General features: G+C 68.9%; 42 protein-coding genes and 1 pseudogene. 28 read left to right on the forward strand and 15 right to left on the reverse strand.

The features are described 5' to 3' along the window. Positions 1-54: 54 nt before the first annotated feature. From Q8O14_04980 to cysK, 4 genes and pseudogenes are all read left to right on the forward strand, one after another. Positions 55-198 (forward strand): hypothetical protein, encoded by a 144-nt coding sequence (locus Q8O14_04980; GenBank protein MDP2360090.1) that lies wholly within the window; start codon positions 55-57, stop codon positions 196-198. A gap of 88 nt (positions 199-286) precedes the next feature. Further along, on the forward strand, positions 287-670 hold the full coding sequence (locus Q8O14_04985) for a hypothetical protein (GenBank protein MDP2360091.1): 384 nt from the start codon (positions 287-289) through the stop codon (positions 668-670). Continuing rightward, on the forward strand, positions 667-1,614 hold the full coding sequence (gene epsC / locus Q8O14_04990) for a serine O-acetyltransferase EpsC (protein ID MDP2360092.1): 948 nt from the start codon (positions 667-669) through the stop codon (positions 1,612-1,614). The genes Q8O14_04985 and epsC overlap by 4 nt, the downstream gene beginning before the upstream one ends. 145 nt (positions 1,615-1,759) lie before the next feature. Then, positions 1,760-2,722: pseudogene (cysK, locus tag Q8O14_04995) on the forward strand (cysteine synthase A). 47 nt (positions 2,723-2,769) lie between these two features. Here the strand turns inward: cysK and Q8O14_05000 are convergent. Continuing rightward, complete coding sequence (locus Q8O14_05000) at positions 2,770-3,303, reverse strand: YgjV family protein (GenBank protein MDP2360093.1); 534 nt, start codon at positions 3,301-3,303, stop codon at positions 2,770-2,772. Positions 3,304-3,638: 335 nt separating this feature from the next. On the opposite strand from Q8O14_05000, the gene Q8O14_05005 reads away from it, so the two are divergent. The 3 genes from Q8O14_05005 (at position 3,639) to Q8O14_05015 (ending at position 5,493) form a co-directional block, all read left to right on the forward strand. Further along, complete coding sequence (locus Q8O14_05005) at positions 3,639-4,187, forward strand: hypothetical protein (protein MDP2360094.1); 549 nt, start codon at positions 3,639-3,641, stop codon at positions 4,185-4,187. 109 nt (positions 4,188-4,296) lie between these two features. Continuing rightward, a complete protein-coding gene (locus tag Q8O14_05010; GenBank protein ID MDP2360095.1) occupies positions 4,297-4,800 on the forward strand; it encodes a hypothetical protein in 504 nt (167 codons plus the stop codon). Positions 4,801-5,007: 207 nt separating this feature from the next. Continuing rightward, positions 5,008-5,493, forward strand: a complete 486-nt coding sequence (locus Q8O14_05015; GenBank protein MDP2360096.1) for a DUF3996 domain-containing protein — start codon at positions 5,008-5,010, stop codon at positions 5,491-5,493. On the opposite strand, the gene Q8O14_05020 is transcribed toward Q8O14_05015, so the two are convergent. From Q8O14_05020 to Q8O14_05050, 7 genes are all read right to left on the reverse strand, one after another. After that, the gene (locus Q8O14_05020) at positions 5,486-6,865 is read right to left on the reverse strand and encodes a TrpB-like pyridoxal phosphate-dependent enzyme (GenBank protein ID MDP2360097.1); all 1,380 of its coding nucleotides are present in this window, start codon (positions 6,863-6,865) and stop codon (positions 5,486-5,488) included. The two genes, Q8O14_05015 and Q8O14_05020, sit on opposite strands and share 8 nt — an antisense overlap. Before the next feature lie 267 nt (positions 6,866-7,132). Beyond that, positions 7,133-7,915 (reverse strand): ABC transporter permease, encoded by a 783-nt coding sequence (locus Q8O14_05025; GenBank protein ID MDP2360098.1) that lies wholly within the window; start codon positions 7,913-7,915, stop codon positions 7,133-7,135. Beyond that, positions 7,912-8,655, reverse strand: coding sequence for an ABC transporter ATP-binding protein (locus tag Q8O14_05030; GenBank protein MDP2360099.1), 744 nt, complete (start codon positions 8,653-8,655; stop codon positions 7,912-7,914). The genes Q8O14_05025 and Q8O14_05030 overlap by 4 nt, the downstream gene beginning before the upstream one ends. Next, positions 8,652-9,899, reverse strand: coding sequence for a nitrous oxide reductase family maturation protein NosD (nosD, locus tag Q8O14_05035; protein MDP2360100.1), 1,248 nt, complete (start codon positions 9,897-9,899; stop codon positions 8,652-8,654). Before nosD ends, Q8O14_05030 begins: the two co-directional genes overlap by 4 nt. A 5-nt stretch (positions 9,900-9,904) precedes the next feature. Beyond that, the gene (locus tag Q8O14_05040; protein ID MDP2360101.1) at positions 9,905-10,966 is read right to left on the reverse strand and encodes a nitrous oxide reductase accessory protein NosL; all 1,062 of its coding nucleotides are present in this window, start codon (positions 10,964-10,966) and stop codon (positions 9,905-9,907) included. 56 nt (positions 10,967-11,022) lie between these two features. After that, positions 11,023-12,990 (reverse strand): Sec-dependent nitrous-oxide reductase, encoded by a 1,968-nt coding sequence (gene nosZ / locus Q8O14_05045; GenBank protein MDP2360102.1) that lies wholly within the window; start codon positions 12,988-12,990, stop codon positions 11,023-11,025. 19 nt (positions 12,991-13,009) lie between these two features. After that, positions 13,010-13,483 carry a cytochrome c gene (locus Q8O14_05050; GenBank protein MDP2360103.1) on the reverse strand — a complete coding sequence of 158 codons (474 nt, stop codon included), beginning with the start codon at positions 13,481-13,483 and terminating at the stop codon, positions 13,010-13,012. Positions 13,484-13,613: 130 nt separating this feature from the next. Between Q8O14_05050 and Q8O14_05055 the strand changes: the two genes are divergently transcribed. From Q8O14_05055 to Q8O14_05130, 16 genes are all read left to right on the forward strand, one after another. Beyond that, positions 13,614-15,041, forward strand: a complete 1,428-nt coding sequence (locus Q8O14_05055) for an aldehyde dehydrogenase family protein (protein MDP2360104.1) — start codon at positions 13,614-13,616, stop codon at positions 15,039-15,041. Positions 15,042-15,055: 14 nt separating this feature from the next. After that, positions 15,056-15,796: a 2,3-diphosphoglycerate-dependent phosphoglycerate mutase gene (gpmA, locus tag Q8O14_05060; GenBank protein MDP2360105.1), complete on the forward strand. Its 741-nt coding sequence runs from the start codon at positions 15,056-15,058 to the stop codon at positions 15,794-15,796. After that, on the forward strand, positions 15,793-19,446 hold the full coding sequence (locus Q8O14_05065) for an AAA family ATPase (protein ID MDP2360106.1): 3,654 nt from the start codon (positions 15,793-15,795) through the stop codon (positions 19,444-19,446). Before gpmA ends, Q8O14_05065 begins: the two co-directional genes overlap by 4 nt. 56 nt (positions 19,447-19,502) lie before the next feature. Further along, complete coding sequence (gene yihA, locus Q8O14_05070) at positions 19,503-20,105, forward strand: ribosome biogenesis GTP-binding protein YihA/YsxC (protein MDP2360107.1); 603 nt, start codon at positions 19,503-19,505, stop codon at positions 20,103-20,105. A gap of 17 nt (positions 20,106-20,122) precedes the next feature. Further along, entirely contained in the window at positions 20,123-21,094 is a 972-nt protein-coding gene (locus Q8O14_05075; protein MDP2360108.1) for an AAA family ATPase, read from the forward strand. A gap of 1 nt (position 21,095) precedes the next feature. Next, complete coding sequence (locus Q8O14_05080) at positions 21,096-21,980, forward strand: DUF58 domain-containing protein (protein ID MDP2360109.1); 885 nt, start codon at positions 21,096-21,098, stop codon at positions 21,978-21,980. Between the two features lie 46 nt (positions 21,981-22,026). Continuing rightward, positions 22,027-22,833: a hypothetical protein gene (locus Q8O14_05085; GenBank protein ID MDP2360110.1), complete on the forward strand. Its 807-nt coding sequence runs from the start codon at positions 22,027-22,029 to the stop codon at positions 22,831-22,833. Further along, entirely contained in the window at positions 22,830-24,779 is a 1,950-nt protein-coding gene (locus Q8O14_05090; protein MDP2360111.1) for a transglycosylase domain-containing protein, read from the forward strand. The genes Q8O14_05085 and Q8O14_05090 overlap by 4 nt, the downstream gene beginning before the upstream one ends. A gap of 92 nt (positions 24,780-24,871) precedes the next feature. Continuing rightward, positions 24,872-26,197: an SPOR domain-containing protein gene (locus Q8O14_05095; GenBank protein MDP2360112.1), complete on the forward strand. Its 1,326-nt coding sequence runs from the start codon at positions 24,872-24,874 to the stop codon at positions 26,195-26,197. Beyond that, complete coding sequence (locus Q8O14_05100) at positions 26,194-27,954, forward strand: M20/M25/M40 family metallo-hydrolase (protein ID MDP2360113.1); 1,761 nt, start codon at positions 26,194-26,196, stop codon at positions 27,952-27,954. The genes Q8O14_05095 and Q8O14_05100 overlap by 4 nt, the downstream gene beginning before the upstream one ends. Beyond that, complete coding sequence (gene hutH, locus Q8O14_05105; GenBank protein ID MDP2360114.1) at positions 27,951-29,504, forward strand: histidine ammonia-lyase; 1,554 nt, start codon at positions 27,951-27,953, stop codon at positions 29,502-29,504. The genes Q8O14_05100 and hutH overlap by 4 nt, the downstream gene beginning before the upstream one ends. Before the next feature lie 12 nt (positions 29,505-29,516). Continuing rightward, positions 29,517-31,091, forward strand: coding sequence for a hypothetical protein (locus tag Q8O14_05110; GenBank protein MDP2360115.1), 1,575 nt, complete (start codon positions 29,517-29,519; stop codon positions 31,089-31,091). 203 nt (positions 31,092-31,294) lie between these two features. Beyond that, positions 31,295-33,664 (forward strand): hypothetical protein, encoded by a 2,370-nt coding sequence (locus Q8O14_05115; protein MDP2360116.1) that lies wholly within the window; start codon positions 31,295-31,297, stop codon positions 33,662-33,664. A 265-nt stretch (positions 33,665-33,929) separates the two neighbouring features. After that, complete coding sequence (locus Q8O14_05120) at positions 33,930-36,383, forward strand: T9SS type A sorting domain-containing protein (protein ID MDP2360117.1); 2,454 nt, start codon at positions 33,930-33,932, stop codon at positions 36,381-36,383. Between the two features lie 97 nt (positions 36,384-36,480). Beyond that, on the forward strand, positions 36,481-37,605 hold the full coding sequence (obgE, locus tag Q8O14_05125) for a GTPase ObgE (GenBank protein ID MDP2360118.1): 1,125 nt from the start codon (positions 36,481-36,483) through the stop codon (positions 37,603-37,605). A 31-nt stretch (positions 37,606-37,636) separates the two neighbouring features. Next, entirely contained in the window at positions 37,637-38,155 is a 519-nt protein-coding gene (locus Q8O14_05130) for a dihydrofolate reductase family protein (GenBank protein ID MDP2360119.1), read from the forward strand. Between the two features lie 280 nt (positions 38,156-38,435). Here the strand turns inward: Q8O14_05130 and Q8O14_05135 are convergent, their stop codons facing one another. The 6 genes from Q8O14_05135 to Q8O14_05160 form a co-directional block, all read right to left on the reverse strand. Beyond that, positions 38,436-38,891, reverse strand: a complete 456-nt coding sequence (locus tag Q8O14_05135; protein ID MDP2360120.1) for a single-stranded DNA-binding protein — start codon at positions 38,889-38,891, stop codon at positions 38,436-38,438. Between the two features lie 211 nt (positions 38,892-39,102). Further along, positions 39,103-39,849: a class I SAM-dependent methyltransferase gene (locus Q8O14_05140; protein MDP2360121.1), complete on the reverse strand. Its 747-nt coding sequence runs from the start codon at positions 39,847-39,849 to the stop codon at positions 39,103-39,105. Then, entirely contained in the window at positions 39,846-40,265 is a 420-nt protein-coding gene (locus tag Q8O14_05145; protein MDP2360122.1) for a VanZ family protein, read from the reverse strand. Before Q8O14_05145 ends, Q8O14_05140 begins: the two co-directional genes overlap by 4 nt. After that, a complete protein-coding gene (locus Q8O14_05150) occupies positions 40,262-41,881 on the reverse strand; it encodes an NAD(P)H-hydrate dehydratase (GenBank protein MDP2360123.1) in 1,620 nt (539 codons plus the stop codon). The genes Q8O14_05145 and Q8O14_05150 overlap by 4 nt, the downstream gene beginning before the upstream one ends. 284 nt (positions 41,882-42,165) lie before the next feature. Beyond that, positions 42,166-42,525 (reverse strand): hypothetical protein, encoded by a 360-nt coding sequence (locus tag Q8O14_05155; protein MDP2360124.1) that lies wholly within the window; start codon positions 42,523-42,525, stop codon positions 42,166-42,168. 4 nt (positions 42,526-42,529) lie between these two features. Continuing rightward, positions 42,530-43,237, reverse strand: coding sequence for an HAD-IA family hydrolase (locus Q8O14_05160; protein MDP2360125.1), 708 nt, complete (start codon positions 43,235-43,237; stop codon positions 42,530-42,532). A 244-nt stretch (positions 43,238-43,481) separates the two neighbouring features. On the opposite strand from Q8O14_05160, the gene Q8O14_05165 reads away from it, so the two are divergent. The 3 genes from Q8O14_05165 to Q8O14_05175 all read left to right on the forward strand — a co-directional run bounded on the left by Q8O14_05165 (position 43,482) and on the right by Q8O14_05175 (position 45,976). Then, positions 43,482-43,829 carry a toxin-antitoxin system HicB family antitoxin gene (locus Q8O14_05165; protein MDP2360126.1) on the forward strand — a complete coding sequence of 116 codons (348 nt, stop codon included), beginning with the start codon at positions 43,482-43,484 and terminating at the stop codon, positions 43,827-43,829. A gap of 151 nt (positions 43,830-43,980) precedes the next feature. Beyond that, a complete protein-coding gene (locus tag Q8O14_05170; protein MDP2360127.1) occupies positions 43,981-45,048 on the forward strand; it encodes an SUMF1/EgtB/PvdO family nonheme iron enzyme in 1,068 nt (355 codons plus the stop codon). A 229-nt stretch (positions 45,049-45,277) separates the two neighbouring features. Next, the gene (locus Q8O14_05175) at positions 45,278-45,976 is read left to right on the forward strand and encodes a carboxypeptidase-like regulatory domain-containing protein (protein ID MDP2360128.1); all 699 of its coding nucleotides are present in this window, start codon (positions 45,278-45,280) and stop codon (positions 45,974-45,976) included. Positions 45,977-46,015: 39 nt separating this feature from the next. Here the strand turns inward: Q8O14_05175 and Q8O14_05180 are convergent, their stop codons facing one another. Next, a complete protein-coding gene (locus tag Q8O14_05180) occupies positions 46,016-47,212 on the reverse strand; it encodes an ATP-binding protein (GenBank protein MDP2360129.1) in 1,197 nt (398 codons plus the stop codon). Positions 47,213-47,450: 238 nt separating this feature from the next. On the opposite strand from Q8O14_05180, the gene Q8O14_05185 reads away from it, so the two are divergent. Both Q8O14_05185 and Q8O14_05190 read left to right on the forward strand, forming a co-directional pair. Further along, on the forward strand, positions 47,451-47,672 hold the full coding sequence (locus Q8O14_05185) for a hypothetical protein (protein ID MDP2360130.1): 222 nt from the start codon (positions 47,451-47,453) through the stop codon (positions 47,670-47,672). Between the two features lie 257 nt (positions 47,673-47,929). Further along, a complete protein-coding gene (locus Q8O14_05190) occupies positions 47,930-49,114 on the forward strand; it encodes an ATP-binding protein (GenBank protein MDP2360131.1) in 1,185 nt (394 codons plus the stop codon). The last annotated feature ends 239 nt before the right edge of the window (positions 49,115-49,353 follow it).

Genomic DNA, 49,353 nt, shown 5'->3' on the forward strand with positions numbered 1-49,353 from the left:
CCAGCCGGCGTCCGCCGGTGACGTGCGCGTCCATCATCATGGCCGCCGTGCTTCGTGGGAAGGCCGCGCACCGGCTTCCGGCCAGACCTGGCCGGACAGGACGAGGAGGGGCGGCAGCGGCTGCTGGCCCGCGTCTCGGGCAGCTATCGGCGCGGCAACGAGCGGGCCACGGCCCGGCATCCCCGCAACACGTGGTGATGGACACGGCGTTAGGCCTTGGAGCACGGCGGAGTTTATTCGTACCATTGCCGTCTGAAATTCACCTCAAGAGTTCAGGAAAACCACAGTGGACAATCCGCGCCTCGTCTTCGACCGCCTGGACCAACGCATCACCGCCTGGATGGCCGAGCACGGCCTGGCCCTGCTGTGCGTCAGCGTCGGTTTCATCTTCTTCTGGTTCGGCCTGCTCAGATTCTTCGCCGGTCTCAGCCCGGCGCAGGAGCTGGCCACCCGCACGATCAGCCTGCTCAGCTTCTCGCTGGTGCCGCCCGCCGTCGCCATCATCGTGCTGGCGGCCTGGGAGACGGCCATCGGGCTGGGCCTGGTCTTTCGCATCCAGCTGCGCGCCACCGTGCGCGACGGACGCCTGCTGGTGGCCGGCCCCCGCAGTGGCCGGGCGCAGACCGCCCACGGCTGGAGCGACATGAAGCCAGCGGGAGGCCGCCCATGAGCGCCCGACCCCGACCCATCCAGACCGGCCTGCCCGACTACACCAGCCGCCTGGTCGAGACTTTCTTCACGGAAGGCCCCGCCGCCCAGTATTTGGACGGCCGGCGCCGCCTGCCCTCGGCGGACAAGACGGTGGACCTGCTGGGACGCATCTTCTCCGTGCTCTATCCCGGCTATTTCGGCAGCCAGCATCTCACGCCCGAGAACGTGGCCTACCACGTGGGCGCCCTGCTGGACGACATCGCCGCCGGGCTGGACGAGCTGGCCTACCTGGCCTACCGCAGCGAATGCGGCGAGGACGATCCCTGCGAGCACTGCGCCCGCGAAGCGGACCGCGCCGTGGAGGGGTTCACCGCCCGCCTGCCGGAGGTGCGCCGCCTCCTCGTGCTGGATCTGCAGGCCGCCCACGACGGCGACCCGGCCGCCCGCAACATGGCCGAGATCCTGCTCGCCTACCCGGGCATGGAGGCGGTCACCGTCTACCGCATCGCCCATCTGCTCCACGAGCAGGGCGTGCCGCTCATCCCGCGCATCATGACGGAGCACGCCCACCGCCGCACGGGCATCGACATCCACCCCGGGGCGCGCATCGGGCGCAGCTTCTTCATCGACCACGGCACGGGCGTGGTGATCGGCGAGACAACGGACATCGGCGACAACGTGAAGATCTACCAGGGCGTGACCCTGGGGGCGCTCTCCTTCCCCAAGGACGAGCGGGGCCGCCTCATCCGCGGCGCCAAGCGCCATCCCACCATCGAGGACGGCGTGGTCATCTATGCCGGCGCCACCATCCTGGGCGGAGGCACGGTCATCGGCAAAGGCGCCGTGATCGGCGGCAACACCTGGGTGACGCACTCCATCCCGGCGGGGGGACGGGTGATCAGCACGCCCCAGGAGCAGCGCATCGAGGCGGGATCCACCGGAGAGGGGACGGATTCCCTTTGATGGGTGATGCATCGCGGCGTCACGTGGCGGCGCCGGGCGAGGCAGGACAAGCGGAGCAGCCACTTCATCAGATCGGCGGCGCCATCACGCCAGGGACGGAGTCGCCGGAGCAAACACACAGCGTGAATGGAGCAAGGGAGGGCGCATGGAACGGATCTACGACAGCATCGCCGACACCATCGGGCGCACGCCCCTGGTGCGGGCCCCGCACAGCACGGCCGGCCTGGGCGCCGTCGTGGACTTCTAGCTCTAATCTTTCTACCCCATTTCCAGCGTAAAGGACCTCATCGGCCAGGCCATGATCGCCGAAGCCATCCAGCGCGGCCTCATCGTGGAAGGGACGACGGTGGTCGAGCCCACCTCAGGCAACACGGGCATCGCCCTGGCCTTTGTCTGCGCGGCGCACCGCATTCCGCTCGTCCTCACCATGCCGGAGACCATGTCCCTGGAGCGACGCAAGATCCTGGCCGCCCTGGGCGCCCGCGTGGTGCTGACCGAAGGGGCCAAGGGGATGAAGGGGGCCGTGGCGCGCGCCACGGAGCTGGCCGCCGAGATCCCCGGCGCGCTGCTCATCGGGCAGTTTGTCAATCCGGCCAATCCGCAGATCCACCGCCGTACCACGGCGCTGGAGATCTGGGAGGACGCCGGCGGCCAGGTGGACCTCTTCGTGGCCGGCGTGGGGACAGGCGGCACCATCACCGGCTGCGGCGAGGTGTTGAAGTCGAAGAATCCGCAGCTGCGCGTGGTGGCCGTGGAGCCGGCCGACTCGCCCGTCATGACCCAGGCCCTGGCCGGCGAAGAGCTGAAGCCCGGCCCGCACAAGATCCAGGGCATCGGCGCCGGCTTCATTCCCGAGGTGTTGAACCTGCAGATCATCGACGAGGTGGTCTGCGTCAGCAACGACGAGGCGATGGAGACGGCCCGCCGCCTTTGCCGGGAGGACGGGCTGATGGTGGGCATCTCCAGCGGGGCCGTGGCCTGGGCCGCCTTCCAGCTGGCGCGGCGGCCGGACTGCCGCGGCAAGCGCATCGTGGCGGTGCTGGCCAGCCATGGCGAGCGCTACCTCACCACCGCGCTCTACGACTTCCCGGATGACGTGGTGCTGTAAGGGCGGGTGCGGCCGCGGCGGTCGGCGGGGCGACTGTCCCGGATCGGTCAGGTCTCGACGGGCGCCGGGTGCAACACCCTCCAACAGCGCCGCAGGCCCACCGCGCTGCTGATGCTGACCAGCGTGTCGGAAAGCAGCCCGGGGAGGGATCCCACCAGCAGGTTGTGTCCCACCCAGAAGGGGATCGTCACAAGCAGGATGATGCGGAAGGGCAGGACCTTCGTCTGGTAGCGCCCCAGGCTGATGCCCGCCATGCCCAGGGCGGCATAGACGCTGGCCGCCCCCGACCAGGTGAAGACCAGGCCAAGGCCGATGGCGGGCAGGGTGAGCAGATAGACAGTGCGGAAGCCGGGCCTGGTGCCCAGGGGGATGGCGGCCAGGGCCTGCAGGGCGGCCAGGGCGTTCATGAGGCTGCCCGTGAAAGCGCCGATCAGGGCGTAGTGGGCCAGGAAGCAGAGCCCCGCGACGGCTTGCACCAGCAGCATGACACCCCGCCGGCCGAGCAGGGGCCACAGGATGTTGAGCAGGACGCCGGCCAGTCCCAGCAGCAGCGCCGTCGTGCTCGCAGGCAAGTTCTCCATTGGGCTCCCGGCCTGGTCATGACCCCGGCCGCGCTCCACGCCGCGGCGGCGTCCCAATGTCGGCAAGGACGAGCGCAGGCCCAATGCAGACGGGGGACCATCCTACTTTGAGTGACCGGGTCCGAGCATCCAAGGCTGGTTCCAGCGAGAGCGACCATGCGATCATCGCTTCAGTCAGAAGGCAGGGCCGTCGTCTGCGTTGTGATGCTGTCGGTCAACATGGTGGCCGTGGCCCTGCCCGTCGGCGCCACCACGCCGGATCCTGTCCCGGCACATGACCGCGCCGTCGCCATAGGCAGGAGGAGACGTGACGCGTCGCCCGGCTGTTGGAGCCGTTGTGTGAAGGCCGCGGCGCCAAGCTGCGCTGGTTCCGCCACCCCATGCTCAACACGGGACCGGACCGGGAGACCAAGGCCGCGTTCGAGGACTGGCTGGCGCAACGGGGTTGGCGCGTCGCCCCCGTCACCTTCGACAACGACGAGTACGTGTTCGACCGGGCCCACGATCCGGCCCGCGAACGGGGCGAGATGGATCTGCAGCGGCGGCTGGCCACCGGTTACCTGCGCTACATGGAATCTGTTGCCGACCACTACGAGGAGCTGTCCCGCCGCCTGTTGGGGCACGAGCCGGCCCAGGTCCTGCTCCTGCACGCCAACTGGCTGAACGCGGAGCACCTGGACGGACTGGTCGCCATGCTCCACGGCCGCGGCTGCCGCTTCGTGCCGCTGGAAGAAGCCCTGGCGGACACGGCCTATCAGCTGCCCGACGCCTTCATTGGAAAGCGCGGCATCTCCTGGTTGGAGCGTTGGGCGATCACCCGGGGGATCGATCCCGGTCCCATGCCTGCGGCTCTCCCCTGGGTGCGACAGGCCGCGGGCTTGTAGGAAAGGATTCCTGGACTTCCCCATGTTGTGGCCGCCGGGCGGCGAGGCGGAGCGGCGTCGGGGAAGTGCCCGCGCCGGAGGCCGAACCTGCCGAAAAGAGAAAGGGCGCATGATGCGCATCGCAACGACGAGCGGAACCCTGGCGCTGCTGGCCGGACTTCTGTGGGCCGGCGCGGCCAGCGCAGAATGGCTGGGACTGGGCGTGATGCTGGGCGAGCCCACCGGCTTGTCGGCCAAGACCTGGCTGGACAAGACGCGGGCCCTGGATTTCGGCCTGGCCTGGACCCTGTCCGACGACCAGGATCTCCACCTCCACGCCGACTACCTGCTGCACAACCGCACGCTGCTCGCCCAGAGCGGCGTCCCGGGCGGCCTCACCTTCTACTACGGGGTGGGAGGACGCCTGCAGCTGCGCGATGACGACGACGGCCGCGGCCGCGACAACGACGACGACAAGGACCGGCTGGGCCTGCGCATCCCGCTGGGCATCGCCTGGACGCCGCCCGCCACGCCCCTCGATGTCTTCCTGGAGGTGGTGCCGGTCGTGGACATCATCCCGGACACGGAGGCGGGCTTCAACGGCGCCTTGGGCGTGCGCTTCTGGTTCAAGTAGTCCCGGCGCTGCCCGCAGCACATCCGTCTGGCACGCACCCTTAGCCCAAGCTTCACATTTCTGCGAGCGGAAACATCCGCGCGCCTTTTTTCATTGTCCGTATATGACGATTTTGATGTCATAACTCAATCAATAGTGTTTTCTTTAGTACGAAAATTGATGAAGAGAAAAATTGAAGGAAGAATCAAAAAAGGATTGGAGCAGATTATGCGGAAATTATGGAGCCTACTCCTGTTGAGTCTGGCTGTACAGCCGGTCGCGGCAAGGCTGGGAGTCGGGGTCATGATTGGCGAGCCGACGGGCCTGAACGCCAAGCTCTGGCTGGACAAGACGCACGCCCTGGACTTCGGGTTGGCATGGTCGCTGTCGGAACACCAGGACATGCATGTGCATGCCGACTACCTCTTCCACAACAACAACGTGTTCGCGAACAGCGGCGCTTCGGGGCTCCTCTCCCTCTTCTACGGGATCGGCGGGCGCATGCGCATCCATGACGACAACAACGACCATAATGGCAACGACAACGACCGCGACAAGAACCGGGTGGGCGTTCGCATCCCCGTCGGGATCGACTGGGTGCTGCCGCGCGCGCCGGTCGACTTCTTCATGGAACTGGCGCCGGTGGTTGATCTGATGCCTGACACGCACCTGGACGTGGAGGGCGGCATCGGCGTGCGCTTCTGGTTTAGGTGAGCGACGCCAGGCCGGTGACCTTCGGCAGCTGTTCCATTGCCTCGTCGACCTGCTCCTGCGAGTAGGTGTGGTTCTCCAGCTGCCCGGCCAAGTAGGCGTCATAGGCCATCATGTCGAAGTGGCCGTGGCCGGACAAGTTGAAGGCGATCACCTTGCGGACGCCATCGCGCTTGCAGATGAGGGCCTCATCGATGGCGGCGCGCACGGCGTGTGCCGATTCCGGGGCCGGGATGATCCCCTCGGCGCGGATGAATTGCACGGCGGCGTCGAAAGTCTCCAGCTGTCCCACGGCCCGCGCTTCAATGTCGCCATGATCGACCAGCGCGCTGACGCTGGGCGCCATGCCGTGGTAACGCAGTCCGCCCGCATGGATGGCCGGCGGGACGAACCCGTGCCCCAGGGTGTGCATCCGGACGACCGGCGCCGTGGCTGCCGCATCGCCGAAATCGTAGGTGTAGCGGCCCCGGGTGAGGGACGGACAGGAGGCCGGCTCCACGGCCACCACGCGGACCCGCGCGCCCGTGGCGAACTTCTTCCACAGGAAGGGATAGGCGAAGCCGGCGAAGTTTGACCCACCGCCGGCGCAGGCGATCACCACGTCCGGGTACTCGCCGGCCATCTCCATTTGCTCCAGGGCCTCCAGGCCGATCACCGTCTGGTGCATGAGGACATGCCCCAACACGCTTCCCAGGCTGTACTTCTTGGCGCCCCCCGAGGAGGCCGCCACCTCCACCGCCTCCGAGATGGCCATGCCCAGCGACCCCGGCGAGTCCGGCGACTCGGCCAACACCCGCCGGCCATAGGCCGTGCGATCCGTGGGGCTGGCGTGGACCTCGGCCCCATAGGTCTGCATGATGACCCGGCGGTAGGGCTTTTGGTGGAAGGAGACCTTCACCATGTAGATCTCCAGGGCCAGGCCGAAGAAATGGCAGGCCATGGCCAGTGCGCTTCCCCATTGACCAGCGCCGGTCTCTGTCGTCAAGGCCTTGGTGCCGGCTTCCTTGTTGAAGAAGGCCTGTGCCACGGCGGTGTTGGGTTTGTGCGAGCCCACCGGGGAGACGCCCTCGTACTTGAAATAGATGTGAGCCGGTGTATCCAGAGCCCGTTCCAGCCGGATGGCCCGGATCATGGGCGTGGGGCGCCACAGGCGATAGACTTCGCGCACCGGCTCGGGAATCTCCACCCAGCGCTCGGTGCTGACCTCCTGTTGGATCAAGGACATGGGAAAGAGCACCGACAGGAAGTCCGGCGTGACGGGCTCCAAGGTGGCGGGATGCAACACGGGCGCCGGCGGCACGGGCATGTCGGCATTGATGTTGTACCAGGTTCGCGGCAGGCGGTCGGCGGGCAGGCTGTAGCGATGCTCACTCATGGGGACCTCCACGTTGATCTCGATGCCATGGGTCTGGAGCCCGTGTCAAGGAAGCGCCAATGTCCGCAATGCCACGTGGGAAAGCGACAGATGCGCCTGTGTCAATCTTAACAGCCCCTGATCGCCGCGGGGGTCGTCAAGCCGTGGCACGGTCCACCGTGTAGGAATTCTAGCAGCCTGTCGGGCTTGGACCTTCGATGGGATTCGCGACCATGCCCAACGCGGTGCGCGGGTCGGGCGACAGTACCTCCAGCGTGGGGAATCCGGTCAGAAATCGCGACGGGAGAAGACCCGCCCGGCCAGCGCCAGCGGCCCCGCCACCCAGAGCGCCAGCATCAGCCCCGCCAGCGCCATGCCCAGCGGCCCCTGGAAGAAAAGGCGGAAGACGGCGCCCGTGTAGCCCATCATGGCGCCCAGATCGAAGCGCAGGAGCACCAGCACGCGCGCCAGGTCCACCGGGTTGGCCAGGCAGAGGGCCAGAACGGGCCCTTCCAGCGGCCAATCGGACAGCCAGTAGCTCAGCATGAGAATCATGCCGTCCCAGGCCACGGCCACGGCCAGCCACAGCACGATGGCCAGGCCCAGGCCGCGCAGGCGGTTCTCCACCGTCACCGCGATGAGGAAGGCCAGGGCGCAGAAGGAGAGGCAGAGGCCGGCCCCGGCGCCCAGCAGCAGGGCCAGCGCCGTGCCGTCCCGCACGCCGGCGGCCAGCAGCGGCAGGAGGCAACCCAGCATCCAGGACAGGGTGAGGGGCAGGGCCAGCCCGGCGTAGAGGGCGAGGAAGAGGCGGAGGCGCGGCACGGGCTGCGCCAGCAGCAGCTCGATGAAGCGGCGCGCCTGGTAGAGGTGGCTGACGCCGAAGACGAGGCTGACCAGCGGCACCAGGGCCAGGCTGAGGCTGAGCAGGCCGAGCAGGGCCTGGTCGCCGTCCCCGCCCAGGCGCAGCATCATCCAGCCGGCCGCCAGGAAGAAGAGGCCGAAGCCGTAGACGATGCGGCTGCGCAGGCCGTCCCGCAGCGCGGCGGCGAGGAGGATGCCGGTCTGGCTCATGCCGCCCCCTGCCGCATGAGGGAGGCCACCGCGCGCTCCAGGCGCTCCTCGCCGGTGGCGCGCAGGAGGTCGGACAAGGGACCGGCGAAGCGGACGCGCCCCTCGAGCAGGAAGATGACCTGGTCGGCCAGCTCCTGCAGGTCGGCCAGCACATGGGAACTGATGAGGACGGTGCGGCCGGCGGCGCGGTCCTCCAGCAGGCGGTCCTTGAGATGGCTGCTGGCCAGCGGATCCAGGCCGGCGGTGGGTTCGTCCAGCACCAGCAGGGGCGCCGCGCTGCGCCAGGCCAGTTCGGCTCCCACCCGTTGCCGCGTGCCCCCCGACAGTCCGCGCAGCTTGCGGCCCTGGATCGCGGCCAGGCTGAAGATGCTGTCGGACCAGGGCGGGTTGGCACCGGGCGCGCGCGCGGCCCGGCCGGCCTTTTCCGCGGCGGCGCGGCGCACGCCGCCGATCAGCTCCACCAGCTCCTCCACGCTCAGGTTGTCGGGATAGTGGGGCAGCTGGGGCATGTAACCGATGTCCAGGCGCGCCGCGGCGGTGCCGTCCATGGGGCGGCCGTCCAGCAGGATGCGCCCGGCATCAGGTCTGACCAGACCCAGCAGGCACTTCATCAGGGTGGTCTTGCCCGAGCCGTTGGGTCCCACCAGCGCCGTGACCAGGCCGCGCGGGCAGCCGGCGCTGATTCCCTTCAAGGCCTCGATGCGACCGAAGCGCTTGGCCAATCCTTCCACCTGGATCATGGTTCCCTCATGCGCGGCTGGCTGTCCTCGAGGGTGGGCGGCGTGAGCAGGGGGAAGGCGCGCTCGCCCAGGTCGAGCAGGTCGAGGAAGAGGCTGCGCAGCAGGACGAGGGCGGGGGCCTGATCCTCCACCACGCGGGCGAAGACGCTCACCGGACGGTGCGGGGCGTCGCCGTAGCCGTCGCGGTCCAGATCGTAGCCGCGATGGCGGTCCCAGTAGTTGCGGGCGAAGGTGCTGTAATTCTGCCGGCCGTTGACCGCCACGTCGAAGGCGTTGGCGACGAAGCGGTTGTCCTCGTAGCGGCCATCGGTGGAGTTGGCCATCAGGCGCAGGGCCCAGCCATTGCGGCGGAAGTCGTTGTCGAAAACTCGCAGCCGGTTGGAGGCCTCCACGTGCAGGCCTGTCGTGTTGCCGCGGAAGGTGTTGCCGCGGATGACGCTGTCGCTGATGTCCTTCAGCAGCACGCCGTAGGAGGCCGGACCCCAGTTGTCGTGGAAGTCGTTGCCGCTCATCTCCACGTGACGGGAGTACATCACGGCCACGCCGGCGCCGTTGCCGTCGAACTCGTTCTCCAGGTAGTGGCAGGAGTCCGAGAACATGAAGTGCAGGCCATAGCGCAGGTTGCGGTGGCCATGGTTGCCCTTGATGACGGCCTGGCGCACGAACTCGAGGTAGATGCCGTCGCGGTGGCCGCCCACCTGGTTGGCGGAGATCTCCACCTCGCGGCAGTGCCAGAGGTGCACGCCGTTGCCGCTGGCCGTCTCCCTGTTCTCGCGGGCAACCATCGTGTTGCCGCGGATCACCGCCGCCCGGCAGCGCGCCAGGTAGACGCCGAAAAAGTTGTCCTCGAAGCGGCAGTCCTCCACCTGCAGCCCGGCGCAGTTCTCGGCCATGAGGGCGGCATGGTCGGCGCGATAACTCAGGCTGGCGCCGCGGAAGGCCAGGCCGCGCACCTCCACGCCATCCGCCCGCACGATCATCAGATGTCCGCCCCCGCTGCCGTCCACCTCGGCGCCGGGGCGGCCGATGATGGTGAGGCGGCGATCCACCAGCACACTGTCTTCGCGGTAGACGCCGGGCTCCACCCACACGGTGTCCCCCGCCGCGGCGCGGGCGACGGTGGCGCCCAGGCCTGTGTCAGGAGCGGCCCGCCAGGTGCGTCCCTCCGCTGCCGCCGTCAGGAGCAGCAACAGAAGGAGCGCAGCCCGGCGGGCCGGTGAGCGGTGCGGTTTGGGCGCCATCATGCCGGTCAGGGAATGCGCCAGGCGATCCGGACATGGTCCAGCACCTGCGGCCAGCTGAGCAGTTCGCCGCTGTGCCGGGCGCGCAGGGCGACCGCCTCCGCCGTGTCGGCGCAGGCGGTCAATCCCAGTCCCATCGGGCTGGGCAGATCGGTCGACTTGAGATAGACGCTGCCTTCGGCGGTGGCCAGCTGCCGCGGCCGGGCGTGGTGCGTCACGAGCAGGGCTTGCGCCTCCTTGGCGTCCTTGGGGCTTTCCAGGGTGTGGGCGGCCAGGCATTCCGCCGAGTCGAAGGTGAGCACCTTGCCGCGTTTGGTCACCAGTTCAGCGCCGTAGCGCTCGTCCATGACGAACATGCGGCAGCGGGCGCAGGTGTCCTGCCGGTAGCGGATGTCCCGCGGGCCGGCCTGGCAGCTGCCGCCGACGGATGCCAGCATGAGGACGCCCAGGGCCAGCGCGGCGCGGCCCCGGGGCGCCATGGCGGAACCTTTGCGCGGAGCCGACGCGGGACGCGGGGAGCGCCAGGCGAAGAGGCCGATGGCCAGCCCCGCCCCGATGGCGAGCGCCCCCAGCCCCGGCATGGCCGTGGTGCGCATGTTGAGCAGCTGCTTCGTGCCGATCAGCGGCGGCTGGTAGCTCATCCCCGGTACCTTGATGGCGGCGTTGGGGTCCAGGTTGTGGCCGTAGTCGTACTCCCACCACCAGAAGTCGGCCAGACCGGCGAGGCTGCCCGCCAGAAGCAGGAGCAGCCAGGTGGTGAGCAGCCAGCGACGGCCCCACCAGGCTCCGATCATGCCCAGGAGGGAGAGGCCGACCAGGGCCGGCGGCAGGATGCGCAGCTCGGGGATGCTGTCCGGCTCGATCGTCTTCATCCCGATATAGTGGTTGAGGCCGTTGATGTTGCGCAGGTCGTGCTCCTTCTGGCCCGTGATCTGGTGCGCCCAGATCTTGAGGCCGATGCCCTCCGGATACTGGGGCGCCGCGAGGGAGATCGTCCACAACGGGAAGAGCAGGGCCAGCAGCAGGCAGAGGGCTGCCGCGGCGAAGAGCAGGCGGGCGCGCACCGTCATGGCAACCCCCGGGGATAGGGGCCGGGGGGCGGGCCTGCGCCCCCCGGCCTGATGAGTCACTGACCCAGGCTCCAGGCCAATTCCGTGGCGGAGCCGGCCGGGGAGACCCGCACATAGCCCTGCATCTCCTGGTGGAGGGCGGAGCAGAAGTCGGTGCAATAGAAGGGATAGATGCCGGCCTTCTTCGGCTCCCAGCGGAGGGTGCGCGTCTCACCCGGCATGATGAGCAGCTCGGCCGTGGGGGCGCCCAGGATGGCGAAGCCGTGGGGCACGTCCCAGTCCTGCTCCAGGTTGGTGACGTGCCAGTAGACGGTGTCGCCGGCGCGGATGCCCTCGATGTTGTCCGGCGCGAAGTGGCTGCGTGAGGAACTCATGTAGACGCGCACGACGTTGCCCTGCCGCTCCACCCGCGTCTCCTTCTCCGACTTGACGGCCTGGGGATGGGTGTTGTCCTCGATGCGGAAGAAACGGACGGACTTCTCCTTGAGCAGTTCCGCCGGGCAGGCCTGGGCGTAGTGCGGCTCGCCGATGGTCGGGAAATCCAGCAGCAGTTTCATCTTGTCACCGCTGATGTCGATCAACTGCGCGCTGTGGGCCAGTTCGGGGCCGGTGGGCAGGTAGCGGTCCTTGGTGATCTTGTTGAGGGCGACGACGTACTTGCCCCAGGGTTTGGCGCTGTTGCCGCCCGGGATGCAGAGGTGGCCGATGGAGTAGTAGGTGGGAATGCGGTCCACCACCTCCCAGGTGCCCACTTTCCACTTGACGACTTCACTGCTGATGAAGGAGGATGTGTAGGCGTAGCCCTTGCCGTCAAATTCCGTGTGCAGCGGTCCCAGGCCCGGATCCTTCACCTCGCCGGCCATCACCGCATCGTACTTGAGGACGGGAATGCCGTCGATCTCGCCGTCGAAGGCCTTGGCCTCGATGGCGGCCAGCATCTTGCTGAAGGAATGGACCGGGATGACCGTGGCCAGCTTGCCGCCCGCCGCGATGTACTCGCCGGTGGGATCCACGTCCACGCCATGGGGCGACTTGGGCGTGGGCAGATAGTAGATGAGACCGGGGCAGTCGGCCGGATCCAACACCAGCACCGAGTTGTGGCTGGTGCTGGACGCCACGCGGGACTTCTCATCCATGCGGTTCGTCACATAGCTGGCCGGCATGGTGCGGGCCTTGCCCTGGGCCAGATAGTCCTCGGCCTTCTTCCAGTTGACCGCCGCGATGAAGTCCTTGTCGTTCTTGGAGGCGTTCACCTCCAGCAGCGAGTTGGCCTTCTCGCTGTTGTAACAGGTGAAGAAGGACCAGCCGTGGGAGGGGCCGCGCCCGGCGCGGGAGAGGTCGTAGTTGAAACCGGGCACGAGGATCTGGAAGGCCAGCTCCATGTGGCCGTGTTCCGGGTCCACCTTGATGAAGGAGATCGTCCCCTTGAAGTTCTCGGCGTAGCTCTTGATTGCCACGTCCGCCTGGGGCACGGGTACGCTGAAGCGCGTGGAGGCCACCACGTACTCCGTGCTCTCGGTGAGGAAGGGCGAGCCGTGGTTGCCCGCGGAGTTGGGGATCTCGATGATCTCCGCCGTCTCGAAAGTGGTGAGATCGATGCGGGCGATGCGGGGCGTATTGTTGCCGTTGATGAAGATCCAGCGGCCGTCGGGCACACCCTTGGTCTGGGAAAGCTCGGGATGGTGGGCGTCGTCCCAGGGCACGAAGCCGTGGGAGGTGTTGAACATGGCCAGGGTTTCCTCGGCGTAGCCCCAGCCCTTCTCCGGGTACTGGCTGAAGACGGCGATGTCCTTCAGGTGGCGGCCGGAGGGCAGGCCGTAGACGGTCATGTTGCCGCTGAAGCCCCCCGAGCAGAACAGGTAGTAGTCGTCGTGGGAACCGGGCGCCACATAGACGGCGGCCGCCGCCCCGGCGTCTCCCAACATCGCGCGGTTGCCACCGCCGCAGGAATGGAGCAGCAGGCCCGCGCCCGCCATGCAGGCCGCGGCGATCAGGGCGCTCCGCGCCAAAGAATGCTGTTTCATGAAACCTCCCTGTGTGTGGTCACTGTGCGGCGCGGCTGGCGTCCTGCGCCGGATTCGAGCGGATGTATTCGAGAACGGCCCGCGCCTCGTCCTGGCTCAGGTTCTGCTGGGCCATGGGAGCCAGGTACTCGGCGAGCAGCTTTTTGGCCTCCGGGTGGCGCCTCACCATCTCCTCGGGGTTGAGGATCATGTTGAGCACGTAGCGGGGCGAACGCCGGGAGAGGATGCCGGTCAGGTCGGGGCCGATGAAGCGCTCACCCAGCTTGTGGCAGGCCAGGCACTTGGAATCGAAGACTTCCTGGCCGCGGGCGGTCAGCGTGGCGTCCAGCTCGCCCAGGGGGCCGGGATCAACGGCGGGTCCGATGCCGTGCTCCAGCTCGGTTGCGCTAAGGCCACCGGTCTCGGGGGAGGGGCCATCCGCCTCCTGGGGCGGCTTGGAACAGCCCATGACCAAGGCCAGGGCAACACTCAGAAAGAGATGGGTCGGGCGCATGGATTCTCCAGCTCGTGGTTAAATCAGGATCAACAGGTCCAAATTAGGCGGCTTGAAGGCGAAAAATCAACACTATCAGGCAGCAGGTCCGGAATATACCCCAATTGAGTAATGAGTCTGGAGGTGGGAGATGAGAGAGCCGCCGCCATCCGGACATCCTACATTTGAAGCCGGTCAAACAGAGGCGGACGTGGACTTCGCCAGCATCAATCCAGCCTCGGGGGAATGTCTGGCCCACCATGCGCCGACCACCGCGGCACAGCTGGAGGCCTCCCTTGCCTTGGCCGCCGCGGCCCAGGCGGACTGGGAGGGGCGGGGTCTGGAGGAGCGGCTGGCCGTGGCCGGACGCGCCACCGACCTGCTGCGGGCACGCGCCCCCGCCCTGGCCGGGCTGATGGCCGACGAGATGGGCAAACCGGTGGCGCAGGGACGGGCGGAGGCGGAGAAGTGCGCCTGGGTCTGCGCGGATCTGGTGGAGCGCGCCCCCCTGGTGCTGGCCGACCAGCCGGTGGCGACCGAGGCCCGTCGCAGTCTTGTCTGTTTTCGGCCGGTGGGCCTCGTGCTGGCGATCATGCCCTGGAACTTCCCGCTCTGGCAGGTGGTGCGGGCCGCCCTGCCGGCGCTGGCGGCGGGCAACGGCGTTCTGCTCAAGCACGCGCCCTCCACCCAGGGCTGCGCCGCGGCGCTGCTGGACCTGCTGACCGAGGCCGGCCTGCCGGCGGGCCTCATGCCCAGCCTGCGCCTCCACCCGCCGGCCATCGCCGCCCTCATCGGGGACCGCCGGGTGGCGGCCATCACCCTTACCGGGAGCACGGCGGCCGGGCGCGCCGTGGCGGAGGCGGCGGGGCGGCACCTCAAGAAGTGCGTGCTGGAGCTGGGTGGCAGCGATCCGGCCGTGGTGCTGGACGATGCCGACCTGGAGCTGGCGGCGCGTGTGATGGTGGCCGGCCGCATGATCAACAACGGCCAGAGCTGCATCGCGGCCAAGCGCTTCATCGTGATCGAGCGCCATCGACAGGCCTTCGAGCAGCGGGTCGTCGCGCTGATGGCCGAGCACGTGGGCGAGGATCCGCGGCGGGAGTCCTGCCGCCTGGGTCCCCTGGCCCGCGCCGACCTGCGCCGGGTCCTGCACGGACAGGTGGAGCGCAGCGTGGCGGCGGGGGCGCGCCTGCTGCTGGGCGGCCGGCTCCCGGACGGCCCCGGCTTCTGGTATCCGGCCACCGTGTTGAGCGAGGTGCGGCCCGGCATGCCCGCCTTCGACGAGGAGCTGTTCGGGCCGGTGGCGGCCCTCTGCTGGGCCAAGGACGAGGAGGAGGCCCTGGCCCTGGCGAACCAGAGCGAGTTCGGCCTGGGGGCCAGTGTTTTCACGGCGGATCGGGTCCGCGGCGAGCGCATCGCCCGGGAGCGCCTGCCCGCCGGCGGAGCCTTCGTCAACGCGCTGGTCAAGTCGGATCCCCGCCTGCCCTTCGGCGGCATCCGGGACTCCGGCTACGGGCGCGAGCTGGCCGACTTCGGCCTGCGCGAGTTCGTCAACATCAAGTCGCTCTGGATCGACTGAACGAGGAGGCACCGATGCACAAGCTGGTCCTGTTGCGCCACGGACAGAGTGGCTGGAACCTGGAGAATCGCTTCACGGGCTGGACGGACATCGACCTGTCTCCCCAGGGGCTGACAGAGGCCGCCGAGGCCGGCCAGGAATTGAAGAAGGAGGGCCTCGTCTTCGACCTGGCCTACACCTCGGTGCTGAAGCGGGCCATCCGCACCCTGTGGATCACGCTGGACCAAATGGACCTGATGTGGATCCCGGTGATGCGCAGCTGGCGCCTGAACGAGCGCCACTACGGCGCCCTGCAGGGCCTCAACAAGATCGAGATGGTGGAGCGCCACGGGAAGGAGCAGGTGCAGATCTGGCGCCGCTCCTTCGACACGCCGCCCCCCGCCCTTGGCGTGGACGATCCGCGCCACCCGCGCTTCGATCCCCGCTATGCCGGAGTCCCCGCCGCCGAGCTGCCCGCCACCGAATCGCTCAAGGAGACGATCGCCCGCTTCCTGCCGCTCTGGAACGGGGAGATCGCCCCCGCCATCCGCGCCGGAAAGCGCGTGCTCATCACGGCCCACGGCAACAGCCTGCGGGCGCTGGTCAAGCATCTGGACGGCATCGACGAAAAAGAGATCACGGGCCTCAACATCCCCACCGGCATTCCCCTCCTCTATGAATTGGACAAGGACCTGAACCCCCTGGACAAGCGCTACCTGGGCGACCCCGAGGCTGCGCTCCGCGCCGCGGAGGCCGTCGCCAAGCAGACCGGATGAGGGCCGTCCCCCGCCTGCCCGGCCGCGCGGCTCTCCTGGATCGGCTGACGCAGCACGTCGACGACCCGACCATCCGCCTGGCGGTGTTGACGGGGCCGGCCGGCATCGGCAAGAGCGCGCTGCTGCAGGCCCTGGAGGCGCGCCTGGACAGTGCCGTGCTTTGGCTGGACCACTCCTGCCGTCCCCACGATGCCGGTCCGGGCGGCGCCCTGGGAGGCTTGCTGGGCCGCCTCAGCCTCCGGCTCACGCCGGCCGAGCTGGGACAACTGCACGATGATCCCGGCCTGTCCCGCCTGTCGGGAGCCGGTTTCGCCTGGGCCTGGACAAGGATTGCGGCGGCGCCGGCACCGGACGGCCACCTTTCCTCTCTGGAGGAGCTGGCCGGACTGCTGGACCGCCTGGGCCGCCTGCGCCCCCTCGTCCTGGTCCTGGACGATCTGCACCACATGGACGAGGCCAGCCGCTGCCTGATCGAAGGCCTGCTGGCCCACCCCGCCCTTGACGAGTCACGGCTCACGCTGCTGGCCGCCTGCCGCGACCTGACGGCCCTCTCCTTCATCGAGGACTGGCGGCGGCTGCTGGAGGGCGAGCCAGGCTTGACCTGCCTGGATGTGACGCCCCTGAACGAGACGGGATTGACGGAGCTGGTGGCCCGCGAATTGGACGACAGCGCGCCCCCGGCGCTGCCGGCCTTGTTGTCCGAGCTGATGACGCACAGCGCCGGCCTGCCCTTCCTTGCCCTCAACCTGCTGCGGGAGGCCCGCCGTTCCGGCCTGGTGCGCGCCACGCCGGTCGGTTGGCAGGCCGCCTCCATCGCGCCCCTGGTGCATGGTGCGGCGGGGAGCCTGAATGAGGCCCTGGCCGGCACCCTGCTGGCGCGCCGCCCCCAATCCCGCTTCCTGCTGACGTGGTTGGAGGCGGCGGGACATCCGGCCCCCCTCGACGTCCTCCACGGCATTCCCGCCGCGGTGGACTGGGAGGAGCTGGCCGGCGAGCTGCATGGCCAGGGCGTGGTGCGCCACGATGAGGAGGCCGGCGGCTGGGTCCTGGCCCACGACCTGTGGGCGGTAGCGGTGCGACATCTGCTCCAGCCGGAGGAGCGACGCGCCTTCCTGCTGGAGGTGGCGAATCGCCTGGACGGCCCGGAGGCCGTCCGGCGCCTGCTGAGGGCGGAGCTGCTCTGCCGGATCCGGGAGGAGGACGCGGACGGCGACGGAGGGCTGCGGACCGGCGCCGCCGGGCTGATCGCCGGCCTGTTGGAAGACGGAGGCGGCGCCTCGCCCGATCTCCAACTGCGTCTGGCCGAGCGCCTGTCGACTCTGGCGGAGGACAAGGACCACTACAATCTGGCCATCCGCGTCCTGCTTGAGACCCATCAGCGCCTGGGCAGCGCCAACGGATTGGCGGACTGGCTGGAGCGGGCCGACCCGCGGCGCTTGTCGGGGGAGACGCGTCTGCTCTGGCTGCGGCTCATGCCCCGCGCCTTCACCATCCGCGGACGGCTCGCGGAATTGCCGCCCTGGCTGGATCGCATGGAGGCGACACCGGATCTGGAGCCGGCCGAGCAAGCCACCCTGGTGCTGGCCCGCCTGCAGCGCCGTTATGCCGCGTCCGACTGGGAAGGGGCGGCGGCGGAGTTCGACCGCCTCGAGCGCTTGGCGACCCTGCCCGGCCAGCGGGACTGGGGCCGCTGCCTGCGCTGGATGATGCCCGCCACGCCGGACGACCCCCTGGCCCGCTTCGCCGGCCTGGAGCGGGAGTTGGCGGCCCGGGGCGGCCAGCTGGACGACACCCAGCTGCTCGCCATCCATTTCGAGCTGCAGAGCCTGGCCCACATCTCCGGCCGGCGCGATCTGATGAAGCCGCACCACGACCGCATGGTGGAGATCTCCGGCCGGGCGCCGGCCCCCAGCCTCCGCCTGCAGCGGGAGCGGCATGCCCGCGTGCTGGCCATGGCCGGGCGCTGGAGCGAGGCGGAGCAGATCCTCCGCGACAACCTCGACCATGCCCTGCGCCACGGGGAACGCGCCCTGGCCACTGAGACCGCATTGACCCTGATCAACCTGCTGCGCCAGCAGCGGCGGCTGGCCGACGCCCTGGCCGTGTCGGAGCTTCTGACGGAGGAGGTGGCGGGGCCGGGAAACTCCTATGCCCACAAGGCCTTGCGGCTGACCGCGCTTTCCCTTCTTTGGCGCCTGCACCGGACCCGCGAGGCGGCCGTCCTGCTGGAACACCTGGAGGGCGACCTGGGGGAGGAGGCTTCCCGCGAGTTGTGCCTGTCGCTGGGCTATTGCCGCGCCATGGTCCGCCTCCAGGAGGCGGAGGCGGGGGGGGATTGGCGCGCAGCCGGCGAAGCGGCGCAGGCGATGGTCGATTTCTATGCCACGCTGGGTCGCACCGACACGGAGGCCCTGCAGTTCGCCATCATCCGCGACCGGGCGGATGCCCGCCGCGGTCTGCTGGATGCCGGCCGGCGAGCCGCGGACTGGCTCCCCGCCGTCGAGACGGCCCGCGCCCGCAACGAGTTCGATCTGGTGCGCTTCATGACGCAGATCGGCGAACTGGCCCTTGACAGCGGCGAGCCCGCGGTGGCGGCCCGACTGGTGGACGAGCTGCTTCAGGTGGAGCGCGACGAGGAGCTGACGGCGGCCTTCCGTGTGTCCGTGGCCGAGCGCGACGGTCGGCGGGAGGAGGCCGCCCTGGCCCTCCTCGAAACCGCTTGTCACGCCCGGCGGCGCGGGCAGGACGGCCTGCTCACGCACCTGTCCGGCCGCTTTCCCGGGTTGACGGCCTGGCCCTTGCCCGACGCCCTGCCCGCGCCGACGCTTTGCCTGTGGGCCTGGACGCTGGCGGAATGGCTGGGGGCCGGGTTGGCCATCAGCCTGCCCGGCTTGGTGGTGGACAACGACGGATGGGAGGACTTCGTCCGCGCGACGCTGGCGGACTGCGCGGTGCGACGCGATCACCTGACGACGGCGGAGGCGGCGCGACTGGACAAGGAGCTGGCACGCCTGCGCGCCTGGCTGGATCGGCAGGGCGGGCGCGATCCCGGCCTGCGCCTGCAGCTGCTGGGTGGGCCGCGTCTGTGGCTGGGCGAGGGGGAGCTGGACGCCGCCCGCCTGCGGACCCGGGTGGGGCTGGAGCTGCTTGCCCTGTTGGCCGTGCGAGCCTGGCAGGGCCGTGGGCTCATGACGCGGGAAGAGATCCTGGCGGCGATGACCATGGGTGGCCGGCCCGTGCTGGGGGATGGCAGCCTGCGCGTGGTGGTCAGCCGCCTGCGCAAGGCGCTGCAGCCAATCTCAGCCGAGCTGTTTCAGCACACGGAGCGCCAGGGCTACGCCCTGGGCGGCCACCTGCCGCTGGATGTCCAGGACTTCGAGCGGGCCTGGACGCAAGCCCAGACGGCCCTGCGCGGCAGGCGGCGGGCGGAGGCGGCCCGCTGTCTGGACACCTGCCTCGGCCTCTACCGCGGCCCCTTCCTGCCGGGCGGATCCGCCTGGACGGAGCCCCTGCGGGCGCACTTCGAGCAGCGTTTCATGGCGGCGGCCACGGAGCGGTTGAAGCTGCTCGACGATCAGGAGGAGGCCCGCCGCGAGCTGCTGGCCCGCTTGCGCAACCAGCGGCCGGAACTGGCGGAGTTCCTGGCCTGACACGACCGGCGTCGGGATCGAAACTCGAATCAGATCATGGGTGAGGGGGAGTCGGCATGGCGCTGGTGATCAAGCAGGCGGATTTCCTCATCAGTGTGGCCGACCCCGCCCGGCTGCCGGAGCCGGCCTGGCCGGAGATCGTCTTCGCCGGACGCTCCAACGTGGGCAAGAGCAGCCTGATCAACCTGCTGCTGGGCCGCAGAGCGCTGGCCAAGGTCTCGGCCGCCCCCGGCAAGACGAGGCTGGTCAACTACTTCATCGTCAACGAGACGCTCTACTTCGTCGATCTCCCCGGCTATGGCTACGCCAAGACCAGCCAGGAGCTTCGCCGGGAGTGGGGCGTGCTCATCGAGCGCTACCTGCTAACGGCGCGGACCCGCCTGGTCGTGCAGCTGCTCGACATCCGCCACACCCCCACCCGGCAGGACCTGGACAGCCTGGCCTGGCTTTGCCACAACATGGTGCCGGTGGTGGTGGTGCTGACCAAGGCGGACAAGCTGGGGCGCCAGGCCCAGCGCGAGGCGCTGCTGGGCATGAAACAGCGCCTTCATTCCCTTCCCATTCTCCAGATTCTGACCAGTTCGGTGCGGGCCCGCAGCGGCAGGGACGATCTGCTGGGCTTCCTGGGCGCCTGGCTCAAGAAAGGACACGCGAGGTGAGAGACTTTTCCGGTGGAATGGAGGCCGTGCGGGCCCTGCAGGAGGCGCGGGCCCAGATGACGCAGGAGATCCGCCGCACGATCGTGGGGCAGGACGAGGTGATCGAGCACCTGCTCATCACGCTGCTCTGCCGCGGGCATGGACTGGTGGTGGGCGTGCCGGGGTTGGCCAAGACCCTGCTCATCTCCACCCTGGCCCGCGTGCTGGAACTCAAGTTCAGCCGCATCCAGTTCACGCCCGACCTCATGCCGGGCGACATCACGGGCACCGAAGTGATCGAGGAGGACCAAGCCTCCCGCGCCAAGCGCTTCCGCTTCTTCCATGGGCCGGTCTTCGCCAACATCGTCCTGGCCGACGAGATCAACCGCACGCCGCCCAAGACCCAGTCCGCCCTCCTGCAGGCCATGCAGGAGCACGAGGTGACGGTGAGCGGCACGACCTACCCGCTGGAGGAGCCCTTCTTCGTGCTGGCCACGCAGAATCCCATCGAGCAGGAAGGCACCTACCCGCTGCCCGAAGCCCAACTGGACCGTTTCATGTTCATGCTGCGCGTGGACTACCCCAGTTTCGCCGAGGAGCTGGAGATCGTCAAGTCCACCACCGGCGCCGGCGGGGAAAGCCCGCGCCCGGTGCTGAACGCGGCGCAGATCCTCCAGCTGCAGGACCTGGTGCGCCGCACGCCCGTGGCCGACCACCTGGTGGAGCAGGCCGTGCGCCTCGTCAGCCGCACGCGGCCGGGCAATCCCGACGCGCCGCCCTTCATCCGGGAACAGGTGAGCTGGGGCGCCGGGCCGCGCGCCAGCCAGTACCTTGTGCTGGGCGCCAAGTGCCGGGGCATCCTCCACGGACGGCCCACGCCCGACCTGGCCGACCTCAAGGCGATGGCCCTGCCCGTCCTGCGCCACCGGGTGCTGACCAACTTCGCGGCCGAGGCCGAGGGCGTCACCAGCGACATGATCGTCACCCGCCTGCTGGAGGATCCGGCCTGAGATGGCCACCCTCCTGACGCCCGAGCGCATCGCCCGGCTGCGCAGCCTGGACCTGATCGCGCGGCACGTGGTGGAGGGCTTCATCACGGGCCTCCACCGCTCCCCCTACCACGGCTTCAGCGTGGAGTTCAGCGAGCACCGGCCCTATCAGCGCGGGGACGAGATCCGCCACATCGACTGGCGGCTCTTCGCACGCAGCGAGCGCTTCCAGGTCAAGCAGTACGAGGAGGAGACGAACCTGCGCTGCTACGTGCTGCTCGACGGCAGCGCTTCCATGGGCTTCGGCAGCGCGGGCGTGACCAAGTTCACCTGGGCCTCCATCCTGGCCGCCGCCCTCATGTACCTCATGGTGCGCCAGCAGGACGCGGTGGGCCTCGCCCTCTTCGACGAGGAGCTGCGCCGCCTCATCCCGCCACGCAGCACGCGGGGCCATCTGCGCCTGCTGCTCCACGAGCTGGAGCATTGGCAGCCCTCCGGCGGCACCCGCACCGAAGCCACCCTCCACCGCATGGCGGAATCGCTCAAGCGCCGCGGCCTCGTCATTCTCATCAGCGACCTCTACGACGAGGAGAGCGCCGTGCTGCGCGGCCTCAAGCACTTCCGCCACCAGGGCCACGAGGTGATCGTCTTCCAACCCCTCGACCCGGCGGAGTTGGACTTCTCCCGCTTCGACGGGGGTCGCTTCCGCGACATGGAGAGCGGCGCCGAGCTGTCCGCCGACCCCCGCCTCGTGGCGGCCGAGGTGAACCGCCAGGTGGCCACCTTTGTGCGGAGCCTGCGCTCCCGCTGCCTGGGGGAGGGTATCGATTTTGCCACCTTGAGCACAGGCCGCGCCGTGGACCACGCCCTGCTCGAGTACCTGATCAAGCGGCGGCGCATGGCATGAGGGGATCCGCCCGCCTGTCCGGCCGGGCCACGTTGATCGAAGGGACATGTCGCCTATCCTGCAACACCTGGAATCCCGTCGCCTGCTGAGGGACGCCGCCTGGGTCGCCGCCCTGGCGGCCCTGCTCTGGAGTCCCCTGCCCGAGATCATCCTGGGGCACTGGCTGCAGCTGGGCAACGCGGGGCGCCCGGAGACGGGCCGCGCCCACGATCGGCTCGACCTGCTGCAGGAGAGCGACAGCCAGGCCGTCGTGCGCAGCACCGTCATCGAGCATGAGAAAGTGGAGCGCGCGCGGGTCGTGACCCTGGGGCAGATGCGACAGCATTTGACGCGCAACCCGGAACTCGACATGGGGCTGGCCGCCTTTCGCGAGTTCTACGGGAGCCTCACCGCTTGGCAGCAGGACCAGATCATCCCGCCCGACGACCTCTCGCACCTGACGCGACGCGGGCTGGCCCAGGTGCTGGTCACCCGCCATGGACCGCATGCCCGCTTCGCCTTCCTGGACGAGAGCCACAACCGCCTGGCCGGAGCCGAGGCCGACCTGCTGCAGCTGCAGGTCCTGCCCCTTGGCCTCAGTCCGGTGGCGCCGGCGGACACGGCGGAGGCCCTGCGTGATCCCGCCTTGGCGGAGGTGGGCTCCGGCCAGGAGGAGGCTGGTCTGGTGCCCGGCCATCGCGAGCTGCTCAAGCGGTTGCGCCTCCTGCCCGGACTGGCCGTGGCCCGGGTCTGGCAGGTGGAGGGCCGCATCGTGCTGCTGGAAGTGGCCGCCGCCGGCCGCCGCCAGTGGCTGCGTCCCGCCGGCGTGGCCCAGACCTACATGGACAAGAACGGCCGGGAGCTGGGCCCGTGAACGAGAACCTGCTGCGCGTCCTGCGCCTGTTCCTCTATGCCTCGATGACGGGCCTTGGCCTGTTCCTGGCCGGGCTGCTGGTCTACACGGCGTTCGTCCAGCAGCAGTTGCCCCATCTGCCGGAGCGGTTGGGGGATCTGGAGCCGCCCCGCCGCACCACCATCCTGGATCGCAACGGCTTGGTCATCAGCCGCATCGGTTCCTCGCTGCCCGTCTCCCTGGAGGAGGTGTCGCCCCTCTTCGTCAAGGCGCTCCTGGCCACCGAGGACGATGACTTCCTGGGCCACCATGGCATCGACAAGCAGGCCCTCCTGCGGGCCTTGCTCAGCCAGATGCTGCCCGGGCGGCGCAGCGGCGGTTCCACCCTGACCCAGCAGCTGGCCAAGAACATGTTCTTCACCTTCGAGAAAAAGGTGGACCGCAAGCTGCGCGAAATCCTGCTGGCGGTGGCGATGGAGGCCCGCTATGACAAGCGGGACATCCTGGAGGCCTACTGCAACACGGTGGACTTCGGCGCCGGCAGCATGGGCGTGGAGGCGGCCGCGCAAGAGTATTTCGACCGCTCCGCCTCGGAGCTGGATGTGACGGAGGCCGCCACGCTGGTGGCCATCCTCAACGCGCCCACCCGCTACAATCCCCGCGCCAACCCGGCCGCCTGCCGCGACCGGCGCAACCTCGTGCTGTCGCGCATGGAGCACCAGGGACACCTGGACCGGGAGACGGCGGCCCGCCTCAAAGGCGGCCCGCTCAAGGTCCGGCCGGGCCGGCGCAACAACGCCGGGCACCTGCGGGACTGGATCCTGGCCGACCTGGAGAAGGAGTACCGGGAAATGGGCCTGGATCCCGAGACCATCCCCTATGCCGGACTGGAGATCCACACCAGCGTGGACGGACGCCTGCAGGACCTGGCCCAGCAATCGCTCAGCACCTTCTGCGACGGCCTGGAGACCCGCCTGGGCGCCAATGCCACCTCGCTGGACGGCGCGGTGGTGGCGCTGGATCCGCGCAATGGCGAGGTGCTGGCCCTGGTGGGCGGTCGAGACTACTTGACCAGCGCCTTCAACTGCGCGCTGAGCCCCAACCGCCAGCCGGGGAGCAGCTTCAAGCCCTTCTTCTATTACACCACGCTGCGCAACGGCTGGTCGCCCCTGGACATCGTGGTGGACAGCGTGCAGAGCTACCGCCTGCCCGACATGACCTGGACGCCGCGCAATTGGGACTACAGCGAGAGCGGCTCGCAGACCTGGGTCTACGGCCTGATGAAGAGTCTCAACGTGGTGGTGGCCGGCGTGGCCATGCGCAGCGACCTGGCCCAGACGATCCGCACCGCCCGCGACGCCGGCATCACGGCCCCGCTGGAGCGGAGCCCCAGCCTCACGCTGGGGACTTTCCCTGTCCGGCCGCTGGAGCTGGCCCAGGCCTACGGCGTCTTCGTCAACCGCGGCATCCGCTCCGACGCCTTCGTCGTGCGGCACGTGACAGACCGCTTCGGGCGCGAGGTGCTGCGCCACAAAGCCCGGCAACGGCAGGCCTTTGATCCGGTGGAGAGCTACCTGGTGCTGGACATGCTGCGGGGCGCCGTGCGTTACGGCACGGGCGGCGATTTGCTCTCCGTGCCCTTCACGGGCGATCTGGGGGGCAAGACGGGCACCACCGACGATTACCGGGACAGCTGGTTCTGCGCCGTGATGCCGCGCCTGGTCTGTGTGAGCTGGGTGGGCAACCGCGACAACCACCCCATGCGCTTCTCCCGCGAGGCGGGCGTGACCGGGGCGGCGGGCGGCCTCAAGGTCTTCAAGGCCATGCTGCCGCAACTGGAGGAGATTCTGGGCCGGCAGGGAAATTTCCCTGTGCCCGATGGGGTCGAGTTCCGCAGCGTCAACCTGTGGAGCGGCCGCGAGGACGCCAATGGGCCGCGCCTTGCCCTGCGCATGATCGACTTGTGAGCGCGCCGGACTGTGGCGGTCGGACTTGATGGCTGGCGCAAAGCGGATGCGGGAGGGATGACCGCGGCTGAGGACGAAGGACTGAGGTGGCGATGAGGATGGGCCTGGAACAGGGGTTGGAGACGGCGCGCCTGGCCGGCAAGCTTACGCTGGCCTATGCCGTGGCGGCCTGGCTGCTCTACCTGCTGCTGGGGCTGGCGCTCCCCGGTCTGCTTGCCAAGGGTGGCTGGCTTCTTGCGCTGGCCCTGATCCTGGCCCTGCCCGTGCCCCGCCTGCTCACCCGCCGGCGGGAAGGGCGCGAGCCCGCCGCCCTCGCCGCCGCCTGGGAGGCGATCGACCGGCGCGACGCCGTCCAGCTGGCCGCCTTCCATCAGAGCCGGATCCAATGGGCGGGCATGTCCCCCGGACGCCGAGTCCAGTGGGAGGACCAGCTGCTTGAGGCTTGGACGCGCCTGCCCGGCGGCCAGATCAGCGCGGGGGCGGGGTCCCTGCTCGAGCTGCTGCACCGGCGCCCCCTCCTGGCGGCGCGCGAGGTGGAGCTGCTGCGCCGCCTGGATCCGGCCCAGGTTGATCCTTTGGACCTGCTGGGTCTCTGGAACAGGGTGGATGCCGCCGGCCTGCCCCTCGACCATGCCTGCCTCAATCGTGTCCTGCGTGGCCTGCCGGCCCCCCAGCGGTGGCGCGCCCTGCGCCGGGTGCGGCCCCTCCTGTTTCAGCTGGCCCGGGAGGGCCACGAAGCGGCCGGCGAATTGCTGCGCGGCGCGCTGGACCGCGGCGCCCTGGTGCGGGCGGATCTGCCCGAGGATCTCAGCGTCGCCCTGGGCGAAGGGGAAGAGGCGAGGCCGGAGGCGCCGCCAGAAGGAAGGATCAGCCCCAGTGCCATGGGTCTGCTGGGGAAGGCCATGAGCCAGGTGTCCCGACAGGCGGGCACGGGCGCCCGCCAGCTGCGCGCCTCCTGGGTGCGGCCCGCCATCCTCGCCAGTGCGGTGGTCCTGGCCCTGCTGGCCAGCCGCGGATTGCGCCAGCCAAGCCCCACGCTCCAGGCCCCTTCCGTCTCGAAGCTGGCATACGCGCCACCGGCCAATGTCCACGGCGGTTTTACCCTGCAGGTGACGGCCAGCCGGGACAGTCTGCAGGTGGTTCACCAGGTGGAGGCCCTGCATCAGGCGGAGATCTATGCCTACGCCCTGCCGCCGCGCCAGAACTCGACCTGGTATCGGGTGCGCCTCGGCTGGTTCGCCGAGCGCGCCGCGGCGGATTCCACGGCATCGCTGCTGAAGGCCCGGGGCCACATCGATGAATGGTACGTGGCCAACTTCGATCTTGCCGGTCGGCTGCATGAGCCGTCGCCCGGCGTTCCCGGTGGCGGGACGACCCTTGAGATGCGGGGAGGACCCGCCGGGAAGGAGCATCCATGACGAGCCGAGCCGTGGCGCGAGGTCTGTTGGCAATAGTGCTGGCGCTGCCGGCGGCCGGGTTGGACATGCCCGTCCTCATCCGCGAATTGAGTTCGCCCGCCTATCAGGGCCGGCGCGCCGGGGAGCCGGGCGGAGCCCTGGCCGCGAAGCGCCTGGAGCAGGAGCTGGCGGCCCTGGGCCTGGCGCCGCTGGCGGGCTTCCCGGACCACAGCCATTACTTCAGCTTCCGGGAAGAGGCACGGGTGCAGCAGGCGCGCCTGGGCCGGCTGGATGCCGCGGGCGGCGTGCGGGACCTCCCCGCCGCCACGTGGCAGCCCATGGCCGCCTCGTCCTCGGGCTTCATCCACGCCCCCGTCCTCTTCTGTGGATTCGGCATTGTGGCGCCGGAGCTGGGTTGGAACGATCTGCAGGGCGCCACCCTGGCGGGCAAGGCCGTCCTCATCGTGCGCCAGGTGCCCGATGGACTGGGCGACGGCTCGCCGGCCTGGCGGGAGGCCTGCCGGCTGGAGCGGCGTCTGGCCGCGGCGCGGGCGGGCGGCGCCGCCGCCGTGCTGGTGGCGGACAGCCCCTTCACCGAGCGGGCGGAGCTGCTGCGCCTGGGCAGACTGGACGCCGCCCTGGACACGGGCGGGCCGCTCCTGGCCTCCCTTTCCGCCAGCGCCGCCGACAGCCTCCTGGCCCCCGCCGGACAGGCCTTGCGCACCCTGGTGTCAAAAGCCTCCCGGTCGCGCAAGGCGCAGCCGCCCCTTGCCGTGCCGGGCCTGGTGGAGCTGGAGATCCGCCAACAGGCGGCGGAGCGCCACAGCCGCAACCTGGGCGCCGCCATCCCGGGCAACGGCCGGGCGGCGGATCGCTGGATCCTGCTGGGCGCCCACTACGACCACCTGGGGATGGGGGCCGATGGCCGCACGCTCCACCCCGGCGCCGACGACAACGCCAGCGGCACGGCCATGCTGTTGGAGACGGCCCGGCGCCTGCAGGCCTCCCTTGCGGGGAAGGAGGGCGAGCGCCGCTCCCTGGCCCTTGTGCTCTTCGGTGGGGAGGAGTTGGGTCGCCTCGGCTCGCGCAGCCTGCTCCGCGCCAGGCCGGCCTGGATCGACTCGCTGGACCTGATGGTCAACCTCGACATGGTGGGCCGCCTGCGGGACGAGGCGCTGCAGGTGCTGGGCGGCGGGGAGCATCCCGAGCTGACGCCCTCCCTGGAGCGGGCCGCGGCGGAGGCGGGGCTGCGCGCCCTGCCCTGCCCAGAAGCCCCCGGCGGCGACCACGAGAGTTTCCGCGAGGCGGACATCCCCGCCCTCATGCTCTTCACCGGCCCCCACGAGGACTACCACCAGCCAACGGACACGGCCGACCGCCTCAACCTGGAGGGCCTGGAGCCCGTGGCGCGCACCCTGGCGGGGTGGATCCCGGCCCTGCTGGATCCAGGGCTGGCCGTGGGGCGGGTCGCGCCAACGGCGCGGAAGCAGCCGGAGGGCGGCGCCCCCATCCGGGTGGCCCTTGGCATCGTGCCCGGTTACGAGAGTGCGGGCGAAGGAATGACGGTCCAGGACGTGAAGGCGGGCAGCGCGGCGGAGCGGGCCGGCCTCAGGCCAGGCGACCGCATCGTCGCCCTGGGGCGCCACCCCGTGGCCAACATCCATGACTACACCTTCGCCCTGCGCCACTTCGCGTCCGGAGACGAGGCGCAGGTGGCGCTGCTGCGCGAGGGCCGTCGCCTGCAGCTGTCGATCCGACTTGAGGAGCGTGTGCGATGAATCCCGTGATACAGGTGGGCAGCAGCTGGCTGGACATCGCGACGCTGGCCGAAGTGGCCGCCGGGGCGGGCACCTTCGAGTTGACCGCCGAGGCGAGGCGGGCCGTGGAGGAGAGCCGCGCCTTCGTGGACGCCGCCGTCGTCCGCGGGGACGTCATCTATGGCATCACCACCGGCTTCGGCGCCCTGCAGCAGGTGCAGATCGCCCCCGAGGACCAAGGCCGCCTCCAGCACAACCTGCTGGTCAGCCACGCCGTCTCAACCGGTCAACCGCTGGCGCCGGAGGTGGTGCGGGCCATGCTGCTCCTGCGCGCCCACAGCCTGGCCCAGGGTTGCAGCGGCGTGCGTCCAGTCGTGATCGAACGATTGCTGGAGCTGCTGCACCGCGATCTGCTGCCCCATGTGCCGGCCCTGGGCTCGGTGGGGGCCTCGGGGGACCTGTCCCCCCTGTCCCACATGGCGCTTCCCCTCATCGGCGAGGGCAAGCTCATGTATCACGGGGCCTGGAAGCCCGCCTCCTGGGTGCTGGAGATCGAGGGGCTGGCGCCCCTGGTGCTCGAGGCGAAGGAGGGCCTGGCCCTCAACAACGGCACCCAGTTCATGACGGCCGCCGCCGCCCTGCTCCTGCACAAGGCCGAGCGGCTGGCCCGCACGGCCGACATCGCCCTCGCCCTGACCCTGGAGGCCCTCCAGGGCAAGTCCGCCGCCTTTGATCCACGCATCCACGCCCTGCGCCGACACCCGGGCCAGGAGGCGGTGGCGGACAATGTGCGCCGGTTGACCGTCGGATCGGATCGGGTGGACGCGCGGGATCCCGCCCATCCGCGGGTGCAGGACTCCTACAGTGTGCGCTGCGCTCCCCAGGTGCACGGGGCCTGCCGCGACACCTTCACCCAGCTGCGCGCCGCCGTGGAGCGCGAGATGAACGCCGTCACGGACAACCCCCTCGTCTTCGCGGCGGATGGCGAGTTCTTGAGCGGCGGCAACTTCCACGGCGAGCCGATGGCCTTCTGCCTGGACTTCCTCAAAGTGGCCCTCTGCGAGTTGGCCAGCATCTCGGAGCGCCGCACGGCCAAGCTGATGGACGCCTCCCAGAACCACGGGCTGCCGCCCTTCCTCGTCACGCGTAGCGGGATCAACTCCGGCATGATGATCTGCCAGTACACGGCGGCGGCCCTCGTCTCCAAGAACAAGACCCTGGCCCATCCTGACAGCGTGGACTCCATTCCCACCAGCGCCAATCAGGAGGACCATGTCAGCATGGGCGCCAACGCGGCCCTGCACGCGCTCGAGATCGCCGACCACGTGGGCACGGTGCTGGCCATCGAGGTGCTGGCCGGGCATTACGGCAACCGCTTCCGCGGCGGGCAGCCCGGCCGTGGCAGTGCCGCGGCGCTGATGGCGGCCGCCACCTGCCTGGCGGGGGAGGCCGCCCGCGGCGACGAGGTGGTGGACCACGACTTCCGCAGCGAGTACCACGCCCTCAAGCAGCTGATCGAGTCGGGGGCCCTCCTGCGCGCCGTGGAGGGCGAGGTGGGCGGCTTGGCTTGACGGAGACCGTTCATGGGTGCCTACAACCTCTACCTGCTGGATGAGACGCGCGATCCCAAGGTGATCGCCCGCCTGGCCCGCATCACCGGCCTATCGGAACCCCTGGTGCGGCGCGAGCTGCGGCATCCTCCCTTCCTTGTCCTGCGCGAGCACGGCCTCTCCCAGGCCGTGGCCGTGCGCCGGGACTTCGAGCAGATGGGCCTCACCCTCCGCCTCGAGTTGGTGGAGGAGCCCAGCGGTGATCGCACCCATCCTTTGGCCGGCCAGCAGGCTCCGGCCGATGGTGGGGAGATCGTGCTGGAGGAGGGCGCCGGCTTCACCCGCAGCGGCGCCGCGCCGGCCGGACCCCCGGCTGGTCGCGCCAGGCGGGCCTGGCAGCCCCGCCTTCGCCGGCGCTCGCTGCTCTGGGTGATGGCGGCCCTGGTGGTGGCCGCCCTGCTGCAATGGTCCCTCCGTCCGGCGTCGCCCCGCCCCGCCGGACTGGAGCCCCCGCCCGACCTGGCCAGGGAGATGCCGCTTCTGCAGGAAGGGCTGGCCGCCGCCCTGGCGGCGGGCAACACTGACAAGGCGCTGATGGACAGCTTGATTCGATGCGTAGGCGAGCTGGAGGGCAGGGTCCGCCCCGTCTGGGAGAGCCTGTCCCGCCGCGAGCGCGAGATGGTGGAGGACCTGCTTGCCCAACGCCAGACCCTGGTCCTGCGCCGGGCGGCGAGCAGGGAGCCGCCGGCGGTGGTCTGGAGCGCCCGGGATCTGCGCGAAGTGGAGGCCGGCGGACCGGGCCGCGAGGAGTTCTGGCACAGAGTGGCGGTTCAGTGGGGCCGGCGCGAGGCGCCGGCCAGCCTGGGCGAACAGATGGCCCTGGAGCGCCTGGAGGCGGAACTGGAAAGGATCGCCGCCGGGCGCGCCGACCCGGAGGCCCGCGCCCGCCTGGCCGGCCTGGAGCGGCAGGATCCCGCGGGTCGGCAGCGCCTGGGCGCCCTGCGCCTGGCCGGAAGTTTGCGCCAGAAGGGCATTGTCTGGACGGGGGAGGGCGCCGCCGCCCTGGGCTGGGCGGATCTGCCCGATTCCACCGTGCTGGAGGTGCGCGGCGACCAGGGAGCCCTGCAGACGGCCCAGGTGGTGGATGGCCGGCTGGTCTTCGATCCGGCCGGCGAGGTCCTGACCGGCGTCTCCGTGCGCCTGGCCGCCCTGGAACGGCAGCCCCGCGGCCTGCGGCGCCTGCTGGAGGCCGGCCTGCTCCTGCTGGAGCCCGGCCTCTTTTTCGGCACCATCCCCGGCGGCAGCCTGCCCCGGCTGGACCCTGCCCTGGCCGCGGCCCAGTGGGAGAAATCCGGCGACCCGGCCCTCAAGGAGGAACTGCGCCGCCTGGGCCTGCAAGGGGACGACCTGCGCCGGCCCGTCCTGGCGCTGGATTCCGGGGAGGGCGTCGCGGAGCCCGATCTGGCGGATTGGCTGCGGGCCGCCGCCGCGCGCTATCGCCAAGCCCGCACCTGGCCGCAGCGCCTCGAGCTGCGTACGCCCACCGGCCGCTATCGGGTCACGGGCTGCGAGCTTTGGCACCTGACCCGGCAGGGGACCGAAGAGTGACCATTCCGGGCATGGACGCCTTCCCTGCACGCCCCACGCCCCCGTGGCCCACACAGAACCGGCCCTGGGGCTTCGACGTCGACCACCCGGACTGGGTGTCTCAGAAATGGGCCGGCATGTGCGGCACATGGTGGACATTCCGTCATGGGGCGTGGGCGTTGAAGCTCGTTTCTTGCCCGATCATCAGCAGGAGGGATCACACCATGAACAAGATGTTTGGCCTCGCCGTCCTGGCGCTCGCCACCGCGGGCCTGGCGGCACAACGGGTGCCGGTGGACGGTCGCTTCCCCCTTGTCGAGCGGCACCCGGGCAAGACGGCCTGGCAGTCCTTCAACGTGGACGCTCCTTCCATCGCGGCCGGGAAGGGCGACGGGAGCACTTTCGTGGATTGGCCCTACGGACAGATTGTCGTGGTGGGCACCAGCCGCTATGATCTCCAGCACAACGGCTCCTACGGCAAGATGATCGCCGTCAGCGCCGACGGCGTCAGCCACGGCTCCTTCATGGGCGGCATCAATGTAACAACCGGTCGGCGCGTGAAGGCCTGGTGCGTGAATCCGAACCTCACGGTGATTCCCGCCCTCAATGTGACGGCCATCCATTCCGGCTACACCACCCACGCCGTCATCAGCCCCAACCCGCCCAACGGACTGCCTCCCAACATCAGCGTGGTGGGCTTCCACGGCAGCGCCGGCTGCTGGTTCGGCTTTGACTTCGGGGACTGCTCGCTGGCCTTCGTCCTGTACCAGAACACGGAGAACGCGAACATTGTCTGGCCGCACATCGCCGTGGACTACCGGGACAAGGTGCACATGGTCTCCAGCGAAGCCGGGACGGTGACTCAAGGTGCTGTGTGGTACAACGCCAGCAGCAACCTGTCCACCTGGGACGGCGCTTACGCCCAGGTCACCGGCGCCTGCGGCACGATCAGCGCCACCATGACCGCGGCCAAGCATGCCCCTGGCGCGGCCATCATTTTCGGCCCGGACGCCCTGGCCTCCCCTTCCGTCTATGACGACGCTCTCTTCGGCGCCGGCCAGTGGCACCACGACGTGTTGGTCTACGAGGCGCGGGACGCCAACAACAACCTCTTCGCCCGCATCGCCCAGGGCAATCCGCTCAACATCACCAAGTACCACGATCCCGCCTCGACGGCTCCCTTCCGGGTGGGCGTCTTCGGCTACGCGGACATGGACGCCATCTACGACTCGGCGGAGACCCCCAACCTGCACGTCGCCTGGCCGACGCCCGTCACCTACGCGGACAGCCTGCTCTTCATCGACCTGGCGGACGACACCTATTACATGACCGAGTTCAGCCACGTGGACTACCACAGCGCCATCTGGCACTACAACGCCACCACCGGCCAGTACGGCCACATCGCCGGTTGGCTGACCGCCGACGACGAGGCGGGCGACCTGCCCTATCCCTTCAGCGGCGTCTTCCGCATCAAGGAGGACCGCGTCCAGCTCGCCCACGACCCGGCCACCGGCCACCTCTATGCCCTGTGGAACGTCTACGACAAGAACGACCGGCGCGCCCCCGGTTCGGACAACAAGCGGATGGCCAACGGCGAGCTCTTCATGGCCTGCTCCACCGACAACGGCCTGACCTGGGGCCCGCGCGTCAACATCACCCAGACCCCCAGCCCCGGCTGCGAGTCCCCCAACTGCTGGAGCGAGACCTACGGCTCCCTGGCCGAGGTGGTGGACAACGGCCACCTGCACCTCAGTTTCATGCTGGACCGGCACGCCGGCTCCTCCATTCGAAGCTCGGAGGCCCAAGACGGCTCCCTCGAGACGGAGAACAACATCTACTACATGCGCATCCCGGTGACGGATGTGCCGCCCCATGCAGGCACGCCCTGGAACGCGGCGGGCCACATCGGCCTCAGCCACTACAACAGCCACCGTGGCGCGGTGTGGACCAACGGCGCTCTGGACAGCGTCCTCTATTATGACCGTATCTGCGTCTTCAACGAGGGCAGCCAGGTCCGCCACCTCCAGCGCCTCACCATGTACCATGACGCACTGGATGTCTTCGGCACGGAGGACCTCTTTTTCACCTGGGAGGTGAAGCCGGGCGATCCGCTGGCGGACACGGAGTGGATCGTGGACCCCGCCAACGGCGACGATTGGAACGGCGCCCTGGCCCCCAACAGCATCCTGCAGGTGCATCTGGGCGTCGGTCGCCAGGGCTTTCCGGTGCGTGAGCATGCCTTCAAGTTCGAGTTCGACGACGGCACCGTGCGCACTTACCGCTACGAGTACTATGGTCCCAGTGGCCAAGGCTCACAGGTCGCCTTGATCGACCTGGACGACCTGGACTCCTACCCTCGGCAAGTGCTCTACGTGCGGCTGGAAGCCCCGCATGTCCGGATCGGCCCGCCGTCGGGCGGACAGGTCCTCCTTCATTGGGATGTGGTTCCAGAGGCCGATTGGTACGAGATCTGGTCGTCCTCGGACCAGGGCTCAAGCTGGCAGCGGGTGGCGACAACCACCTCAACGCAGTGGACAACAAGCACCGGGGGAAATCTGCAGACCTTGTTCAGAGTCCGCGCCGGGTCGGAGTGAGGCCCTTCCTGCTTTGCCGCGAACGGTAGAAGGTGGGCCCGGATACGGCTGACGGAGAGTAGACGGAGGGTGGCGCTTCCGCCAAGCCTTGACCGGGCGAACTGGCATGTTGATTGCGATAAACTCCCCAGGGTCATGCCCCAGCTTGATTCGTGGCGGGTGAATCGCAACCTTTTACAAGGTGTTAATGGAGAGAACTCCAGCCCCCGCCACTTCGGGAGCCGCTGAACACAATCGTCTAAACTCTAAAGGATGCGAGGCAAACATGCGCAAGACACTTGTATTCGCCTCCCTGGCACTGGGATCGGCCGCCCTGGCGGCACAACTGGTGCCGGTGGACGGGCGTTTCCCCCTCAGCGAGCGGCACCCGGGCAAGACGGCCTGGCAGTCCTTCAATGTGGACGCCCCCTCCGTCGCGGCCCAGAAGGGCGACGGGAGCACCTTCGTGGATTGGCCCTACGGACAAAATGTCGTGGTGGGCACCAGCCGCTATGACTACCAGCACAACGGGTCCTACGGCAAGATGATCGCCGTCAGCACCGACGGCGTCAGCCACGGCTCCTTCATGGGCGGCATCAACGTGTCCACCGGCCGCCGTGTGCGGGCCTGGTGCGTGAATCCCAATCTCACCGTCGTCCCCGCCGCCGATGTGATGTCCACCCATGCCGGTTACACGACCCACGCCGTCGCCAGCGCCAACCCGTCCAACGGGATGGCCCCCAACACCGGTGTGGTGGGCTTCCACAGCGGCGCCGGCTCCTGGTTCGGCATGGACTTCGGGGACTGCTCGCTGGCCTTCAACCTGCTCCAGAACACGGAGAACGCGGACATCCTGTGGCCGCACATCGCCGTGGACTACAACGACAAAGTCCATATGGTGAGCAGCGACTCGCGCATCACGGGCGCCTACGTCGACGCCGTGTGGTACAACGCCAGCACGAGCAGCGCCTCCTGGGATGGCACCTATGTCCTGGTCACCAACGCCAGCAACACGCTGAGCGCCACCATGACCGCGGCCAAGAATGCGCCGGGGGCGGCCGTCGTTTTCGGACCTGACGCTCCGGCCACGCCCTCCATTTTCTACGACGCCAGCTACGGCGCCGGCCAGTGGCACCATGACGTGATGGTCTACGAGGCGCGTGACGCGAGCAACAATGTCTTCGCCCGCATCGCCCAGGGCAATCCGCTCAACATCACCAAGTACCATGATCCCGCCTCGACGGCCCCCTTCCGGGTGGGCGTGTTCGGCTACGCGGACATGGACGCCATCTACGACACGGCGGAGACGCCCAACCTGCACGTGGCCTGGCCGACGCCCGTGTCTTATGCGGACAGCCTGCTCTTCATCGACCTGGCGGACGACACCTATTACATGACCGAGTTCAGCCATGTGGACTACCACAGCTCCATCTGGCACTACAACGCCACCACGGGCCAGTTCGGCCACATTGCCGGCTGGCTGACCGCCGACGACGAGGCGGGCGACCTGCCCTATCCCTTCAGCGGCGTCTTCCGCATCAAGGAGGACCGCGTCCAGCTGGCCCACGACCCGGCCACCGGTTACCTCTACGCCCTGTGGAACGCCTACGACAAGAACGACCGGCGCGCCCCCGGTTCGGACAACAAGCGGATGGCCAACGGTGAGTTCTTCATGGCCTGCTCCGCCGACAATGGCCTGACCTGGGGCCCGCGCGTCAACATCACCCAGACGCCCAGCCCCGGCTGCGAGTCCCCCAACTGCTGGAGCGAGACCTTCGGCTCCCTGGCCGAGGTGGTGGACAACGGCTACCTGCACCTCAGCTTCATGCTGGACCTGCACGCCGGCGCCTCCATCCGCAACTCGAACGACAACGACGGCTCCATCGAGACGGAGAACAACATCTACTACATGCGCATCCCGGTGACGGACGTGCCGCCCCATACAGGCACGCCCTGGAACGCCGAGGGCCACATCGGCCTCAGCCACTACAACAGCCACCGCGGCGTGTATTGGACCAACGGGGCCCTGGACAGCGTCCTCTATTATGACCGTATCTGTGTCTTCAACGAGGGCAGCCAGGTCCGCCACCTCCAGCGTCTCACCATGTATCATGACATGCTGGACGTCTTCGGCACCGCCGACCTCTTCTTCACCTGGGAGGTGAAGCCGGGCGATCCGCTGGCGAACACGGAGTGGATCGTGGACCCGGCCGACTGCGACGAGTGGAACGGCGCCATGGCTCCCCAAAGCATCCTGCAGGTGCATCTGGGCGTCGGCCGCCAGGGGTTCCCGGTGAGGCAGCACGCCTTCAAGTTCGAGTTCGATGACGGCACCACCCGCCTCTACCGCTACGAGTACTATGGCCCCAACGCCGAAGGCTCACTGGTCGAGCTGATCGACCTCGAGAACCTGGCCCAGTACGAGAGCCAGATCATTTACGAGTGCACCTCGGACTTGGCGGAGCCGGTGGCCCCCGCCTCCTTCGCCCTGGCCCAGAACGTGCCCAACCCCTTCAATCCGGCGACGGAGATCAGCTTCACGCTGGAGAAGGCCGGACAGGCCAGCCTGAAGGTGCACAACCTGCGCGGCGAGACGGTGGCGACGCTGGTCAACGGCCAGCTGGGCGCCGGCCGCCATGCCGTGAGCTTCGACGGCAGCCAGCTCTCCAGCGGCGTGTACTTCTACACCCTGGAGGCCGCCGGTACGAGCGAGACGCGGAAGATGCTGCTGACCAAGTAGGCAGCGCCCCAGACAGCGTACAGCGCCCCCGGTCCCCGATCGGGGGCGCTTTTCTTGACAGGCCGCTGGCGAGCGGGCCGGTGGCGGGAGGAGGTCCATGTTCATCGATCATGTGCGGATCATCGTGCGCAGCGGCAGCGGAGGTGACGGCTGCGTCAGCCTGCACCGCGCCAAGTACCTGCCCAAGGGCGGGCCGGACGGCGGCGACGGCGGCCGCGGCGGCGACGTGGTGGTGGAGGTGGACGAAGGCCGCATGAACCTGCTGGATTTCAAGTGGAGCCGCACCTTCGAGGCGGAGAACGGCAAGCCGGGGTCCGGCCGCCTGCGGCGGGGCCGGGGCGGGCGGGACATCGTCATCCACGTGCCGCCCGGCACCCAGGTGCGCAACGCGGCCACGGGCGCCCTGCTCCTGGACATGACAACGCCGGGCCAGAGCGAGGTTCTGCTCAACGGCGGCCACGGCGGCAAGGGCAACGCCCGCTTCAAATCCGCCACCCAGCAGACGCCACGCCATGCCACGCCGGGCGGCCCGGGTCAGGAGCTGGAGATCGAGCTGGAGTTGAAGATCCTGGCCGACGTCGGCCTGGTGGGCTTCCCCAACGCAGGCAAATCCACCCTGCTGGCCGCCCTCAGCGCGGCGCGGCCCAAGGTGGCGGACTATCCCTTCACCACCCTGGTGCCCAACATCGGCATCGTGCCTTACGCCGAGTACAAGTCCTTCGCCCTGGCGGACATCCCCGGCCTGATCGAGGGCGCCCACGAGGGCCGTGGCCTGGGCCACCAGTTCCTGCGCCACGTGGAGCGCTGCCGCCTGCTCATCTATCTGGTGGATGTGAGCGCCGAGGATCCGACTGATCAATTGCGCGTCCTGCGCGAGGAACTGGCCCGCTACTCGCCGGAACTGGCAGCGCGCCCCTCCCTCGTCGTGCTCAACAAATGCGACGTGACCACGCCCAGCCGCCGGCGCCTCAAGCTGGACTACGACCTGCTGGTCAGCGCCGCCACCGGCACCCGTCTCAAGTCCCTCACCCGGCGGGTGGGCACCCTGCTCGAAGAACAGGAGGCGCGCCAGCCGCGCCAGCTCTTCCGACCGCGCCGGGAGGAGAATCCCCCACCCGCGGCGGAGCCGGCTCAGCATCCCGACCAAGCGGCCACGGAGCGCTGGCGCACGCCGCCGGAGGATCCTGAGGACACGGCCCGCCGTCGCCGCAAGCGCAAGTGACACGAAGGGATCTTGGAAGACGGAGAGGTGGATGGAACTGGTCTACTATGCGGCGGCCAGCCTGGACGGCCACATCGCCACCCCGGAGGGCGGGGTGGACTGGCTGTCCCCCTACGAGGGCGGGCAGGACGATTACGGTTACGGCGACTTCTACGCCTCGGTGGACTGCCTGGTGATGGGCGGTCGCACCTACCGGCACGCCCTCGGCCTGGGACCCTGGCTCTGGAAGGACAAGGCCACGAGGGTCTTCACCCGGCAGGCGCTCCATGCGCCACCGCCCGGCGTGGCGGCGGCGCAGGGTTCACCCGGGGAGGTGCTGGCCCACCTTGGGCAGGAGGATCACCACCGGGCCTGGCTGGTGGGCGGCGGCGAGTTGGCGGCGGCCTGTCTGGCCGAGGGGCTGATCACCGAGCTGATCCTCACCACCGTGCCCGTGGTCCTGGGTGGCGGCATTCCCCTCTTCGGCGGTGCGGCGGCCGGCGGCCTGGAGCTGGTGTCCAGCCGCGTGCTCGGCCAGGGCCTGGTGCAGAACCGCTATCGCTTCGTGTGACAGGACCCGCGCCGTCCCGGCCCTGGAGCCTGCGCGCAACAAAGCCCCGACGCCAGACACGCCGGGGCTCCTTTTCTCGAGTAGGGGTTCCGTCCAGCGTGCAGCCTGGCGGACATGGTCGCTTCGCGGTCTTCATCGCACCACCGGGCGCTGGCCTCCGGCCAGGCGGTCCGGCATTCGCGCAGCCTTCTTGCACATGCCGCCAGCATGCGCGGCGAAAGCTCCGAAGCACCGGCCTCGACCTGGGCGCCAACCCTATCGACAGCCCTGGGACCAGCGGCTAGAAGGGCAGGTCCTCGTCGTCGGCCATGGCGTCCACCGGGGCCTTTCCGGCCGGCAGGTTGCTCTCGATGCCGGGGGCCGGGCGCTCCTGGCTGGTGGTGCGGTCCACGTTGTCCCCGCCGCGGTCGGAGCGGCTGTCCAGCATCTGGAAGTTGTCACCCAGGATCTCAGTGGTGTAGACCTTCTGGCCTTCCTTGTTCTCGTAGCTGTCGTAGTGGATCTTCCCTTCCAGGTAAATGAGCGATCCCTTGCGCAGGTAGTCGCGGGCGATCTCCGCCGGACGGCGGAACAGCACGATGCGGTGCCACTCCGTCTTCGATGTCAGCTCGCCGTTCTCGTTCTTGCGCCGCTCATCGGTGGCCAGGGAGAAGTGGGCCACGGCAATGCCGGTGGGCGTGGTGCGGAATTCGGGATCCTTCCCCAGGCGCCCGATCAGCATGACCTTGTTAACCATGTTCGTCCTCCATTCGTGTGGTTGATACGGACGCCGGTGACGGACCGGCGCAGTCAGGCCCGCCCAACGCCCGGGGCCGGCCATCGGTTTCCAACGAGGGCCTCTGATTCACCCTTGAGTCGAACCCTGTCCCGATTCGCGCACGGTCGGGGTCGCGGCGGCTGATGGGGATCGTGCCTGTCCTCCCCCTGGAACATAAGGAAGGTGACGCTCAGCCGGGCTTGTGCCCCCAGCGCAGGTGGAGGGGCCAGCGCACCAGGCGGCGCTCCTCCCGCGGCCAGTGGGCGGACAGCTCTTCGGCGCATTCCGCCAGGGGATCCCCCGCCCCGCCCCGCCGCGCCCGGCGCAGAGCCGACCAGGTGCCCAGATAGCCCAGGTAGTCCGCCCGGTCCAGCTCCCCTTCCATGGTCCAGCTTTCGGTCGGCAGGTCGGGGTAAGGGAAAGGCAGGCCGCGGTAGCCCTCGTCCACCCAACGCCGCTCCGGCGGCCACCAGGGATCCAGCCGCCGGTGGAGATCGCGCACCAGGCCATCCACTTCGGCATCCACGATGGCCAGCCCATAGGCCCAAACCGCCAGTAGCCCGCCCGGCCTCAGCGCCCGGTCCGCCTCCTGGTGGAAGCGCCCGTGGTCGAACCAGTGGGCGGCCTGGGCGGCGCAGACGAGGTCCGCCGCGCCATCGGCCAAACCCGACTCATCCTCCCGGCCCAGCTGGTAATCAACCCGGGGGTGGGACAAGGCTTGGCGCAGCTGGTCGGCACTGGCGTCGGTGGCGCGCACCCGCTCGAAATGCGCGGCCAACAGGAGGGCGGCCTGGCCGTTGCCTGTCCCCACGTCCCAGGCCAGGCGGTGGTCCGGGGCGGACTGGGCCAGGCGCCGGATGAAGGACGCGGGGTAGCTCGGGCGGTAGGCGGAGTAGTCCGGGGCGTGGCCGGAGAAATGGTCGGCGAACTCCTTCACGGGCGGGCGTCGCGGCGCTCCACGGCCCGGACCAGGGCGACGGCCAGCAGCAGGCCGGCCACATCGGCCAGCCAGTCCCACAGGCTGCAGTCACGGCCCACGAAGAGCTGGTGGACTTCATCGGTCAGCGCCCAGAGCGCCCCCGGCAGCACCACGCCCAGCAGCAGGGCGGACAGGGCGGAGCCGGTCCGTGCCTGGATGCGCGGCAGCCAGCGGCGCCGCCCCACCAGCCAGAGGGCCGATCCCAGCCCCAGGTATTCCAGCAGGTGGAGCAGCTTGTCGTAGCTGAAGATGCCCAGATCAGGGAACTCGGCAGGAGGGATGGAGCTGCCCAGCCAGATGGCGGCCAGCACCAGCCCCAGGGCGCACCACTCCGCCCACGGCGGCATGCGGTCGAGGCGGGCGGCCAGGCTCATGCCGCGTCGCCCTGATGATGATGGGTCGCGCAGTCGCAGCCTTCGTGACTGTGGGATCCCGCCCCGCTCCCATGGGCGGACCGGCCATCGCCCTGCTCCAGGTGCCGCAAAGCTGCCGGGATGTAGCGCAGCAGATCCGGCGAGATGACGGAATGGGCGCCCAGCTCCGCCGCCGCCAGGTCGCCGCTGAGGCCATGCAGATCGCAAGCCAGGAGGGCGGCCTGGTCCAACTCCACGCCCTGGGCGGCCAGGCCGGCGATCATGCCGGTCAGCACGTCGCCGGCTCCCCCTGTCGCCAGGGCATGGCTGCCCGTGCGGTTGATCAGGATGTCCCCCGTGCTGTAGCAGACGACGGTGGGAGCGCCTTTCAGGACCAGGGTCAGCTCGTGCCGGGCGGCCAGCTCGCGGGCGGCCAGGACGCGGCGGAAGGGCGACAAGGACGGGTCGCCACCGGTCAGGCGGTCGAACTCGGCGGCGTGGGGCGTCAGGCAGAGGTCGGCCTCCACCTCGCCCAGCAGCTCCAGCTGTCCGCGGAAGGCGTCCAGGCCGTCGGCGTCCAGGATGACCGGCACCGGCGCGTGCAGCACCAGGTCGCGCACCAGGCTGCGTGTCTCCTCGGCGCGGCCCAGGCCGGGACCCAGGGCCAGCACGTCGGCCCACTCCAACGCCTTGAGCAGGCGCTCCAGGCGCTTCTTGCCGCTTTCCGCGGGGAGGGGCAGCGTCATCACCTCCGGCATGTGGCCGGCGATCTGGCGGATCGTCTCCTCGTCGCTGGCCAGCCGGGCCAGCCCGGCGCCGCAGCGCAGCACGGCCTTGGCGCAGAGCAGGGCGGCGCCCGCCATGCCGGGCGAGCCGGCCAGCAGCACCACCTTGCCGAAGTCGCCCTTGTGGGCGCTGGGGGCGCGCGGCGGCACCAAGGCGGCGATCTCGTGCCCGTCGGCGCGGGCCCAGGGCTCGCCCTCGAGCAGCTGCTCCACGGAGTAACCGATGTCCACCACCGTCACCTCACCGGCGAAGTCACGGCCGGGCGGCAGCAGGAGGCCGCGCTTGGGGGCGGCCATGGTCAGGGTCTGCGCGGCCTGGATGACCACGCCGGGGACCTCGCCGCTGTCGGCCTCCACGCCGGAGGGGAGGTCGATGGACCAGACGGGCAGGTCCAGATCGCCGATGGCGGCGATGAGGCGCTGGATCAGGCCACGGGGAGCGCCCGTGCTCCCGGAGCCCAGCAGCGCGTCGACGAGGAGGTCCGTGTCGCGCAGTTCGGGCAGGTCGCCCTCGGGGTCCAGGTCGATGATCTCAAGGCCCATCCGCTCCGCCACGCCACGCATGACGGCGGCGTCCCCCTTGAGCTGGTCGCCCCTGACCGTGGACAGCACGCGCACGGCAATGCCGGCGTTGGCCAGGCAGCGGGCGGCCACGTAACCGTCGCCGCCGTTGTTGCCGCCGCCGCAGCAAACCGTGACGTGGGTGCCGCCGCTCTCCTCCAGATGGTCCAGGATGGCCTCGGCACAACCGCGTCCGGCGTTTTCCATCAGGCAGACGGAGGGCAGGCCCAGCTCGCCGCTGGCGCGGCGGTCGCAGGCCTGCATCTCCTCCACGGACAGGATCCAATCCATCATCGACTCCTTTATGCGGCGCTGACGCGCCAAGCTCTTGCCACCCTTTTTCTCGCGAGAAGAACGATGGCGCCAAAGAAGCGCACTCCAAGGCATTCAGGGCCCCGACCAGGCGGCCGCGAGGCCGCCGTCGAACAGACGGCCCTATCACCTCGTGCCATCACCTTGGCGATTGGTTCAGGCCGAGGCCAACCGCAGGTTGGCCCGTGGCCTTCACCTTCATGTCATCAAACAAGTTTGTCCCAGCGAAAGCTGGGATCCCATGGGCCTCTCAAGCCCTGACATCACACGCACCGACCGGCGTCCTCTTCCACCACCAGCAGCGCCGCCGCATGGGTGCGGCTGTGGGCGAGCGAGACGTGCCAGTGGCAAGCGGGCGGCGCCACGTCCTCCGGCAACCGCAACAGCGGCGGGCCGGGATCGGGTCCAGCGGGCGGCAGCACCTCGATGAGGGCGGCGGCCACCTCCCGGCCCTGTGCGGCCAGCCACTCCCGCACCAGCTCCTTCAGAAGCTGCCGGGCCGCCCGCGAGCCCCGCCCATGGCCGGCCCGGGCAAGGTAGCGCTCCTCCTCCTCGCTGAAGGAGGCGGGGTGAGGGCGCAGCTCATCCAGGGGGGCTTCGCGGAAGGCGCGGTGCAGGATCACGGGATCAGTCGCTCCAGCCCGGATGGCAGCCCTTGTTCAGCGTGTCGAGGATGGGCAGCAACTCGTCGATGCTGTGCAAAAGGAAGTCGGCGCCGCTGTTCTCCGTGTCGAAGTCCGAGCCGTAGATGGCCAGGGCGGTGCGGATGTGCAGGTTGCGGGCGCCCTGGATGTCGCGGTCCGGCCAGTCCCCCACCATCAGCACCTCGTCGTGGCCCAGCTTCAGCAGCTCCAGCATGCTGCGGAAGGGGGCAGGGTCGGGCTTCCACTTGCCCGTGTCGTCGTGGGTGATGACGTGCTGGAAGTAGTGGAGCAGGCCAAGGCTGGCCAGGCGCAGCCAGGCCTGGCGCGCCGGCGCGTCGGACAGCACGCCCAGCTTGTAGCCGCGGCGAATCAGCTCCATCAGCGTCAGCTTGACGTGCGGATAGAGGACCATGTTGGCCTCGCGCGCCCGCCGGTAGGCCACCACCCCGGCGGCCAGCAGGCGGTGGTCGAGGCGGCCCAGCTCCTCGGCCAGGAAATGGTCCAGCACCTCCTGATATTCGATGCCGCGCCGGTCGTAGATGTCGAAGAGGCGCGTCACCGCCTCCTCCTCTTTCATGGGCAGGCCGTGGTCCACCATCGCCCGCGCCGCGGCGGCCACCGCCTCGCGCTTCATCTTCATGAAATCGACCAGGGTGTTGTCCAGGTCGAAAATGACGGCCTTGATCTGCATGGAGGCCTCCTTGGCGGGGAAGATAGGACTCGATGTCCGCGGTGTCAGACGCCTGGCGCGCTGTTATGATGGAATGGTACCAGAGTGATACCATGGGCCATGCCCAGAAAAGTCAGGGATCTTTTGCGGGATTTGGCCCGGGCCGGCTTCGTGTCGCGTGGCGGGATGGGCGGCGGGCGGATCACCATCAGTGGTGCGCCTGGCGACGACGCCCTGCCATTCCAGGCCTTGGCGGAGGTGCGCAATGAAGAAGAGTGACCAGTACCTGAAGCTTGTCGAGTGGTCCGAGGAGGACGGGTGCTATGTGGGAAGCTGTCCGGGCCTGATGCTGGGCGGCGTGCATGGCCCCGACGAGGTTCTCGTCTATCGCCGACTTGTCAAGGCCGTCGAGGATTGGCTGGCCTCTCTTGAAGAAGATGGCCTCCCCCTGCCTCCCGCCACGGCCGGCCGCACCTACAGCGGCAAACTGGTGATGCGCCTGGGGCCGGACCTGCACAAGGATCTGGCCCTTGAGGCCATGCGCGTGAAGGAAAGCCTCAACAGCTACTGCGTGAGGGTGCTGAAGAGCCGGCGAGAATCTGGGCGGACATGACGGCCATGCCGCCGGGCCGTCGTGGGCCGTCGTGGCTTGGCACAGAGTTGAGCATCAACCACAAAGCCCTTGCTGTTTAGCCAGAAGAGCAGCACTCTCCCGCCGGAACTCCACTCCACACAGCACCACTAGTCCAAAAGCCGAGGTTGAAATGAAAGGAATGCTGCCTTTTGCCGGCGCCTGCCTGCTGCTGTCCGTCCAGGCGGCCCAGGCCGGCCAGCCCAGCGTCACCAATGTGACGGCCCAGCAACTGCCCGGCACCGAGATCATCCAGATCACTTACGACCTGGCCGAGGACGAGGGCCTGCCTTGCTGGATCAGCGTGCGGGTGGACCGCGACAACATGGGCGCCTGGCTGGTGCCGGTCTGGTCCCTGAGCGGCGATGCGGGCCCGAACATCCTGCCCGGCGCGGGCAAGACCATCCAGTGGAACGCCGGACGGGACTACGACCGCCATATGGCCAACGCCCAGGTGCGCGTCACGGCCCACAGTCTGGTGGACGGCCTGCCCCAGGACATGGTGCTGGTGCCGGCCGGCGAATTCGTGATGGGTTCAACGACCGTGGGCGGCGACGCCATTCCCGAGCACACGGTCTATCTGGACGCCTACTGGATCGATGTCCACGAGGTGACCAACCACGAGTACAAGATCTTCTGCGACGCCACCAGCCGTGCCTACCCGCCCGATCCCGGCTTCACCGGCATGCCCAGCTACTTCCTCAACTACCCCGACTATCCGGTCGTCATGGTGGACTGGGCGGATGCCACCGCCTACGCCGCCTGGGCGGGCAAGCGCCTGCCCACGGAGGCCGAATGGGAACGCGCCGCCAAGGGCGCCGTGGACAACCGCCTGTACCCCTGGGGCAACCAGTTCAACGCCATGATCGGTGGTACCATCCACCACGCCAACACCACCGAGGCGGGGGATGGCTTTACCTACACGGCGCCTGTGGGCAGTTACACCACGGGGATCAGCCCCGCCGGCTGCCTGGACATGGCGGGCAATGTCTGGGAATGGTGCAGCGACTGGTACTCCAGCAGTTACTACAGCAGTTTACCCTACGCCAATCCACAGGGACCAGCCTCCGGCACCACCCGGGTGGTACGTGGCGGCAGCTGGAACTACGGCAGTTCGAACGCCCGACGTGCCTCTCGGGGCAGCTACACGCCCGCGAACCGCTACCACAACCTGGGTTTCCGCTGTGCCAGGACTCCGTAATCCTTTGTCCCTTGGGTCCTCGCCCTTGGGCTTGGAGTGTGTCACGAGATCAGTTTGGGTGAAGGGGCAAATCTGCAGCGAGGCCGCGTGCCGTCGGCCGGATCTGGATGAGGACCTGTCCGATGTTGGCCTGATCGGCGTGAGCCAACCAGCGGTTGCGCGACAGATCCATTCATAGACGGCTCGTGGAACCCGTCGCCCGGTGTCCTGAAGAGAGGTGAACACAACCATGTACACACACAAGGCGCGGCTCGGCTTCCTCCTGCCCGCGGCCGCCCTGGCCGGCGGCGTGCACAGCGGGGATTCCGGCTCATTCAACATGGACACGGTCGGCTCGTCCAATGTGCCCTGGGCCAGTGCCACGGCCAGCTTCGTGCTGGATACCTGGAACCCCTGCTGCAGCGCGGTGGCCAGCGGGGTCGGCAACTTGTTCGACTTCGCCGCCTTTCCTGCCGAGACCTTCCTCGCCGGTGATGTGCGCGATACGGCCAGCGGCCTGCCCATTCCCGGTGCCCAGCTGGTTCTGGCTCCCGGTGGCGGAACGGTGGCCAGCGGTCCCAACGGCGTCTTCCGGCTCGATCCGGTGACGGTGGGTGAAGGGTACCAGTTGTCCGCCCAGCACCCCGGCCATCACACGGCCAACGTGTCCGGCATCGAGGTGGAGGAGCACCGCCCGGCCTTCCACCGTATCCTGCTCGAGCCTGTGCGCCCGCCCGCTGTGACCGGTCTCACCATCTCCGCGACCTCCCAGGCCTGCTTCCTGGATTGGGAACCCATGCCCGGCATTGCGACCTACCGCATCCGCGCCGCTTGGGACCCCTACGGCTACTGGAGCCCTGTGGCCACCACCGGCCAAACCCAGTACGAGACCCCCTTGCCGGCGGGGGTGGATCTGACCCGCCTCTTTCGTGTGACCGCGATCCAGTGACGGTGGTTGGCGAAGTCAGGTGCGGCGCCTGACCTTGATTCACGTTGTGGCGGCGGATGGCGCGGGTGTGGTCAGGGCCTGCCACAGGTTGTCCACCCGCCAGGGATTCATCACACGCATGCCCCTCACCAGCAGGTCTTCCTTGCAGTTGGCCAGGACGACCCCCTGGTCCAGGGCCTCCAGGCCGGTGGCCCGCAGGTGGTCCAGGCCTTTGAGGAAATCGATGGAGAAGGTGGCGGAGGACTTGATCTCCACCGGCACCAGGCGCCCCGCCTCCCTCACCAGGAGATCCACCTCGTTGCCATGGGAGTCGCGATAAAAGGAGAGGTCCGGACGAAGACCGCGATTGGCCGCTCCCTTCAGAACTTCGGCGATGACCATGTTTTCGTACAAGGGGCCGCGCAGGGGGTGCTGGAGGGCCTGTGTCCCGTCGTGGATGCCCAGCAGGGCGGCGGCCAGTCCCACGTCGGTGAAGTAAGGCTTGGGCGCCTTCACCAGCCGCTTGCGAAGATTCCCCGAAAAGGGCGGCAGGGAGAACAGCACGTGGGATGCCGTCAGAACGGAAATCCAGGCGCGCAGGGTCGTGGCGGACAGGCCCAGATCGCTGGAGAGGGCGGCAAGGTTGGCCGGCTGGCCCACCCGGCCGGCCATCAACACCAGGAAGTGCTGGAAGCTGGTCAGGTCCCGCACGTTCAACAGCAGGCGGACATCCCGCTCCAGGTAGGTCTGCAGGTAGTTGCTGTAAAAGCGGCGAGGGTCCAGCTTCTCCTCGTGAAGCCGGGGATAAAAACCGCGGACCAGGAGCGGGAAGGGGTCGTCCAGGGCGCCGTAATGACGCAGCTCGGAGACGCTGAAGGGCAGGAGGTGGAGGACCGCCGTGCGACCGGCCAGGGACTGCGATATGGCCTGTTGCAGTAGGGGCTGATGGCTGCCGGTGAGAATGAACAGGCCGCGGCCGGATTGCGCATCCACCGCTTCCTGGAGGTAGGACAACAGGTCCGGGAGGCGTTGCACCTCGTCCAGTACGGCGCCGTCGGGGAGGTGGTCCAGGAAGGATCTGGGGTCGGCCGCCACGGCGGCGCGGGTGTCCGGACTCTCCAGCGAGTAGTACGGCTTTTCAGGAAAGCAGGTACGCGCCAAGGTGGTCTTGCCGGATTGCCGGGGCCCGGTGATGGTCACGATGGGATACTCAGCGGCGGCGCGCCGCAGCTCCGGAATGATGTCGCGGGTCACCATGGCACAAAACTATGATGGCCATGTGCAAATCGCAAGTTCAAGTGGTGAATTTCACAAAACCATCGAGTCGCCGCAGGTCAGATGATTGGTCAGACCACAAAGCTATCGGCCAACCCGGAAGCATCGATAGGAGCTGGTCAGGAAGCCGGAGCCCCAGGCGGCTGATTCCAGCGGTGCTCTGCAGGTCGACAATACAACGCATCCCGTCTGTTCCTCCGGGCAGTACGAACTGGACCTGATGCTGGGCCGAGGCATCGTCATCTCCCTCATTTGGTTGGCCGGCTTCGGCTCGCTTGATGCCTTCCGCAACTGCTTGAATGCCCGCCACCACAGCTCGGCCTCGGCAGGAGAGCTGCAGGGGATGGGAAAGGCCCGGTGGTGTCTGATTGTCGGCGGCATCGGCATGTTCCTCTGGTTTCCCGTCATCATCATCGGGATCATGAACAAGCTGCGCGGATAACCAGTGTTCTGGCGTCAGGTCCAGACTGTCAGCCGGTTGAAGCTCTGATCAACAAGGGTGCCGAAGTGGACAGGCTCAGCTCCGCAAAGCTCCAGGCCAGCCTGGCGACCACTGAAGGGCGTGGCGAAAAGGCGCGATAGATGGATAAGATCAAGCAAGATTTCCATAATTGGATCGGGCAGGGTTGCGCACACAAGGGCACGATAGATTGGTAAGACCGCGATAGATTCCTCAAACGACGAAGCGCTGGAGTCCAGATGGATCCTCTGCGGAACCCCTTCGCACCGGGCGCCGGGGCGCCCCCGCCGGAACTGGCCGGCCGCGACGCCGTCATCGAGGCGGCCCGAATCGCGCTCTACCGCATCCGCGCCGGCCGGCCGGAACGGAGCCAGATGTTGCTGGGGCTCCGAGGTGTAGGGAAGACGGTCCTGTTGAACCGCATCGGCGAGATGGCCGAGGAGTTGGGTTACCACGTCGCACCATTGGAGGCGCCGGAAGGGCAACGGCTGGCGGTCTTTCTCGCCCCTGCGCTGAAAGGCATGCTGCTGCGTCTCAGCCGCGTGGAACGGGCCAAGGACACTGCCGCCCGCGCCATGGCCGCACTACGCGGCTTTGCCAGCGCCTTCAAGGTCACCATCGGCGAGGTCGAAGTGGGAGTCAACGAGCCGCCTTTGGCGGACAGCGGCAACCTCGAGGTGGATCTCCCAGCCTTGCTGCTGAGCGTTGGCCAGGCCGCCCAGGCCGCGGAGACGAGCGTCGCCCTCCTCGTGGACGAGGTGCAGTACCTCCAAAAGGAGGATTTGCGGGCGCTCATCGTCGCTTGCCATGCCATCTCCCAACGGGGCCTGCCGGTTGTGCTGTTCGGGGCCGGCTTGCCCCAAGTCGCGGCCCTGGCCGGTGATGCCAAGTCCTACGCCGAGCGCCTCTTCGACTTTCCCACCATCGGGGCACTCGTCCCCGAGGCGGCGCGGCTGGCAATCCGGCAGCCGGTCTGCGACGAGGGGGCTGAGATCCTGGCCGACGCCCTGGACAGCATTGTGGCGGTGACGAAAGGCTACCCCTATCTCCTGCAGGAATGGGGCAAGCACTCATGGAACGCCGCGGCGGCCTCGCCCATCACCTTGTCCGACGTGCAAGCCGCCGGCCAAGCGGCGACCACGGCCTTGGACCGGAGCTTCTTCCGCGTCCGCTTCGACCGGTTGACGCCGCGCGAACAGGACTACCTGCGTGCCATGGCGGAACTGGGTCCCGGCCCCCACCGCTCCGGCTCCATCGCCGCAACCCTGGGACGGACTGTGGAGAGCATCGCGCCGCTCCGCAGCGGACTGATCCGGAAAGGCATGATCTGGAGCCCGACTCACGGTGAGACGGCCTTCACTGTCCCACTTTTCGATGACTTCATGCACCGTGCCATCCCCGAGTGGAGACCGCCGGTCCGCTGAGGCGGGAAGTCCATGGCCGCCTGCCGATGTGTGTGCTCGGGGAGACCTTGGGGCTACCGGCCAGAGTTATTGGGTAGTGGAGCGTGCGCATTTGAGGGCAATCACGGTGTTGCGGCCGGGCAAGGGCCTCCCCCGGGCTTCCCCTGGGCTTCCCCCGGGCTTCCCCTGGGCTTCCCCCGGGCTTCCCCCGGGCTTCCCCCGGGCTTCCCCCGGGCTTCCCCCGGGCTTCCCCCGGGCTT

The sequence above is a fragment of the bacterium genome (assembly GCA_030685015.1).
GTDB lineage: Bacteria > CAIWAD01 > CAIWAD01 > CAIWAD01 > CAIWAD01 > CAIWAD01.

Bases quoted from the DNA above. Each gene is read 5' to 3' on its own strand.
- epsC (MDP2360092.1), top strand. From the start codon at position 667: ATGAGCGCCCGACCCCGACCCATCCAGACCGGCCTGCCCGACTACACC.
- Q8O14_05000 (MDP2360093.1), bottom strand. From the start codon at position 3,303: ATGGAGAACTTGCCTGCGAGCACGACGGCGCTGCTGCTGGGACTGGCC.
- Q8O14_05010 (MDP2360095.1), top strand. From the start codon at position 4,297: ATGATGCGCATCGCAACGACGAGCGGAACCCTGGCGCTGCTGGCCGGA.
- Q8O14_05015 (MDP2360096.1), top strand. From the start codon at position 5,008: ATGCGGAAATTATGGAGCCTACTCCTGTTGAGTCTGGCTGTACAGCCG.
- Q8O14_05020 (MDP2360097.1), bottom strand. From the start codon at position 6,865: ATGAGTGAGCATCGCTACAGCCTGCCCGCCGACCGCCTGCCGCGAACC.
- Q8O14_05025 (MDP2360098.1), bottom strand. From the start codon at position 7,915: ATGAGCCAGACCGGCATCCTCCTCGCCGCCGCGCTGCGGGACGGCCTG.
- Q8O14_05030 (MDP2360099.1), bottom strand. From the start codon at position 8,655: ATGATCCAGGTGGAAGGATTGGCCAAGCGCTTCGGTCGCATCGAGGCC.
- nosD (MDP2360100.1), bottom strand. From the start codon at position 9,899: ATGATGGCGCCCAAACCGCACCGCTCACCGGCCCGCCGGGCTGCGCTC.
- Q8O14_05040 (MDP2360101.1), bottom strand. From the start codon at position 10,966: ATGACGGTGCGCGCCCGCCTGCTCTTCGCCGCGGCAGCCCTCTGCCTG.
- nosZ (MDP2360102.1), bottom strand. From the start codon at position 12,990: ATGAAACAGCATTCTTTGGCGCGGAGCGCCCTGATCGCCGCGGCCTGC.
- Q8O14_05050 (MDP2360103.1), bottom strand. From the start codon at position 13,483: ATGCGCCCGACCCATCTCTTTCTGAGTGTTGCCCTGGCCTTGGTCATG.
- Q8O14_05055 (MDP2360104.1), top strand. From the start codon at position 13,614: ATGAGAGAGCCGCCGCCATCCGGACATCCTACATTTGAAGCCGGTCAA.
- gpmA (MDP2360105.1), top strand. From the start codon at position 15,056: ATGCACAAGCTGGTCCTGTTGCGCCACGGACAGAGTGGCTGGAACCTG.
- Q8O14_05065 (MDP2360106.1), top strand. From the start codon at position 15,793: ATGAGGGCCGTCCCCCGCCTGCCCGGCCGCGCGGCTCTCCTGGATCGG.
- yihA (MDP2360107.1), top strand. From the start codon at position 19,503: ATGGCGCTGGTGATCAAGCAGGCGGATTTCCTCATCAGTGTGGCCGAC.
- Q8O14_05075 (MDP2360108.1), top strand. From the start codon at position 20,123: ATGGAGGCCGTGCGGGCCCTGCAGGAGGCGCGGGCCCAGATGACGCAG.
- Q8O14_05080 (MDP2360109.1), top strand. From the start codon at position 21,096: ATGGCCACCCTCCTGACGCCCGAGCGCATCGCCCGGCTGCGCAGCCTG.
- Q8O14_05085 (MDP2360110.1), top strand. From the start codon at position 22,027: ATGTCGCCTATCCTGCAACACCTGGAATCCCGTCGCCTGCTGAGGGAC.
- Q8O14_05095 (MDP2360112.1), top strand. From the start codon at position 24,872: ATGAGGATGGGCCTGGAACAGGGGTTGGAGACGGCGCGCCTGGCCGGC.
- Q8O14_05100 (MDP2360113.1), top strand. From the start codon at position 26,194: ATGACGAGCCGAGCCGTGGCGCGAGGTCTGTTGGCAATAGTGCTGGCG.
- hutH (MDP2360114.1), top strand. From the start codon at position 27,951: ATGAATCCCGTGATACAGGTGGGCAGCAGCTGGCTGGACATCGCGACG.
- Q8O14_05110 (MDP2360115.1), top strand. From the start codon at position 29,517: ATGGGTGCCTACAACCTCTACCTGCTGGATGAGACGCGCGATCCCAAG.
- Q8O14_05115 (MDP2360116.1), top strand. From the start codon at position 31,295: ATGAACAAGATGTTTGGCCTCGCCGTCCTGGCGCTCGCCACCGCGGGC.
- Q8O14_05120 (MDP2360117.1), top strand. From the start codon at position 33,930: ATGCGCAAGACACTTGTATTCGCCTCCCTGGCACTGGGATCGGCCGCC.
- obgE (MDP2360118.1), top strand. From the start codon at position 36,481: ATGTTCATCGATCATGTGCGGATCATCGTGCGCAGCGGCAGCGGAGGT.
- Q8O14_05130 (MDP2360119.1), top strand. From the start codon at position 37,637: ATGGAACTGGTCTACTATGCGGCGGCCAGCCTGGACGGCCACATCGCC.
- Q8O14_05135 (MDP2360120.1), bottom strand. From the start codon at position 38,891: ATGGTTAACAAGGTCATGCTGATCGGGCGCCTGGGGAAGGATCCCGAA.
- Q8O14_05145 (MDP2360122.1), bottom strand. From the start codon at position 40,265: ATGAGCCTGGCCGCCCGCCTCGACCGCATGCCGCCGTGGGCGGAGTGG.
- Q8O14_05150 (MDP2360123.1), bottom strand. From the start codon at position 41,881: ATGGATTGGATCCTGTCCGTGGAGGAGATGCAGGCCTGCGACCGCCGC.
- Q8O14_05160 (MDP2360125.1), bottom strand. From the start codon at position 43,237: ATGCAGATCAAGGCCGTCATTTTCGACCTGGACAACACCCTGGTCGAT.
- Q8O14_05165 (MDP2360126.1), top strand. From the start codon at position 43,482: ATGAAGAAGAGTGACCAGTACCTGAAGCTTGTCGAGTGGTCCGAGGAG.
- Q8O14_05170 (MDP2360127.1), top strand. From the start codon at position 43,981: ATGAAAGGAATGCTGCCTTTTGCCGGCGCCTGCCTGCTGCTGTCCGTC.
- Q8O14_05175 (MDP2360128.1), top strand. From the start codon at position 45,278: ATGTACACACACAAGGCGCGGCTCGGCTTCCTCCTGCCCGCGGCCGCC.
- Q8O14_05180 (MDP2360129.1), bottom strand. From the start codon at position 47,212: ATGGTGACCCGCGACATCATTCCGGAGCTGCGGCGCGCCGCCGCTGAG.
- Q8O14_05185 (MDP2360130.1), top strand. From the start codon at position 47,451: ATGCTGGGCCGAGGCATCGTCATCTCCCTCATTTGGTTGGCCGGCTTC.
- Q8O14_05190 (MDP2360131.1), top strand. From the start codon at position 47,930: ATGGATCCTCTGCGGAACCCCTTCGCACCGGGCGCCGGGGCGCCCCCG.